Origin of the sequence: Flavitalea sp., from assembly GCF_035489435.1 — a bacterium.
Taxonomy (GTDB): Bacteria; Bacteroidota; Bacteroidia; order Chitinophagales; family Chitinophagaceae; genus DATHKG01.
The window spans coordinates 1-48,045 of record NZ_DATHKG010000114.1 but is presented as its reverse complement, the minus strand read 5'-3'; the positions used below and the strand labels follow the sequence as shown (position 1 = coordinate 48,045).

General features: G+C 42.3%; 39 protein-coding genes, 1 tRNA gene and 1 riboswitch. Of the genes, 29 read left to right on the top strand and 11 right to left on the bottom strand.

Going from position 1 to position 48,045, the window contains the following annotated elements:
• Positions 1-273 precede the first annotated feature (273 nt).
• Positions 274-1,914 carry a L,D-transpeptidase family protein gene (locus VK664_RS18655; RefSeq protein ID WP_461400208.1) on the top strand — a complete coding sequence of 547 codons (1,641 nt, stop codon included), beginning with the start codon at positions 274-276 and terminating at the stop codon, positions 1,912-1,914.
• A 27-nt stretch (positions 1,915-1,941) separates the two neighbouring features.
• On the opposite strand, the gene VK664_RS18650 is transcribed toward VK664_RS18655, so the two are convergent.
• Positions 1,942-2,763 (bottom strand): murein L,D-transpeptidase catalytic domain family protein, encoded by an 822-nt coding sequence (locus VK664_RS18650; protein WP_461400207.1) that lies wholly within the window; start codon positions 2,761-2,763, stop codon positions 1,942-1,944.
• A 220-nt stretch (positions 2,764-2,983) separates the two neighbouring features.
• Between VK664_RS18650 and VK664_RS18645 the strand changes: the two genes are divergently transcribed.
• From VK664_RS18645 to VK664_RS18630, 4 genes are all read left to right on the top strand, one after another.
• Positions 2,984-4,237: a dicarboxylate/amino acid:cation symporter gene (locus tag VK664_RS18645; protein ID WP_461400206.1), complete on the top strand. Its 1,254-nt coding sequence runs from the start codon at positions 2,984-2,986 to the stop codon at positions 4,235-4,237.
• Between the two features lie 148 nt (positions 4,238-4,385).
• Positions 4,386-5,372, top strand: a complete 987-nt coding sequence (locus VK664_RS18640; protein ID WP_461400205.1) for a VTT domain-containing protein — start codon at positions 4,386-4,388, stop codon at positions 5,370-5,372.
• Positions 5,373-5,375: 3 nt separating this feature from the next.
• Positions 5,376-6,608 (top strand): MFS transporter, encoded by a 1,233-nt coding sequence (locus VK664_RS18635; RefSeq protein ID WP_461400204.1) that lies wholly within the window; start codon positions 5,376-5,378, stop codon positions 6,606-6,608.
• Positions 6,605-7,633 (top strand): glycosyltransferase family 9 protein, encoded by a 1,029-nt coding sequence (locus VK664_RS18630; protein ID WP_461400203.1) that lies wholly within the window; start codon positions 6,605-6,607, stop codon positions 7,631-7,633. Before VK664_RS18635 ends, VK664_RS18630 begins: the two co-directional genes overlap by 4 nt.
• 116 nt (positions 7,634-7,749) lie before the next feature.
• Here VK664_RS18630 and VK664_RS18625 read toward each other — a convergent pair whose 3' ends face one another.
• The 3 genes from VK664_RS18625 to VK664_RS18615 all read right to left on the bottom strand — a co-directional run bounded on the left by VK664_RS18625 (position 7,750) and on the right by VK664_RS18615 (position 10,362).
• Positions 7,750-8,658, bottom strand: coding sequence for a T9SS type A sorting domain-containing protein (locus VK664_RS18625; RefSeq protein WP_461400202.1), 909 nt, complete (start codon positions 8,656-8,658; stop codon positions 7,750-7,752).
• A 198-nt stretch (positions 8,659-8,856) separates the two neighbouring features.
• Positions 8,857-9,786, bottom strand: a complete 930-nt coding sequence (gene mdh, locus VK664_RS18620; protein ID WP_461400201.1) for a malate dehydrogenase — start codon at positions 9,784-9,786, stop codon at positions 8,857-8,859.
• A 75-nt stretch (positions 9,787-9,861) separates the two neighbouring features.
• Positions 9,862-10,362 (bottom strand): TlpA family protein disulfide reductase, encoded by a 501-nt coding sequence (locus VK664_RS18615; protein WP_461400200.1) that lies wholly within the window; start codon positions 10,360-10,362, stop codon positions 9,862-9,864.
• A 104-nt stretch (positions 10,363-10,466) separates the two neighbouring features.
• Between VK664_RS18615 and VK664_RS18610 the strand changes: the two genes are divergently transcribed.
• From VK664_RS18610 to accC, 6 genes are all read left to right on the top strand, one after another.
• Positions 10,467-10,826, top strand: a complete 360-nt coding sequence (locus VK664_RS18610; RefSeq protein WP_461400199.1) for a BlaI/MecI/CopY family transcriptional regulator — start codon at positions 10,467-10,469, stop codon at positions 10,824-10,826.
• Positions 10,827-10,846: 20 nt separating this feature from the next.
• Positions 10,847-12,646, top strand: coding sequence for a TonB-dependent receptor plug domain-containing protein (locus VK664_RS18605; RefSeq protein ID WP_461400198.1), 1,800 nt, complete (start codon positions 10,847-10,849; stop codon positions 12,644-12,646).
• A 330-nt stretch (positions 12,647-12,976) separates the two neighbouring features.
• Positions 12,977-13,540: a DUF5655 domain-containing protein gene (locus tag VK664_RS18600; RefSeq protein WP_461400197.1), complete on the top strand. Its 564-nt coding sequence runs from the start codon at positions 12,977-12,979 to the stop codon at positions 13,538-13,540.
• A gap of 131 nt (positions 13,541-13,671) precedes the next feature.
• Positions 13,672-14,235 carry an elongation factor P gene (gene efp, locus VK664_RS18595; RefSeq protein WP_461400196.1) on the top strand — a complete coding sequence of 188 codons (564 nt, stop codon included), beginning with the start codon at positions 13,672-13,674 and terminating at the stop codon, positions 14,233-14,235.
• 199 nt (positions 14,236-14,434) lie between these two features.
• Positions 14,435-14,917, top strand: a complete 483-nt coding sequence (gene accB / locus VK664_RS18590) for an acetyl-CoA carboxylase biotin carboxyl carrier protein (protein WP_461400210.1) — start codon at positions 14,435-14,437, stop codon at positions 14,915-14,917.
• Positions 14,918-14,998: 81 nt separating this feature from the next.
• Entirely contained in the window at positions 14,999-16,336 is a 1,338-nt protein-coding gene (accC, locus tag VK664_RS18585) for an acetyl-CoA carboxylase biotin carboxylase subunit (RefSeq protein ID WP_461400195.1), read from the top strand.
• Positions 16,337-16,528: 192 nt separating this feature from the next.
• Here the strand turns inward: accC and VK664_RS18580 are convergent, their stop codons facing one another.
• The 3 genes from VK664_RS18580 to VK664_RS18570 form a co-directional block, all read right to left on the bottom strand.
• Positions 16,529-16,966, bottom strand: coding sequence for an META domain-containing protein (locus tag VK664_RS18580; protein ID WP_461400194.1), 438 nt, complete (start codon positions 16,964-16,966; stop codon positions 16,529-16,531).
• A gap of 117 nt (positions 16,967-17,083) precedes the next feature.
• Complete coding sequence (locus VK664_RS18575) at positions 17,084-17,470, bottom strand: hypothetical protein (protein WP_461400193.1); 387 nt, start codon at positions 17,468-17,470, stop codon at positions 17,084-17,086.
• 324 nt (positions 17,471-17,794) lie between these two features.
• Positions 17,795-19,075 carry a 4-hydroxy-3-methylbut-2-enyl diphosphate reductase gene (locus tag VK664_RS18570; RefSeq protein WP_461400192.1) on the bottom strand — a complete coding sequence of 427 codons (1,281 nt, stop codon included), beginning with the start codon at positions 19,073-19,075 and terminating at the stop codon, positions 17,795-17,797.
• Positions 19,076-19,208: 133 nt separating this feature from the next.
• Here VK664_RS18570 and VK664_RS18565 point away from each other — a divergent pair, with 133 nt between their 5' ends.
• A complete protein-coding gene (locus VK664_RS18565; RefSeq protein ID WP_461400191.1) occupies positions 19,209-20,492 on the top strand; it encodes an alpha-amylase family glycosyl hydrolase in 1,284 nt (427 codons plus the stop codon).
• A gap of 216 nt (positions 20,493-20,708) precedes the next feature.
• Here VK664_RS18565 and VK664_RS18560 read toward each other — a convergent pair whose 3' ends face one another.
• A complete protein-coding gene (locus VK664_RS18560) occupies positions 20,709-22,196 on the bottom strand; it encodes a trypsin-like peptidase domain-containing protein (protein WP_461400190.1) in 1,488 nt (495 codons plus the stop codon).
• Between the two features lie 276 nt (positions 22,197-22,472).
• Entirely contained in the window at positions 22,473-23,471 is a 999-nt protein-coding gene (locus VK664_RS18555; protein ID WP_461400189.1) for an acyl-CoA reductase, read from the bottom strand.
• Between the two features lie 59 nt (positions 23,472-23,530).
• Here VK664_RS18555 and VK664_RS18550 point away from each other — a divergent pair, with 59 nt between their 5' ends.
• The 4 genes from VK664_RS18550 (at position 23,531) to VK664_RS18535 (ending at position 26,194) form a co-directional block, all read left to right on the top strand.
• Positions 23,531-23,878, top strand: a complete 348-nt coding sequence (locus VK664_RS18550) for a 4Fe-4S dicluster domain-containing protein (RefSeq protein ID WP_461400188.1) — start codon at positions 23,531-23,533, stop codon at positions 23,876-23,878.
• A 125-nt stretch (positions 23,879-24,003) separates the two neighbouring features.
• Complete coding sequence (locus VK664_RS18545; protein WP_461400187.1) at positions 24,004-25,002, top strand: D-alanine--D-alanine ligase; 999 nt, start codon at positions 24,004-24,006, stop codon at positions 25,000-25,002.
• 48 nt (positions 25,003-25,050) lie between these two features.
• Positions 25,051-25,857 carry a PASTA domain-containing protein gene (locus tag VK664_RS18540; protein WP_461400186.1) on the top strand — a complete coding sequence of 269 codons (807 nt, stop codon included), beginning with the start codon at positions 25,051-25,053 and terminating at the stop codon, positions 25,855-25,857.
• 40 nt (positions 25,858-25,897) lie between these two features.
• On the top strand, positions 25,898-26,194 hold the full coding sequence (locus VK664_RS18535; protein ID WP_461400185.1) for a rhodanese-like domain-containing protein: 297 nt from the start codon (positions 25,898-25,900) through the stop codon (positions 26,192-26,194).
• Positions 26,195-26,279: 85 nt separating this feature from the next.
• Here VK664_RS18535 and VK664_RS18530 read toward each other — a convergent pair whose 3' ends face one another.
• A complete protein-coding gene (locus VK664_RS18530) occupies positions 26,280-28,643 on the bottom strand; it encodes a TonB-dependent receptor (protein ID WP_461400184.1) in 2,364 nt (787 codons plus the stop codon).
• 116 nt (positions 28,644-28,759) lie between these two features.
• Positions 28,760-28,864, bottom strand: a riboswitch (TPP riboswitch).
• A gap of 285 nt (positions 28,865-29,149) precedes the next feature.
• On the opposite strand from VK664_RS18530, the gene VK664_RS18525 reads away from it, so the two are divergent.
• The 13 genes from VK664_RS18525 (at position 29,150) to VK664_RS18465 (ending at position 45,840) form a co-directional block, all read left to right on the top strand.
• Complete coding sequence (locus VK664_RS18525) at positions 29,150-29,863, top strand: head GIN domain-containing protein (protein ID WP_461400183.1); 714 nt, start codon at positions 29,150-29,152, stop codon at positions 29,861-29,863.
• 98 nt (positions 29,864-29,961) lie between these two features.
• The gene (locus tag VK664_RS18520) at positions 29,962-30,672 is read left to right on the top strand and encodes a head GIN domain-containing protein (protein WP_461400182.1); all 711 of its coding nucleotides are present in this window, start codon (positions 29,962-29,964) and stop codon (positions 30,670-30,672) included.
• A 115-nt stretch (positions 30,673-30,787) separates the two neighbouring features.
• Positions 30,788-30,859: transfer RNA gene (locus VK664_RS18515), tRNA-Met, on the top strand.
• Positions 30,860-30,903: 44 nt separating this feature from the next.
• Positions 30,904-31,926 carry a GTPase Era gene (gene era / locus VK664_RS18510; RefSeq protein ID WP_461400181.1) on the top strand — a complete coding sequence of 341 codons (1,023 nt, stop codon included), beginning with the start codon at positions 30,904-30,906 and terminating at the stop codon, positions 31,924-31,926.
• Between the two features lie 186 nt (positions 31,927-32,112).
• On the top strand, positions 32,113-33,426 hold the full coding sequence (der, locus tag VK664_RS18505; protein ID WP_461400180.1) for a ribosome biogenesis GTPase Der: 1,314 nt from the start codon (positions 32,113-32,115) through the stop codon (positions 33,424-33,426).
• 236 nt (positions 33,427-33,662) lie between these two features.
• The gene (locus VK664_RS18500) at positions 33,663-33,860 is read left to right on the top strand and encodes a hypothetical protein (RefSeq protein WP_461400179.1); all 198 of its coding nucleotides are present in this window, start codon (positions 33,663-33,665) and stop codon (positions 33,858-33,860) included.
• A 290-nt stretch (positions 33,861-34,150) separates the two neighbouring features.
• Positions 34,151-34,699, top strand: a complete 549-nt coding sequence (locus VK664_RS18495) for an RNA polymerase sigma factor (RefSeq protein ID WP_461400209.1) — start codon at positions 34,151-34,153, stop codon at positions 34,697-34,699.
• Positions 34,700-34,716: 17 nt separating this feature from the next.
• Positions 34,717-35,865 (top strand): FecR family protein, encoded by a 1,149-nt coding sequence (locus VK664_RS18490; protein WP_461400178.1) that lies wholly within the window; start codon positions 34,717-34,719, stop codon positions 35,863-35,865.
• Positions 35,866-35,995: 130 nt separating this feature from the next.
• Complete coding sequence (locus tag VK664_RS18485) at positions 35,996-39,484, top strand: SusC/RagA family TonB-linked outer membrane protein (RefSeq protein ID WP_461400177.1); 3,489 nt, start codon at positions 35,996-35,998, stop codon at positions 39,482-39,484.
• An 18-nt stretch (positions 39,485-39,502) separates the two neighbouring features.
• Positions 39,503-41,071 carry a RagB/SusD family nutrient uptake outer membrane protein gene (locus VK664_RS18480; protein WP_461400176.1) on the top strand — a complete coding sequence of 523 codons (1,569 nt, stop codon included), beginning with the start codon at positions 39,503-39,505 and terminating at the stop codon, positions 41,069-41,071.
• A 172-nt stretch (positions 41,072-41,243) separates the two neighbouring features.
• Positions 41,244-41,945 carry a 3-keto-disaccharide hydrolase gene (locus tag VK664_RS18475; RefSeq protein WP_461400175.1) on the top strand — a complete coding sequence of 234 codons (702 nt, stop codon included), beginning with the start codon at positions 41,244-41,246 and terminating at the stop codon, positions 41,943-41,945.
• Positions 41,946-41,971: 26 nt separating this feature from the next.
• Positions 41,972-43,294: a Gfo/Idh/MocA family protein gene (locus VK664_RS18470; RefSeq protein ID WP_461400174.1), complete on the top strand. Its 1,323-nt coding sequence runs from the start codon at positions 41,972-41,974 to the stop codon at positions 43,292-43,294.
• A 260-nt stretch (positions 43,295-43,554) separates the two neighbouring features.
• Positions 43,555-45,840 carry a hypothetical protein gene (locus tag VK664_RS18465; protein WP_461400173.1) on the top strand — a complete coding sequence of 762 codons (2,286 nt, stop codon included), beginning with the start codon at positions 43,555-43,557 and terminating at the stop codon, positions 45,838-45,840.
• A 109-nt stretch (positions 45,841-45,949) separates the two neighbouring features.
• Here the strand turns inward: VK664_RS18465 and VK664_RS18460 are convergent.
• The coding region (locus VK664_RS18460) for a DUF4954 family protein (protein ID WP_461400172.1) at positions 45,950-48,045 on the bottom strand (2,096 nt) is incomplete at its 5' end.

Sequence of the window (48,045 nt, the reverse complement as noted above, 5' to 3'; positions counted from 1 at the left end):
AAAGAAAAAAGACAAAAAGTACAGGAGTTGAAATTCAGGAGGGATAAGGAGATTATCGATACCAAAAAGAGTTATTATAAATCCGATTCCCGCGCTTAAATGCTCGTGATAAATCCGATTCACTTGTTTAAAAGCTCGCGCCCTTAAATTATTAAATCCGGCATCCGATTCCGAAACCCGGAAAACGGTCCCGTAAAAGGTCCAGTATCAATGATAGCCCCCGCCTTATGCGGGGGCTTTTTTGTAAGGCATAAGTTTTGAAACTGAAATGACATGAAAACATTTTTGATTTTTTCCCTGGTTTGCGCAGTGTTTTTTACGGCTTGTGACGATGATACCAGGGACTCAGCGGACGGAAGAAATGGTCATTCTTCTAAAAAATCTGAAAGGAACCTGGCAATCAATGCACAAAACGCATATTCAGACCTTTTTTTGGATAGCAATAAGGTTGAAAAGTTTATCGCAGATCAAAAACTGAACGATACCCTGGCAAATGATTTCAGGAGATTCTATAATCAAAGAAACTTTCAATTCGCCTGGTTTGCAAGCGATGGAGTAACTGAACAAACGCTTAGCTTCAGAAGCCTTTACGACCATGATAAGGAAAGCACAGTGTCAAGGAAATCGCTTGACAACAAGCTGGATGATATACTTACCCGGGATAGCCTGACTAAAATTTCGCCGGATACACGGATCACCAAAACCGAATTGTTATTAACCTGGCGCTTTATAAATTATATCACCCGGAAATATTCAAAAGAGGTTGAGAGGAACAAGGCAATGGTTCAAATGGTGCCAGCTCAAAAAGCGCCGGCTCTTGTAATGGCCGAAGAAGTATTGTCTGGCAAACGCAACGATCTTGAAGAAGAACCGGAAGATTATAAGGCATTGAAAAAAGTGCTGGGCATTTACCTGGACAAAGCAAAAGCCGGGGGATTTCCCGTGATAGATGGTTTGAAAAAAACAATGAAGAAGGGTGATAGCACTGTTGTTATCAGAAAGGTGAAATCGAGGCTTGCAGCAGAAGGTATGTATCCGGCAACAGATACAACCTATAAATTTAATGAAGAACTGGAAAAAGCGGTGAAGCAGAGCCAGCAGTTATACGGACTTAAGGATGATGGAAAGATCAATATAGCCTGGGTAAAAGAGCTGAATGTGCCGGTAGGGAAAAGGATTGAACAAATCCTTATTAATATGGAAAGAATGAAATGGATGCCAGTTGAACCCCAGGGCAAAATGATCTTGGTAAATATCCCGGAGTTTCGACTTCATGTGCTTGACCGCAACGAAAAAGTTTTTGACATGGATATAGTGGTGGGCAAAGAAGGCAGCAGTACCATAAATTTCTGCGGTACGCTGAACCAGGTTGTATTTAATCCTTATTGGAATGTTCCGCGTAGTATAGTTTTTAAGGAAGTACTGCCTGGAATGGAGTCAAACCCGAATTACCTTGAAGAACACCAGATGGAAATCACCGGTGAGGAGGATGGCCTGCCGGTGGTAAGACAGTTACCCGGAGAACAAAACGCCCTGGGTAAGGTCAAGTTTATATTTCCGAATAGTTTCAACATTTATTTTCATGATACGCCGGAAAAGTCACTATTTAAGAAAACGAAAAGGGCATATAGCCACGGTTGTATCAGGCTGAGTGAACCCATGAAAATGGCTGCTTACCTTGTTGGAGAAGATTCCGAATGGATTAGTGAACGTGTGGATAGCCTTCTGCAAACCCAGACTGAAAAATGGGTGAAAGTAAAGGAATCGGTCACGGTGATGATTGCCTACAACACGTGCTGGGTGAACCAGGAAGGTAAAATAGCTTTCAGAGAAGATATTTATAGTTATGATAAAAAAATGACCCGCAAATTGTTTGAGCAGTCTGTAAGAGAAAATAAACTTGCAAAAAAATAGCAGGCACCGTTAGATGATTCAACAATTCTATATTGTAGAATCTGTCAAAGTAGATTGAATCAATCCTTTATTTAACGGGAATGCATCAGCGCCGTTGATCATCGGCGATCTGGCAGTGTAATTAGTATCTGCACCATATAAAAACAGGCATGAGCCATCTTTTATTTTTTTGATGATGGCCCGGTGAAGTTTTACAGGGACGGCGGGGCAGCCCAGGCTTCTCCCGATATAGCCGCGTTGTTGGGCTATTTTTTCATTAACATAATTAGCAGCATGAATTACTATACCACGGTTAAGGGCATTATCGTTAAATCCCTTTTCGAGCCCATCAAGTCGCAACGAATATCCATGTTCTCCTTTATAGGCTTTACCGGTAATAAAAAATCCAAGACTGCTCTGAAAGCTGTTCAGGTCATTCGAAAACCTGGTGGCTTGTTCCAGGCCAGAATTCCGGCCATGAGAAACAAAGGTGTTAAATAACAACTTCCCAGTTGCCAGGTCAATTATAAACAGCCTTTTCTTTGAAGATGGAAGGCTGTAATCAACAATAGATAATACATCCTGCTTAAGTACTGCTCCCTGCGCAACAAGATTATTATAACCTTTAACTGCATATGTAAAAGCTTCACGTGAAAGTTCTAGCGAATCCAGGTTCAGCGTTTCATAAAGTTTATTGTAAGCCAGGTTACTAAATGAATCTACCACTTTTACGGATAGATTAGTAGCCACAGGTGCTGCAGGTTCTTTTATGCGCGGCGTCATCGCCGACAGCAATGACAATACTGTGACAGCACCTACGAATAATAACATAGATATCTTCTTATAAACAGGCTCTATTGATTTAATCATGCATAAAGTTTTTCAAGTGTTGGGGGATATTATAACAGCCCGCAAAGTTGATGGTTCACTTCTTTAAAAACATTAACACCGTGTTTAAAATTTGTTAAAAGGGCGTCGCAACTCAGGTTCAGGTCAGTAAACATGAACGGTCAAAAATTTAAATCCGGAATTTGGTGACATCCTCTATTACCTTATAAACACTATATTGCAGCCATTATATTTTAAATACATGAAGAAAAACCGGCTGACTTTATATATTATCATTTCTATGATATTAGGTATTCTTGTAGGTTATCTGGTTCATGTAGGCAGTTCCCCGGAGTTCATTAAGTCGTTTTCGAAGAATATCAATCTGTTGGGTAAGGTGTTTATCAGGCTCGTACAGATGATCATAGCTCCTCTTGTATTTTCAACCCTTGTTGTAGGTATTGCTAAACTTGGAGATCTGAAGGCCGTTGGTCGTGTTGGTGGAAAGGCTATGTTATGGTTCATCAGTGCCAGTCTTGTTTCGCTTACAGTAGGCCTTGTACTTGTGAATACTTTCCAACCTGGTGAAGCCATTGATCTGAGCCAGGCTGATACAGAAGGCGTGAAGGATCTTCTGGCCAAAAACCAGGAATTTTCCGTTGAAAAGTTTGTTGAGCATATCATCCCAAGATCAGTGATAGAGGCGATGGCCACCAATGAGATACTTCAACTCGTGGTTTTCTCTATATTTTTCGGTGTAGCAACTGCTGCAATGGGTGAGAAAGCGAAACCGATTGTGAAGGCAATGGACATAATCTCACATATCATTTTAAAAATGGTGGGATATGTCATGAACTTTGCTCCAGTTGGTGTGTTTGGGGCTCTATGTGCGGTGGTCGCTTCGAAAGGGCTGGGAATTTTTACATTTTATATTGTTTATTTCGGATACTTCCTGCTCGGTATCGTTGTGCTGTGGATTATATTATTATCGGTGGGATACCTGATTCTTGGAAAACGACTTTTTGAGCTGATGAGAAGAATCGGTAATCCGTTGCTGATAGCTTTCAGTACTACGAGTAGTGAAGCGGTGTTTCCTAAACTGACAACAGAACTTGAACGATTCGGATGCAGGGATAAGATAGTGGCATTCGTTCTGCCATTAGGATATTCATTTAACCTAGACGGCAGTATGATGTATATGACATTTGCCAGCCTTGCTATTGCACAGGCTTATAATGTACCGCTTGATCTGCCTACTCAAATTACCATGTTGCTGGTGTTGATGCTTACCAGCAAAGGAATTGCAGGTGTGCCCCGCGCTTCACTGGTTATCGTTCTTGCGACCTGTGCAATGTTCAAGATTCCCCCGGAAGGTGTGGCATTGATCTTACCAATAGATCATTTCTGTGACATGTTCCGTACCGCAACGAATGTTGTGGGCAATGCACTTGCCACAAGTGTTGTGAGTAAGTGGGAAGGAGAACTGGAACCAACAGCGGTGGAATTACCTGTTTAACTCCTGTTCAACTCCTGGTTGGATCATTGATTAATCCAGCATTGATTTATGAAAGCAATACAGGAAGAGGTAAAGTAGGATGAATAAAATGATTGACTGATTAAAGTATAGATTAATAATAGTAATAGATTAACAAAAGGTTCTAAAAATGAGACAATTGTTGCGTGTATGTTTTTTGATGTTATGTTTTGCGGGATGTTTTTTAACGGATGGATTTGGTCAGCAAACCAAGCTTAAGGGAAAAATAACAGATCAGTACGATCTGGCAGTTGGGGGTGTAGAGATTAGAAATAATGCCAACAATGAAGTACTGGCAACTACAGACAGTTCAGGTTATTTTTCTGTCGATGTTGCAAATATTGATTCAGTACGGCTCAGCAAGGTAGGTCATGAAACAATCGCATATTCAGTGAAGACCGCAGAAACCGCGTTTATACTTGAACGTGATTTCGCCTGGTCCGATCTGCTTAATCCCCTTTTTTATATCCGCAACGGAGGCCTATGGCTGATGTTGTTTATTGTATTCGCGGAAACCGGCCTGATGATCGGGTTTTTTCTTCCTGGTGACAGCCTGTTGTTTGTGGCTGGTATCTACAGCGTTGGACTGGTTGAAACGCTGATACCCGGTGGTACAGGAAGTGATTTCATTGATGTGCTGATATTGATAATTCTTGTTTCGATTTGTGGCATCATCGGTAATATGCTTGGCTATTGGTTTGGCAAAAAAAGTGGACCATTTCTTTTTACAAGAAAAGACACGTTACTTTTCAAACGCAAACACTTGTTGCGTGCGAAAGAGTTCTATGATAAACATGGTGGGCAGGCAATCGTTTTTGCAAGATTTCTTCCAATCGTGAGAACCTTTGCCCCGATCATTGCGGGTATCGTGCAGATGGAATGGAAGAGGTTTATGTTTTATAATATAGTCGGTTGTGTAGCCTGGGTTGCCAGTATGCTGCTCGCTGGTCACTATCTTGATAAATTCTTCATCCGTAATTTTGATTTCGATCTCAAACAACATCTTGAATTGATCGTACTTGGTATTGTGCTGGTGACAACTCTTCCCGTTGTTTATAAATTATTTTTTGGTAAAAGACCTGTAATCCAGGAAACCCCGCCCAATAAAACTGTCTGAATAATGGAGCAGAAAAGCCCGTCTGTTTTTAATATCACTGTTATAGTAGCCGCACTTGGATATTTTGTTGATATCTACGACCTCCTTTTGTTCCAGATTGTAAGGGTGAAAAGCCTCGAAAGTCTTGGGTTTTTTGGAGAGGCGAATCAACTTGCAGGAGAATACATAATTAACTGGCAGATGCTGGGTCTCCTGATTGGCGGTATTATCTGGGGAGTGATGGGTGACAAACGCGGAAGGCTTAGTGTGTTATTCGGTTCTATCGTTTTGTATTCGCTGGCAAATATTGCTACTGGTTTTATTCAAACCAAGGAACAGTATGGCTTACTCAGGCTTATTGCAGGCATAGGGCTGGCCGGTGAACTTGGAGCCGGGATCACACTTGTTGCAGAATTACTTCCAAAAGAAAAACGCGGTATCGGCACTTCACTGGTAGCGGGTATTGGATTGCTCGGTGCAGTGCTGGCTAATCTTGTAAGCAAAACAGTGGACTGGAGATATTGTTATTTTATCGGTGGCGGACTTGGTTTTATTTTGCTTGTACTCAGGATCTCTGTGTTTGAGTCTACGATGTTCAGTAAGATCAAAGAACTTGATGTCAAAAAGGGAAGCCTGATTATGTTTTTTAATAATGGGGATCGGCTCAGGCGATACGTTTGCAGTATTCTTATTGGGTTACCAACCTGGTTCGTAATTGGCGTGTTGGTTGCATTTTCAAAGGAATTTGCAGAGAAAATCGGCGTTAATGGCACAATCAGTCCAGGCGATGCCACGATGTATGCATACGCGGGTATTTCTGTTGGTGATGTGCTTATCGGCTTTGTGAGCAAATGGCTTAAGAGCCGGAAAAAGGCATTATTTATATTTTATGGGATGACCATCATCGGCATCCTGATCTATTTCTTTGCTACACCCGGTACCGCGACCGGATTCTATATGCTATGCGCATATCTCGGATTTTCCGCCGGTTTCTGGGCGATCTTTGTTACCATGGCTGCTGAACAATTTGGAACAAATCTGCGGGCAACTGCAGCTACCACTGTGCCAAATATGGTGCGGGGAGCTCTTCCACTTATCATCGGGTTATTCAAATACCTGCGTGGTGAAAATGCAGAGGCTGCCCAATTTATACAGGCCGGTTTAATAACCGGAGGTATCGTTATGGCCATATCCATCGTCGCAGCCATTTTTACAAAAGAGACTTATGGCAAGGATCTGAATTATGTTGAAAGATGAAAAAATTTCTCATCATCCGTTTCAGTTCAATCGGGGACATAGTGCTTACCACACCTGTTGTCCGTTGCCTTAAAAAACAGGTGCCTGGTGCGGTGATTCATTATCTTACCAAAAAATCGTTTGCCGGGATTATTGAAAATAATCCTTATATAGATAAGACACATTACCTGGACGATGATCTCTCAAAAACCATCGGCGAACTCAAGGATGAAAAATTTGACCAGGTGGTGGACCTGCATCATAATATCCGCAGCCTGAAAGTAAAACGTGCCCTGAAACTCCCTTCACATGCCTTTCATAAGCTGAATATCGAAAAATGGTTGCTGACGACTTTCAAGATAAATATCATTCCCGACAAACATATTGTTGACAGGTATATGGAAACCGTTGAATCTTTGGAAGTAACCAATGACGAACAGGGGCTCGATTATTTTATTCCTGATTATGACCGCGTTAAAGAAAGTGATATTCCCGCCGGCCACCTGGCAGGTTATATAGGAATCGTAATCGGCGCAACATATAATACCAAAAAACTTCCAATCGAAAAACTTCGTGAGCTTTGTGCAGGTATTGATCACCCGATCATATTGATGGGGGGGAAGGAAGATCGTGAATACGGTGAAGAAGTTTCTTCTGTAGACAGGCATAAAATCTACAATGCCTGCGGCAAGTTCCTCCTGAATGAGTCTGCTGATCTCGTGAGAAGAAGTAAATTTATCATCAGTCATGATACAGGGCTCATGCATATTGCTACAGCGCTTAAAAAACAGGTAATCTCCGTTTGGGGTAACACTGTACCTGATTTTGGCATGTACCCATATTACGGAGACCAGTTCCTCCAAAGTTTTGCAGCAAGATCAGCCGGCAAACTTCCTTATGATATTGTGGAAATCAGTAACCTCAGTTGCCGTCCCTGTTCCAAGATAGGATATGCAAAATGCCCGCTCGGCCATTTTAAATGCATGAACAAAATCGAAATTGACGAGGTGATTGATCTCGTAAATCAGCGGCTCGCTATTCACTAGTTTTATATAATTCCCTGGCAAAATAATTATGGCTTTCGCAAATTATAGCTTTCGCATCCCGAAATGGATTGTAGTCATAGAAATGGATTGTAGTCATAATACCTGATCTCTATTTCCTACATGATCATCACTCTTTGGGTAACCGAAGCATTTGTTCCGATCAGTTTCACGAAGTATGGACCTGCAGGTAAATCAGGTAGATTAAACCCAATCCGGTTGCCGGTTCTGCCACCAAGGTATTCGCGGAATACTTCGACGCCTGCGCTGTTAAACAATTGTATATTTTTATAAGTATTGGCCAATGTAATATTTAATACACCGTCGCGGATAATGGTTGGGCTTACAAGGTCGGCAGGTTTTGCCATTGTACTTTTCACCATTATGGGATTTGTATAACTAACCATACCCCGCAAGTCAGTAACTTTTAAACGATAATATATAATGGCCCGGGCATCGGCTCTATGATTAAAAGTATAAACAGTTCGGTTTGAAGCATTAACAATCCCGGCACCCTCGAAATCTTTGTTGTTAAGACTATATTCAACATCGTACTGTTTTACATCATTCTCCATTACTGTTTCCCAGGCCAGCTTGTATTCGCCGTTGTCTGATTCACCAGTAAATGATGAAATTTTTGCAGAGGTATTGCTGAGCAATAAGTTCCCCGCATTGACCGTATTGATGGATCTGTTGTTGTTAAGATTCACATCGTAGCGGAAACTACCGTTGCTATTGGTCGTAGCGGGACTATAAATGTTTAGTGTATTATCTATGTTGGTTTCGGAAACTGAGTTCTGGCGGGGTGTTACACCGGGAAGAGTACTGAGGGTTTTCACAGTGGTGATGGTTCCCTGGGTTGTATTAGGATTATTCTTACTGAGGTTTGTATTGACATTCTGTATGTTGTGAGCTCCCTGTTGTTGAGCCGGCAGTACCATTGTGATTAACACGGAACCGGCAATAAATAATAACCGTTTTATCAGCAACCGAACTGACCTGTTTGGATTGTATATGTTCTCTTTCATAAATGAAGCTTTAGTGAGAACGATTTAGTGGGGTTCAAATAACTGATACAAATAAAATGCCCGCCACTGGTGGTACCGTTAATTGCCAAAAAAAGGCGCCACTGAGGGCGCCTGCACATTTATTTATGAAAAGTATTAAATTATATATAAAGAGTGTTGAATTATATATATGAAAAGTATTGAACTGGTGTCAATTCATCAGATGGTTTTGAGTACATCGTTCATGCTTCTAACCGCCTCTGCACTTTTTGCGAACAAAGATTTTTCTTCTTCATTAAAATCAAAATCAACAATTTTTTCCCAGCCGGTTTTTCCGATAACTACCGGAACGCCAAGGCAAATATCTTTCTGACCGTATTCACCATCAAGGGAAACACTGCAGCTGAAAAGCTTTTTCTCATCTCGCACAATGCTTTCAACCAATGCCGCAACTGCGGCACCAGGTGCGTACCAGGCAGAAGTTCCAATCAATTTTGTAAGTGTAGCACCTCCAACCATTGTGTCTGCAACAATTTGTTTTTGTTGATCAGCGCTTAACAAAGTGGTTACCGGAATACTGTTCCAGGTTGCATAGCGGATCAACGGTATCATCGTTGTATCGCCATGTCCACCAACTACCAGCGCATTAAGATCTCCCGGACTGCATTTGAGATGCTGGCTCAATTGATATTTAAATCGTGCACTGTCCAGCGCGCCACCCATCCCAATAATTTTATTCTTGGGAAGACCTGCAGCCTTCAATGTTAAGTATGTCATCGTATCCATCGGATTGCTGACTACTATAATAATTGTATCCGGAGAATATTTGAGTAGATTTTCCGCAACGCTCTTTACAATATTTGCGTTGGTGCCAATCAGTTCTTCACGCGTCATTCCTGGTTTTCTTGGTAAACCTGAGGTAATCACGACAACATCACTTCCAGCTGACTTTGAATAATCATTTGTAACACCTGTAATACGTGTATCAAAACCAAGCAATGCAGCAGTTTGCATCATGTCCTGGGCTTTGCCTTCTGCCAGGCCTTCCTTGATGTCTAGCAATACAAGTTCATCTGCCAGTTCTTTGCGTGCGATATTATCAGCACAGGTGGCACCTACGGCCCCGGCGCCTACAACAGTAACTTTCATGGACTACAATTTATAAAATGATCAATATTTTGCGCAGCAAAGGTAAGGGGTGAGGGTTACTAAAAATTTCCGCACTTAATCTTTCTTTTTGAACGCGCTAAGCAGGGTGTCGATTTTTACATTTCCCTCATAGGTAGTGATCAGTTTTCCATCGGTATCATAGAGAGCCTGGTAAGGCAAGCCGCCGATCTTGAAAAATGGTTGCAACATGTATTTCGTATCCCGGCCGGCTTTAATATTTGGAAATTCAGTCACCTTGTATTTAGCGATAAATTCAGCCAGTTCGTTTAATGGAGCATAGGTAGCCATTACAATCTGCAAGTCTTTAAGCGCCTCTTTATGTGCAATTATGTCTTCCATCTGGTGCTGGCAATGCTCGCAGCCCGGGTTAAAATACATGAGTATTGTAGGTTTGTTTGATGCCAGGTTATCCTTTGTTATCATTGTGCTATCAATCGCGAGCAAGCTAAAAGAAGGTACCGTGGGAAAGCGCTTATAAGGAGGGTCGTTTTCTGTTTGAGCTATTCCGCTAAATACACAAGCACTTAAAACCAAAAAGCAGATCCATTTTCTCATATCCTGAATTTTGCACTAAAATAATTAATGAATCTGCTCAACAAATTAAATAATTATTTGGAAGTTCTACGAGATCGCCGTAGGTTTACGAAAACTTCGTAGAGATGGAAAAGCTTACTCAGCAGGAAGAAGAGGCAATGATGATAGTATACAGGGTTGGCGAGGGAAATGTTAAAACTTTCATTGACGACATGCGCGAACCAAAGCCACCTTATACTACGCTTGCTTCAACCATAAAAAACCTTGAGAAAAAAGGTTTTCTAAAAAGCAGGTTGGTTGGAAATACATATTTATACAAACCAGCTTTGGAGGAAGGAGAGTATAAGAAAGATTATATGAGCAGCGTAGTAAAAAATTATTTTTCGAATTCGTATAAGGACCTGGTTAACTTTTTTGTTGAGCAGAAGAAGTTAAGTCCCAGGGAACTCAGGGACATCATTGATATGATTGAAGGGAAAAAATAATTCCAAATTAAATTTTAGCCATGCCTTTTCTTATACAATATCTAATAAAGTTGTCAGTCAGTTTAGCGGTCGTCTATCTTTTCTATCGTTTCATACTAAGACCTTTGACCTTTTACGCCTGGAATCGCTGGTACCTGGTCGGCTATTCGCTGATCGCTTTTGTGATGCCATTTATTGACATCAACCCAATACTAAATTCCATAGGTCCTGACCAGGCAATGGTCATCAATTTTATACCGGTGATTGATCCTGCAGCACTCGAAAACAAGGGCTGGTTTAATATAAATAACCGGTGGAACTGGATACTTGCGGCTATACTTTGCGGGATGTTGGTAATGCTTATCAGGTTAGTTGCACAATTCTTTTCTTATCGTAAACTCCGGAACTCTGCAACATTATTATCTGACACCCCGGTAAAAATTTTCCAGGTAGATAAAAACATAGTACCATTTTCATTCGGCAACTCTATTTTTATAAACCGTGAACAACACGGTGAACAGGAAATGCAGGAAATCATACGGCATGAGTTTATTCATGTAAAACAAAAACATACTGCAGATATGATCTGGGCCGAAGCACTCTGTATAATAAACTGGTATAACCCATTCGCATGGTTAATCAAAAAGGTAATTTGCCAGAATCTCGAATTTATTGCGGATCAACAGGTATTAGAGAACGGGTTGGATAAAAAAGAATATCAATACCTGTTATTAAAAGTCGCCGGTGGCTCATCTTTCCGGATTACAAATCAATTTAATTTTTCTTTTTTACGTAAAAGGATCGCTATGATGAATAAAATGAAAAGCGCGAAGTTACACCTGGTCAAATTTCTTTTTGTACTTCCTTTGATGGCCGTATTACTGTTGTCTTTCAGGGAAAAGATAGAAGGAATGTTGGATAACGGGCCGGATAATAAATCCCAAAACAAAAGCGCCGCACCTCTGTTGGTTGATGTAACAAATCATAAAGCTGACACGGTACCAAATAAAATAGAACTTGATTCTGTGACAAACAAATCGGTTGTGCCCGGTATAAACTGGAAGGATCAAAGCTTGTTTTCAATAAAAAGCAAAAATCATCCGCTCTTCATCGTTGATGAGATCATAAAAGATGAAGATTATGTTCAGGCCCTTGATCCAAATAGTATTTCAAGTATTGAGGTTCTGAAGAATGAACATGCTTTGCAGTATGGTGACAAAGGTAAAAATGGTGTTGTCAGGATTTATACAAAACCAAACTACTATGGCGAAGGAAAAAGAAGTGAGCGATTGGTATTGTCTGATACTCCGAAAAAACAGGTAAGGTTGCGTAATTCGAGGGATTCGATAACTCTTGAAGCTGATGTCATTTATATTGACAATGGTAAACAACTGTATTCAGGCAAGGATTCAGTTTATTTTGACAGTAAGCAATTATATTATACAGCAAAAGATTCAGTGATTATTGATGCCAGTCTTGATAAATACAAAGCTCCGGGAGTAATCAGGATGCGGGGGAATCCATCGAATCCTGTTGTACTGATCGATGGAGTACGCCAGCCCAGGGGAACAGATCTAAGGAACCTGGATCCCAACTCAATTGAAAGTATATCGGTGCTAAAAGACAATAGTGCGGTCGAAACCTATGGAGCTGAAGCGGTCAATGGGGTACTCCTGATAAATACAAAACTAAACCTGAATGATTCTGGTAAGCCGGCGGGTTTAAACGGAGCCAGGGTTGGAGGAGCCAAGGGTGTCGGTTCGATAAAAAATAATGAAATCAAACTAAATGACACCGTCCCTGTCAAATCTGAACCGGGCCGCAACAGGCAAACCAATTAACACCGTTATCACTTTACATCGTTATCACTTTACATCGTTATCACTTTACACCATTATCACTTTAACGTCGTTATCATTTTAATATCGTTATCATTTAAATAAAAAACAACAGATATCTCCCTGTTAACAAAACGCAGTTCTGCAGAATTCCTTTAAGGTTCGCCTTTAAGGTTCGATGATTTCTCACTGTGAGGGTTCAAAGCAAATCCCTTGATACCAGATAAATCTTCGTTAGTAAAATCCGCCGGCAGGTGATCAATTAGTACTGGAAATCGCTATCTTTTGTGCCTTTTAAATCTATTTATTAGGATAAGGTTAAATCTATTTTATATGGATAAGGGCGAAGTCACCATGATTGAAAATCTCCGGAAGAATACCGGTAAGAGCCTTGAACAATGGATTGCGATTGTCAATAAAGAAAAGCTTGAGAAACACGGTCAGATAGTAAAGTTTTTGAAAGAGCAACATGAATTCACACATGGCTTCGCTAATCTTGTCGCTCTAAAAACTACTGCCGCCGCAAAACCTGAAGACGACGAAGGCGACCTTGTTCAAAGGCAATACGAAGGCAAAGAACATTTCCGACCGTTATATGACCGGCTGATTAAAGAGATCCTCAAATTCGGGACAGATATAGAGGTGGCTCCCAAAAAAGCCTATGTGAGCCTCAGACGAAAAAAACAGTTTGCCCTATTGCAACCCGTCAGCAAAACCCGCTATGAAATAGGTATTATTCTCAAAAACCAGCCACCTACCGCTAAACTGCAGGCCATCACAACCCCCAACGCCATGTGTTCCCATAAAATCATCCTCTCATCAGAACAAGACATTGATAACGAAACAATTAAATGGCTCAAAACTGCTTACGAAAAAGCGGGATCAACAGAATTATGAGTTATGAGTTATGAAACAGAAAGCGGACTGAAATTGGTTTCATAATTCATAACTCATAATTCATAATTCTTTTTCACTAGCTTTGCCGGCCTGAAAATATTTCATCTTAATTCTCAAAACCGCAACGATTTATGGCAACTACAGCAGATATGAGCCGGGGACTGATTATCAAATTAGATAACAGTTTATACTCCGTGGTAGAATTCGGTCAGAACAAAACAGCCAGGGCAGCAGCAAAAGTGTGGGCAAAATTAAAAGGGGTTGAAAATGGCCGTACCATAGAACATACCTGGAACAGCGGTGATAACATCTTCCCGATCCGTGTTGAAAGAAAGGCTTACCAGTTCCTTTATAAGGACGAAAGTGGTTACACATTTATGGATAACGAAACCTTCGAGCAGATTTCCCTGAACGAGGCTATGGTTGATGCACCACAATTTCTCAAAGAGGGCCAGGAAGTGACGGTAGCCATAAATACAGACACAGAACTTCCCATGAGCGTTGAATTACCCGATAAAATTGTTTTACTGGTTACCTATTCGGAGCCGGGAATGAAAGGAGATACTGCCACACGTACACTGAAACCAGCTACGGTTGAAACCGGTGCCACTGTAAATGTCCCTTTATTTGTTAATGAAGGAGAACTGATCAGGGTCAATACCAAAACCGGCGATTACGTTGAGCGCGTTAAGTAACAACCCTATATGTGACTAACCTGTTCTGCAACGTTTCATAAGGGTCTGTTGAATAATAAGCAGCGATAAGTCTTTTAACTATATGTAAAACAGACAGAAACAAAGTTTAGGCTGAATGTTCAATAAAAATCGTGGAACAAACTTTTTCTTATCTTAGTCTTTGTTTCACCAAAGTAATTGACACTAAAAACTTTAAATGATGGATTTCAAACAAATTCAGGAGTTGATCAAGATGATTAACAAATCTAATATTGGTGAAGTGACAATAGAGGAGAAGGGATTCAAAGTTATCATCAAACAAAAAGAAGAACCTGCGCAGAATTTCATCACCGGCACTTCCCAGATGCCAATGTCTTTCGCGCAGCAACCCCAGCCACAAGCGGGTCAATCCGTAGCTTCTGCCGCCCTTTCCGATAAACCGAAAGTCGACGCAGCCCCCGATAACCTTATTACAATCAAAAGTCCTATGATAGGGACTTTTTATAGAAGTGCTTCTCCTGGCAAACCGCAGTTTGTACAGATAGGCGATGAGGTTGCCCCGGGTAAGGTGGTATGTATCATTGAAGCCATGAAGCTTTTCAATGAGATTGAAAGTGAAGTAAAGGGCAGAATAGTGAAAGTGCTTGTTGAAGATGCGTCTCCTGTTGAATACGATCAACCACTCTTCCTGGTTGAACCATAATTGGTATACGCACCGCTGTTCCGGCTGATTTTGCGGGAAGGGCAATGCAGTATATTCTTTTAGCTCACACAAAATATCAAGATGTTTAAAAAGATATTGATTGCCAACCGGGGAGAAATTGCTCTCCGGGTTATTCGCACCTGCCGCGAGATGGGTATTAAAACCGTTGCAGTCTATTCAACAGCAGATAAAGATAGTTTACACGTAAAGTTCGCAGATGAAGCTGTATGTATTGGAAAACCTGCAAGCAGCGATTCTTACCTGAATATTCCACATATCATGGCGGCTGCAGAAATAACAAATGCAGACGGTATACATCCCGGATACGGTTTCCTGGCAGAAAATGCAAGATTCGCGGAAATCTGCGGGGAACATAATATCAAGTTCATCGGACCGACTCCGGAACAGATCCGTTCCATGGGTGATAAGATGACTGCCAAGGAAACAATGATCAAGGCCGGTGTTCCCGTAGTACCGGGCGGCGAAAGCCTGCTGGCGAGCATTGAAGAGGCTAAATCCCTCGCTAAAGATGTTGGCTATCCAATTATACTCAAGGCAACTGCCGGTGGCGGCGGCAAGGGTATGAGAGTGGTTTGGGTAGAAGATGAAATGGAACGCGCATATAATGCCGCCAAAACAGAAGCAGCAGCTTCTTTTAAAAATGACGGCATTTATATGGAGAAGTTCGTGGAAGAACCGCGACATATCGAGATCCAGATTGCGGGTGACCGTTATGGTAAGATCTGTCATTTAAGTGAAAGGGATTGTTCTATCCAGCGCCGGCACCAGAAATTGGTTGAGGAATCTCCTTCGCCGTTTATGACTTCTGAGTTGCGCCAGAGAATGGGTGAGGCGGCTATTAAGGCTGCATCAGCCATCGGCTATGAAAGTGTTGGTACTATCGAATTCCTGGTCGATAAGCATCGTAATTTTTACTTTATGGAGATGAATACACGTATCCAGGTGGAGCACTGTGTAACCGAAGAAGTAACAAATTTTGATCTTATCAAGGAACAGATAAAGATCGCTTCAGGAGAAGCTATCAGTGGCTTAAATTACGAGCCACAGATGTATGCCATTGAGTGCCGTATCAACGCTGAAGATCCTTATAATGATTTCAGACCGAGCCCGGGAAAAATTACAACATTGCATCAACCCGGTGGTCATGGTATCAGGATAGACTCACATGTTTATGCTGGTTATGTTATACCTCCTTATTATGATTCGATGATTGCAAAGATAATTGCAGTTGCCCGTACCCGTGAGGAAGCAATCAATACCATGAGTCGTGCTTTGAGTGAATATGTGATCGAAGGTGTAAAAACAACCATTCCTTTTCACCAGCAGTTAATGAGAAACGAAGATTTTATCTCTGGTAATTTCAACACTAAATTCCTTGACTCGTTCAAGATGGTTTAATATCATAAACTAACTGTTAATAAAAACGGCTATCCATCAGGTAGCCGTTTTTTTATTGGAAGATCAGTTTAAACTGCATTTAACGCTTTGCGGGTATTAATAACTTTATATTCATCTATTAATATTGATCTCTTTAGGTTGATCTCTTTACGTGAATAGCTTTATATTGATCTCTTTATATTTTTATCCGTATCAGAAATAAACTGAATCAAAGGTTGCTAGCAATTTCTTTCCCTGGTACAATGAAAGTTTTTCGCCTTTCACGCGGTAATTGTCTGCTTTTGTTATGGCATCGGTCAGGAAGTTTTCTGTTTCCATCCTTTCACAATACATTTTTGTTGTGATAGCGGTTATTTTGATTCCATTTGTACCAGATAAAACATAGTTTCCACCAAGTCCGTTGCAACCTGCAAAACCTTGTAACTGGTTGCCTTCATTTCTGAATTTTATATGCACCTCACGAGAATTGTCGGGAGTTACAACCGGGCGATCGTTCGCAAGGGAAAGCTTCCAGTAAGTATTTGTTAAAGACGCATTCGGAACATCATTTTTTGTTTTATTCGCACTGCTACACGAAATAAATGCAAGGCTGAAAACCAATGTAAGGGCAAAAAGTATTTTGTTCATCATTATTTTTTTTATTGGTGCAATCAAAAGAAAGATTGCATATCAGAAGGCAAATATTTTCAGAATTGTCAGATTCTTTTTTGGCGGTGTTGTCAGCATCTTTTTTGGGACCTGTACATTTCAACTCTCAGTCTTTGTTTCGCCTGAAATCTTTCTGGGTTTTCGTTTAGCTTTTCCATTCGCCTTAAGCGCTTCTTTGTATTGTTTTTGTTGCTCAGGCGTTAGTGTTTCCATTATCATTTTTCTGCGGTTGGCCAGCAATTGTTTCTGGAGTTCGCGACGCATACCCGCATCTATAGCTGTGTCGGTTTTCAACGAATCTGCTTTCGCTTTTGATTGTTGATTGATAATTCTGAGCTGGCGGGTTTGTTCTGCTGAAAGATCCAGGTTTTTGATTGGACGCATGTCAGGTTTGTCTTTTTGAATACGAATGGTATCACGTTGCTGAGCCACAAGCGCAGATGTTAAAACACAAGATAAAACAGTTAAAAACAGGAAATGGCGCATAATTTTTTATTTAGTTTGAGAACATGATTTTGAAACGTTGATTACCATATAGTTCATTAAAGCACTTAAATGGTGTTCGCTGCAATCCACATATCTCAGACTAAACCAGGCGGCCGGGGTTTAAATCGCCGGATGTTAAAATTTCTTTTGGTTCATTTATTAACCTGGCCATTTAAGACCCTTTACAGGTGAGCAATCAGACTGTTGTATATCTAAAGGGAACGTAACAGACTTTTGTATAAGTAAGGAGAGAGGTAACAGACTGTTATATAAGTAAGGGGAGGTGTTTGATAGAAAACAGCAGATGGTAGCAGTTTCTCAACATTAAACCTTGAAACTGTTAACCAGTTCATCAACCCGGGATTCAACCCCGTAAAAACCCGCAAGCTTCCGGATGATTTTTTCAACCACTGCATCCGGGCAGGATGCACCACTTGTAATCAGTACACGTACAGGGTTCAGCTCCGGCAAAAAGGAACTGCTCAGCAACTCCTGCTTTTTGTGAAAGTCATAATGCAGGATATCCTGCGCAGAAATCAGGCTTGTTTCTGAATTGATGAAATAAGTCGGAAGCTTCTCTTCGCAAAGCTCCACGAGATGAGTAGTGTTTGAGGAGTTGTAGCCACCAACCACGATCGCCAGGTCTGCAGGTTGTTGCAATAACCCGGTTACAGCCGTCTGGTTGTCATTGGTTGCATAACACAGCGTATCCCGTGTATCTGCAAATCGTTCAGGAATATTTTCATCCGTCAGCCGGAAGTGATTTTGAATAGCTTGTTTCAGGTAATCAGCTATCGCCTGGGTATCGGTCGCCAATTGGGTGGTTTGATTGATTACGCCTATACGTTGAAGATCCTTTGAAGCATCAAATCCTTCACTGTAACGGCCGTCAAATTCCTGGTAAAACCCTGCGGGGTCTGTTTCACCGGTGATATAACGGGCAAGCGCAACGGTTTCAGCCATATCAGTAACTACCACAGAAGGCGCTGTAGCTGAAGCATGTGAAAAAGTAGCCCGCGTTTCTTCATGTTTTGGTTTGCCATGGATAACAAGGCTATATCCTTTTGACGCAATCTGATCGCCCCTGTTCCAGACTTTCTCAACGAAAGGACAGGTCGTATTGTATTTTTCAGTAGGTATGCCCAGCTCGTTCAATTCTTTTTCAATAGCAAGGGTGGTACCGAAAGCAGGAATAATAACAATATCATCAGCAGTTAAACGGCTGAAGGGAACCAGCTGTTTTCCATAAGTATCCTGTAAAAATTCAACGCCTCTTTGTTTCAGGTCGGCATTCACCTGTGGGTTGTGAATCATTTCACTGAGCAGGTAAATCTTCCGCCCAGGATTTTCTTCAATGGTGCGGAAAGAAATATCAATGGCGTTTTCCACGCCATAACAAAACCCGAAATGCCTGGCAACATAAATATGAAGAGTCCCGAGATCCAGCAGGGTGGGTGAGAAGTCTTTCTTCATTTTATCGTTCTGCTTACGCCTGTTTTTAACGGCAGTAATAAGCGGACTCCTGTAAACAGATGGAACATTAAATGTTTTCATGACAATGTCCGCAAAGTTACGAAACTGCTTCCAAAGGTTAAAAGGGGTCAAACAAAGTGACCGGTTATTAACCTGTTTAGTTAACAATAAATGCCTGTTTAGTTAACAATTAATGTACAAAAGTGCTGCCTGGCAGTTCAATCCGACCATCTATCGTTAATTTTGAGGCAATCGCAATAGTACTATGGCAGACAGACAGTTTAAAGCAGTATCCTGGAGTATCACTACAAATATTTATGAAGTAAATCTCAGGCAGTATACTGAAGAAGGCACTTTTAAGGCATTTGCGGCACATCTGCCCAGACTTAAGGATATGGGGGTAGAGATTTTATGGTTTATGCCTGTTACCCCTATAAGCCGTGAAAAACGACTTGGAATTCTTGGCAGTTATTATGCCTGTTCAGATTATACCGATACCAACCCTGAATTTGGAACCGTAGATGACTTCAAAAACCTTGTTGGAGAAGCCCATAAATCGGGCTTCAAAGTAATCATAGACTGGGTTGCTAATCATACCGGTTGGGACCATGTCTGGACGAAAACCAATCCCGGCTTTTATAAGAGGAACCAGGAAGGTAGCTTTTATGACAGTCATGGCTGGGAAGATGTGATAGATCTTAATTATTATGATCATAAACTTCGCCGTGAGATGGTGAACGCTATGAAGTTTTGGGTGAATACCTGTAATATTGACGGATTTCGTTGTGATATGGCTCATCTTGTGCCACTTGATTTCTGGAGAAACACCCGTATAGAACTTGATTCGCCAAAACCACTGTTCTGGCTCGCAGAAACTGACGACTCAAATTATTTCGAGGTGTTTGACGCTGGCTATGCCTGGAACTGGATGCACAGCACAGAAAAACATTTCAAAGAACAAATACAGCTTGATGACGTGATGGCCGTTTTATATAATTATGAAAAACAATATCCTGTTGGTTCAAGACACTTATTTTTTACAAGTAATCATGATGAAAACAGCTGGAACGGTACCGAACATGAAAAGTATGGTGAATCAGCCCGGGCACTGGCTGTGTTCTGTTATACCTGGAAAGGAATTCCAATGACCTACAGTGGACAAGAAATACCAAACTTAAAGCGACTTAAATTTTTCGAGAAGGATCATATCGAATGGCCGGGCAAATGTGAAAATCACGAGTTCTACAAAACATTAAACAATTTCAGGAAGGAACACCCGGTATTCCAACAATGCCCTATGCCCTTCCCGACACGTATCCCAACCACACAAGACAGGAAGATTCTTTGTTACAGTACGGGTATAGGCGATGAGGAATTAGTGGTATGCCTTAATTTTTCAGGTGAACAAATTCAGGTTGATCTGCCTGCAGGTGCTTTGGGTGGACTTTATCAAAGTGTGCTCGATAACCGCATCTTTGACTTTAGAGATACTCCAGTAATGGAAGCGAAACCCTGGGATGCTATTATACTACGCAAAGAACCGAAATGATAAACTTTAATGTTTCAAAAACAGATTAAATCTTAGATTTAGTTTCCCCCTTGAATTTAGATCACTGTGCAGATATGATTCGCTTGAGTAATGGATCATCAAAAAAAATTGATTATTACCCAACGTAGGATAAAAAAAGCCTAAGCATGAACAGGTCATCGCTTAGGCTTCTTGGTTTGTTATTTTATCTCTTAAGGTTCAGAGATTGATCAAGGATCAGAGATTGATTACCACTGTATGAATCCCTTCATAACCCTGGTATACACCTTCCAGCTTAACACTTCCGGAAGCTCCATCAATCACCTTTGCTAATTCTGCTACAGTCTTTACCTCTTTGCCATTGGCCTTGAGTATAACATATCCTTCCTGCACACGAACCTTGCTCATGATACCACCCCTGATTTCCGCAATAACCACACCGCCGGTAACACCGATTTCTTTCGCTGCTTCCTTACTTAATTCCTTGAAGCTTGCTCCAAGTTTGTCGATAGCTGAAGTTTTTACAACTTCAGTATTACCTGATATGTTCTTTAGCGTTACAGCAGTGGTTATTTCTTTTCCTTCACGTCTGTAAGTGACATTGATTTTCTCTCCAGGACGGAAAGTTGCAATCTGGCCAACCATATCAGCCGCGTTCAATACAGGTACTCCGTTTACTTTTGTAATTACGTCACCTTTCTTGATTCCTGCTCCAACAGCTGCACCTGCATCCTGTAATCCTATTACATACACACCTTCACCACTTTCAATGCCGTTCTTTTCTTTCTCTTCATCAGAGATGTTTTCAGGTGCGTATTGAATACCGAGATAAGCTCTTTGAACAGTACCGAACTTCATCAGGTCAGCAATGATCTTTTTAACGATGTTTACCGGGATGGTAAAAGAATAACCGGCATATGAACCTGTAGGTGATGCGATAGCAGAGTTGATACCAATCAGTTTGCCATCGGTAGTTACAAGTGGCCCTCCACTGTTACCTGGATTAACTGCAGCATCTGTCTGGATAAACGCTTCAACAGGAGCATCGCTCTGGCGACGGTTTATTTCCAGCGTCCGCCCTTTCGCACTGATAATTCCAGCTGTGACAGTGGTCTCTAACGTTAATGGATAACCTACGGCAAGTACCCACTGACCAACTTTTGCTTCATCCGAATTACCATAAACAAGGAAAGGAAGATTTTTAGCATCAATCTTAATCACAGCAAGATCACTTGCAGGATCAGCACCAATAACCTTCGCTTTAAAAGTTTTCTTATTGCTCAGTGTTACATTGATCTCATCGGCACCTGCAACCACGTGGTTATTGGTAACGATGTATCCGTCCTCACTGATTACTGCTCCGGAACCGGAAGCGGCCTGCGGAAGCGAACGTGAGCGGTCTCCGAAGAAATCACCCATATCCATGTCAAACAAATCGGCAAAAGGATTTTTCCTTGGCAAATTATTTGATGCAGTCCTGTTCATTTTAGTTTTGATGTGAACTGTTGCCGGAATAGCCGCAGAAGAAGCCGGAGTAAAATCCGTTGCAGCGCCTGCATCAAAACCATCCATAAATTTTGCATAATTGGAAGGTACCTTACCAGTATCATTCGAGCCCTGGTAAAAGTATTGATCTTTCAACATTAAGTGTCTGTATCCCCACATGGTTCCAACGGTGGTTAATGCACTAAGAAAGATCACAGCAAAAACCTGTTTCATTTTCATATTCTCTCTTGATTTAGATATTACTTGTTTTCAAATTGCGTGCCTATGACAAAGTAAATAAACGTAACAAAATAACAAATAGTGGTATCGCCTGTTTTGTTTAACATATAATTTACTAAAGTCTTCGTACTTGCTGGTACAATTTAAAACAAAACCGGGCAAACACCAATAAATCCTTGGGGTTTTAACCGTGATTCACTTAAAAAATGATTTCACAAAAAATTCTTGATGAGGATAAAACAAAGAAATTATTAACATGACAGCTTTGTCAAAATTTCAGAGAGACAGTAAAAATTGCAGGGTATCTGCTCCATCTGCAAAATCTGTCAGTCCAGGCTTTTGTGAACTGCCAAAATTCAGCTGGTCCAAACCAATTATACATTGAACGGATTCATTTGTACTAAGGCTGGCCAACAGCGATACCGGATCCTGGTAGGTATCATAATTCAACACGCTGACGGGGGAGAAAAGCGAAGCGTTTTTTCGAAGGATGATGGAGCCATTTGTCATATAATGTTCCCGGTTGATCATCAGCATGGCGAGCTGGTAGTCATAGTTGTTTTTGTATTTGTGATGATCGAAGAGGTAATTGTATTTTTTGAAAGCCTCAAGCAGCGGAACAAAATCATAGTTTTCCGGCACATAGAGCATCGTAACATTCCTGCAACCCAGGCCAAAATACATGTATACATCATCTGCCAGTGCAGAAAGTTCCCCGATTGTTTCATTGCCAGTGATTATGGCGGCGGAGGTCCTGTTTTTACGGATTATATGAGGAAATCGCGAAAAATAATATTCAAAATACCGGGAAGAATTATTGCTTCCCGTGGCGATATAGGCATCACAGCCTTTGAGCATTTCTTCAAAGCGGATCTCCTCTTTTAATGAAGGTTCCTTGTTCCAAAGCCACTCCACCAGGTATTGCAGTAGTACTTTGTCTTTTGAAGACAGTTTAATTGTCTGATGATGGCCAGACAAAAATGTACAAAGAAAATCATGAAACCCAACCAGTGGAATATTGCCCGCCATAATGATTCCAACATCCCCGGGTTTTTTCTGAATCGCCGGTATCTTATATGAAGCCGCCAGCTTTGCCAGCTTATCGCGGGTTAAAAATTCTGTAACTATATTCTGAACACTGAGATCGATAAATTCAGGTATGAACCACCCATTCTCATGATGTGCTCTTTCCTTTGCGGCCAGCCATGAGTATGGCGCAGCTATTATATGTCCTCCCAGTTCTACCAATAAATTTAACCGTTGTTGTAAATCCATCAAACCTTATATTTGTGTTGCAAAGTAACTGTAATCAATTCTAAAAATTTATTAAAAGCATGGCGATAAAAATTACAGACGAGTGTATAAACTGCGGAGCCTGTGAGCCTGAGTGTCCAAATAACGCTATCTATGAAGGCGGTGTTGAATGGGCCATTTCAGACGGCACAAGTATAAAAGGAAAGTTTACATTGCTCGATGGTGTAGTGGTTGATGCGGACCAGCGTCACGCTCCTGTCAGTGTGGACATATACTATATTACGCCTAATAAATGTACCGAGTGCCAGGGGTTCCATGAAGAACCTCAATGTGCTGCTGTTTGCCCGGTTGATTGCTGCGTTCCTGATGAAATGTATGTCGAAACAGTCGAAGAACTCCTTGAAAAAAAAGAGCGTCTTCATATATAAAAATTCTTAACTTCAGGTTTCACAATAGTGAATGTAGTTGAAAAACTACTCCTGTTGGCGGGTGATATTTCCCGTCGTAAAAAGGTGAAGGGAAAATGTTCCTTCACCTTTATTATTTTTGTCAAATGACTAACATAAAGCCTACCATAGCCTTCGTAACCGGGGGGTACTCTACTGAATCAGTAATCTCATACAAAAGTGCGGTCACTATTGAAAAGAATCTTGACCTGGACAAATACAATGTTTACAAAATTGACGTTACTCCAAAGGGATGGTGGTATGAAACACCCGGTGGAACAAAAACTGCTGTGAATAAAGATGACTTTTCACTTATTGCAGATGGCAAACATATCCGCTTTGATGCAGTTTTGATTGGCATACATGGAACACCTGGCGAAGACGGACGTTTACAGGGATACCTGGACCTTATGGGACTACCCTACACTTCCTGTGACGCAGCAACTTCGGCGCTCACCATGAACAAAAGATATACGGTGGCCGTAGCTGGATTTGCGGGTGTTAATGTGGCAAAATCGCTCCACCTGTTTAAACATACCCCAATTGCACCTGAAACCATTCTGAGCCAACTTGCCCTGCCGGTATTTGTGAAACCAAACAGTGGCGGTTCAAGTATCGGGATGAGTAAAGTGAATAAAGAAGATGAGTTGCCAGCTGCACTGGAGAAAGCATTTAAAGAAGATGAACAGATTCTTATTGAAGAATTCATCAGTGGCCGGGAATTTACAGTCGGCGTATTCAAAACTACTAAAGAGATTATTGTATTACCGATCACTGAAGTAAAAACGCACAAAGAATTTTTTGATTTCGAAGCCAAATATGAAGGCAAAAGTGAAGAAATAACACCGGCCCAGATCTCCAACGAAATGACAGAAAACATCCGGGCGACAGCCAGGAAAGTTTACGAAGTGCTCAATTGCAGGGGTGTCGTGAGAATTGACTTTATTTATGATGAGAAAAAATCGGCACCTTTTATGTTGGAAATCAATACGATACCCGGACAAAGCGAAGCGAGCATAATACCACAGCAGGTAAAAGTGTTAGGCTGGACACTCAAAGAATTTTATAGTGCCCTGATCGAAGATGCGTTGAGTCGAAAATCCTGATTATTTTCACGAACTTAATAACAAACAGATAATTAATATTTTCAGCCTGTGTTTAAATTTATCAGCGGTAAGCCGCTATGGGTTCATATCCTGATCAGCCTCGTACTCGTGTTCCTGGTCCTGTTCTTTTTTCTCAGCTATCTGGACGTGCTCACCAAACATGGCAAGATATTGACGATTCCCTCAGTGAATGGTAAAGACCTTGCCGAAGCGACCAGGCTGCTGGAAGAAAGGGGCTTTGATGTGGAATTGCAAGACTCGGTTTATGTTGATACTGCCAGGGCGAATTCGGTTGTCCGCCAGTTTCCGGATGCGGATGCCGTAGTAAAGGTGAATCGTACCGTTTACCTCACGGTCAATCGTTCCGTTCCACCTGTTATCGAAATGCCAAATTTTATGAGCATGACCTTCAGGAGTGCCGAGGTTGCACTTAAACAGTATGGACTTCAGCTGGAAGACACCGTTTACCGGCATGATTTTGCCAAAAATGCGGTTCTTGACCAATTGTATAACGGCAATTCTATAAAACCAGGATCTAAAATTTCAATGGGCAGCAAAATTACGCTGGTACTGGGTTCAGGACTTGGACAGGATGAGTTTGCGGTTCCTGACCTGGTTGGGTTGACTTATGAGCAGGCCAGGGCTTTGCTGGAAGGAAATGGACTCGCAATAGGGGCTTCTATATTTGACCGGGATGTAGTTGATTCGGCAAATTCATATGTTTACTTGCAACGGCCTGAAAAGATGACAGCCGATAACAGGGTAATCCGTATCAGGCAGGGACAATCCATAGATGTTTTTCTCGGAGTTAAAAAGCCCGAAAAACCTGTTGATTCATCCGGTGTATTATATTAATGTCCGATTTGTTGATTGGTTTATCTGAAAAAATTATAACATGGAAAATATCACAGTAGAAGAAGTAAAGAAAAGATTAGATGCCGGCGACAACCTACATCTGGTTGATGTGCGTGAACCATCGGAAAATGCAGAATTTAATATCGGTGGCAAACTGGTTCCCCTGGGAAAGATCAGAACAATGGATGTACCTGAACTCGAGGATCTGAAAGACCAGGAAGTGATATGTTACTGCAGAAGCGGTGCAAGAAGCGGACAGGCCTGTATGATCCTGGAATCAATGGGCTTTACAAATACCAAAAACCTGGTTGGCGGGATGTTGGCGTGGAAGGAATAAGGACTGTAAAGAAAGTTATGAGTTATGAGTGATGAGTTATGAGTGAGTGATGAGTTGTATTTCACTCATCACTCATAACTTGTCATCAGAGTTTAATATTCAAACTAACCATAACGTTTGCCCCTGCCATCGGGAAATAATAGTTTTCGGTTGTTAGTTCTCCACCATAATAATAGCTGAAAGTATAACCGTTTGATTCGTATTTGCGGTTGAAGATATTATAGACCTGGGCGCTCAGGTTTATTTCTTTTGCCAGCAACCGCCGCAAGCTATAAGAGAGGCGAACATCCTGCACGAAATAATCATCAATGCTTCTTGACCTGGACGATGTGTTGTCAAGATATTGACGACTGACGTATTTACTAAAGAGATTTATCTCAAGATTTTTAACCGGCACCAGATTAACACCCGCGAACCCTGTTACGGCCGGTGAAAACGAGATATCAGTTTCACCATGAGGGATGACTTTCTGCCCACCTGCATCATAATCATCAATGTATTCAGTAAAATTGTTAATCCGGTTACGGCTTAAAGTAAGATTTCCTGAAATGTTCAACCAATCTGTAAGCACAGCCTTACCCTGCAGTTCAATTCCCATCCTGTAGCTGTCTGGAATATTGGTCCTTGTCTGCCCTCCGACATCATTGATCTTGCCGGTTTGCACAAGTTGATTTTTGTAAAGCATATAATATAACACAAGCCCCCAGCTATACTGCCCTTCTCTTTTCTCAATCCCTGCTTCGAAGTCATGCATGCGTTCAGGACTCGGTTGCTGGGTGATGCCTGCTTCAAAATCGTCACGGTTTGGTTCTTTGTTACCCATGGCATAAGAGGCATAAACCTGGTAATTATTTTTATTATATGATAAACCAAGTTTAGGATTTACAAAATCGTAGGTGTTCCTGATCAGGAGGGTCGGATTGTTGCGGAACCCGCCAAGATCATACAGGATTCTTCGGTATTGAATGTCTCCAAAAATCTCCAGGCCAGGCATGATGGAATATTGGTATTTCGCATAGGCGTTTACGTCAGTCTTGTAAGCATCAAGATCATACCATTTGTATTGGTTTGGAAACCCTGCTGCGGCCCAGGGTACCAGTCCGAAATGATTTCCATCGTACCGGTTCCATCCGCCGCCAGCGGTGAGCTCGGACCGGTCTGTTTTATATTGCAGGGAGATGACTTGTCCATAATATTTGTTGTCAAGCCATAGCTGGCGAACAAGATCGGTTTCTTTGCTGGTGTCAGTACCGCTGATGAAATTTGGCAGACCATAGTCTGAATATAATTCCCCCGCCTGGTAATTTTCATAATAACCTTTACCGTTGGACAGAAAAAAAGCAGTGTTGAAACTAAGCCTGGTATTGAACTGGTGATTAAAAAGTAACTGGAAATGATCCTGCTGATAATTGTCTGTTTCGTTATCATAAGGCGTACCTGGTTTTTCAGTGCCCGACGAATTATATGTTCTGTTTGAATCGAGGTAACTTTCCGGTATACCGTTCCAGGATTGATATGTTTTCTCTTTTCCTGAAAAAACATTTAGCCTTAGCGCGGATTTTTTTGACAGATAAGCCCCGGATATAAAAAACGAACTCAGATCACTGCTTGCCCTGTCTACATAGCCATCGCTGGAGATTTTTGATAAACGGGCATCGATTGTAAAATGATCCGCGATGATGCCGCTCCCTGCTTTCACTGTATGTTTCCAGGTGTTGAATGAACCCAGGCTGTTATTGATCTCCGCATAAGGAGAGGTGTTCACTTCATTGGTGCTGAAATTCATTGTTGCTCCAAATGCACCTGCACCATTGGAAGAAGTTCCTACACCACGTTGTATCTGTACGCTGTTAATTGATGACGCGAAATCCGGCAGATTAACAAAAAACAAGCCCTGTGATTCAGCATCATTGTAGGGAATGCCATTGATAGTCATGTTTATCCGGGTCGCATCTGACCCCCGGATCCTTATACCTGTATAGCCAACCCCGTTACCGGCGTCTGAATTAATGACAACGGAAGGAGTCTGATTTAGGATATAAGGAATGTCCTGGGCGAAATTCAGCTTTTCAATGTCTTTTTTTGCCAGGTTGGTTTTGGTGAAAGGGGCCTTATCGCCCGCCCTGATGGCCTTCACTTCTACAGGTTGCATCATCAGGTTGAATCTCTGCAAAGCCACGGAAATGTCAGTCTCGTTCCCTGTAAGTTTTTGTTCATTGCTGCGATAACCCAGGCTACTGACTTTGAGCGGTTGATTGCTCCGGCCCGGGTTTCGGAAATAGAAATAACCCGAATCGTTGGTGAGTGTGGTTGACTCATCTCCTAATTCTACTGTTGCCGCTGCTACTGCGGTGCCGGTGGTGGCGTCTGTTACTCTGCCGCGTATTTGCTGGGAGAGCACAGTCTGGGAAATCAATAAGTAGCAAATCCCCAAAAACAATTTTTGCATGTCCATTAAAGTTTAAATGGTGTCCCGTGAACAAACCGCTATTTATTTGAAGCGATCCTGTAAACGGAATAAAAATTGATTTGAAGGAAATGCTGCGGAAAAGAAGTGTAGGTGTGAATGCTAAAAACTACCTTCCCTGCGCAGGCATTACCCTGTCCAGGTTCTACGGGTATTATCTCAGCCTTGCCGGTTTTAACCGCAAAGCACCCCGAGGAATCTGAGAAATGTCCGGTGTTCGGACGGCTGCAAATATAGTAACAATTTTTTTTTCTGCTGTAACATTTGCAGGTTGAGAGCCGTCACACTTAAATAATACAAGATAGCCCGGTTTGAAACATTTTGATAATATCAGCTACTTTACGAAAGTTCAACGACAGCTAATAAAAACCGCATAAATGAACGTGTCAATTATTTGATTGCATAAATAATCGGATCAATCATTAAATCATATAAATCTATCACCACTTAATATTTATCACTGCTTAATATTTTTAACAATGAAACATATGAAATCACTCAGCCTTTTTTTATTCGGATTTCTTTTTGCGTTTACAACATTTGCACAAACAGCTATAAAGGACGCAAATGCGGAAGTGAGACCAGCTAAAAACTTTCATGCAGTCCGCGTTTCCAGTGGCATTGAACTGATCCTGGTACAGGGAAATGAAGAAGCACTTGCGGTAAGCGCGGTAAATGAAGAACATCGTAAAAATATAAAGACCGTGGTAGATGATGGTGTTCTTAAGATCACCTATGACAACAGTGTATGGAGAAAAAATCAGGGTAACAGGAAACTGAAAGCTTATGTTTCTGCCGTAAAAATCGATGACATCCATGTATCTTCCGGAGCCACTGTGAAAATCGATGGCAAGCTGAAATCGCCGGAGCTGGGAATAGATGTTTCAAGTGGTGCAAATTTCAAAGGTGAAATAAATGCCGACCGTCTTGTTGTGGATCAAAGCAGTGGATCGGTGGTGGATATTTCAGGCGCCGCGGGAATTCTGAAAGTAGAAGGCAGCAGTGGAAGTGTATTCAATGGTTATGATCTTACAGTAGAAAATGGCGAAGCAGATATCAGCAGCGGTGGTCTGATCCATGTAACTGTGAACAAAGAACTTTCAGCAGAAGCCAGCAGTGGTGGATCGATATCTTATAAAGGAAATGGTGTGATCAGGAACATCAAAACCGGCAGTGGTGGCAGTGTTCAGAAAAAAAGCTAATGCTGGTCTGTTTAAGCTCCCTCAAACACTTCAAACAATTAAATAACTAAATAATTCATCACTAACCACTAACAACTCACCACTAATTATACAATGTCATGAAAAAGATGCTTTCAATACTTGCCTTCTCTGTTTTAGTAATTTCGGCAAGAGCCCAACAGATAAACGACCCGAATGTTGAAGTAAGGCCACTAAAAGGTTTTAATTCCATCAAAGTTTCAAACGCTATCGACCTGTATTTGTCACAGGGTGACGAAGAAGCCGTAGCTGTGAGTGCTGACAAAGTTGCCTGGCGTAATCATATCAAAACTTCCGTACAGGGAGGAGTTTTAAAAATATGGTATGAAAATACCGGCGATGGATTTAAGATGGGAAACCGTAAACTGAAGGCATATGTGTCAGTTAGGGATTTAGTAAACCTGGAAGCCTCCGGTGCATCCGACGTTGTAATAAAAGGAAAGCTGACCGGTGGTGACGTTCGTATTGAAATGAACGGAGCGAGTGATTTTAAAGGAAGTGTTGATCTCAAATCGCTTGACCTGAAATTGAATGGCGCCTCTGATGCAACTATCACCGGTAGGGTAGTATCACTGAAAGTGGATGCAAACGGCGCGAGCGACCTGAAAGGATATGAACTCGAAACCGATGTTTGTACCGCGGAAGCAAGCGGAGCCTCAGATATTAAAATCACAGTCAATAAAGAATTAAGTGCCCGTGCTTCAGGAGCAAGCGGGGTATATTATAAAGGAAGCGGGGTAATCAGGGACATTAAATCCAGTGGTGCCAGCAGCATATCAAAAAAAGGATAAGTATCTCTAAAAAAGGATTACAAGTTAATTAAATCAGAAATGATTGAATCTTTATACAAAAGGTTCAATCATTTTTGGTTTAAATGATGAAACGACATACATTTGCAACCCACATCGCGAAGTAGAGCAGCGGTAGCTCGTCGGGCTCATAACCCGAAGGTCGGAGGTTCGATCCCTCCCTTCGCAACAAAATCAAGGCTCCCAGGAGCCTTTTTTTATTTGTAATAATTCGTGTCTTCTGAACTCCGAGTGTGGCCCGCATTCGCCAAAGGCTTCGGCGGGCGCAGCCCGGCGAATGCGATCAACGAGCAGCCCGGCCAGTGCGATCAACGATTTTGTTATCGGCACCGGCCTTTAAATTATCTTTATATCAATAATTCTATAGTGAAGTCAGGTTTTGTAAACATTTTTGGTAAGCCTAACGCGGGCAAAAGCACTTTTCTCAATGCAATGATTGGAGAAAAGCTTGCTATTGTTTCATCTAAGGTTCAAACCACCCGTCACCGCATAAAAGGCATTCTTACCGGTGATGATTACCAGGTAATTATTTCTGATACTCCGGGAATCATTGAACCGAAGTACAAACTGCATGAGAAAATGATGCACGCTGTAAAAAATGCCCTCGAAGATGCCGATCTCGCACTTTTGATAGTTGATGTAAATGAAGATCCTGAAGAAGCAAATACCATTTTTGAAGCGTTGAAACTGAGAGTACCGGCCATCGTGGTACTTAATAAGATAGATAAGGCAAAACAGGAAAAAATTGAACAAACGGGCAAATTCTTCAGTGAAAAAAAATACTGCAAAGAAATTATTGCCATCTCCGCTATTACCGGGGTTCAACAAAACGAACTCGTGAAAGTGATGCTAAAATATCTGCCTGTTGGAGAAGCATTTTACGAAGGAGACGAAATGACAGATCTTCCCACAAAGTTTTTTGTGGGAGAAATGATCCGCGAGAAGATTTTCAATCTTTTCAAGGATGAGATACCTTATCACACTACGGTAGCAATAAAAGAATTCAAGGAAAAATCGACCCTAATTAAGATTTCGGCAGATATCATCGTTCAGCGGGATACTCAAAAAGGTATTTTGCTCGGCGAAGGCGGAAAGATGATCAGGCAACTTGGAACAGAAGCCCGCAAAGATATTGAACAGTTCCTTGGGCAGAAAGTGTTCCTCGAGCTGTTTGTGCGTGTGAAGCCGAAATGGCGCGATAATGATTTTATGTTGAAAGAATACGGTTACTATTGAGTTATGAGTTATGAGTTATGAGTGATGAGTTAAGTGGTTTAGTGAATGTTGGGCCGTAAATAGCAAATATTGAATGGGGCACAACCCCGATAGGGGGTTGACTTCGAATAACCCGGGGTGAAACCCGGGGATAAATTTTAATTCCGGTGGATCCATTTTTTTGGTTCACCATATAATAATTACAGAATGGGTTTTACAGTAGCAGTGGTCGGAAGGCCGAACGTCGGGAAAAGTACCTTTTTTAATCGCTTGCTTGAACAAAGGAAGGCAATCGTAGACGATTTTAGCGGGGTGACCCGCGACCGCCAGTATGGAGTTGCAGACTGGAATGGGAAAAATTTCAACATAATAGATACTGGCGGATTCGTGGCCCGCAGCGAAGATGTCTTTGAAAGAGAGATTCGCAAGCAGGTTCACATAGCAGTAGAAGAAGCGAATGCCATCGTGTTTATGGTTGATGCTTCCATAGGTATTACCGAAATGGATAGCTCCATGGCCGAAATACTGAGAAAGTCCTCCAAACCCGTGTTACTTGTTGTCAATAAGGTTGACAACCACGAACGTTTAATGGAGGCATCTGAGTTTTATTCCCTCGGTTTTGAACATATCTATTTTCTTTCGTCGATGAGTGGCACAGGCACAGGTGAACTCCTTGATGCTTTAGCTGATCTGATTACCGAAGAACAATCATCCGATACGCTGGATCTTGATGCCTTACCCAAGTTTGCCATTATGGGTCAGCCAAATGTGGGCAAATCATCTTTGCTCAATGCCCTGGTTGGCCAGGAGCGTACAATTGTCAGCGATATCGCGGGAACAACAAGGGATACGATCCATACCCACTACAATCTTTTTCAGAAGGACTTCATCCTTATTGATACGGCTGGTATCCGGAGGAAATCTAAAGTGCATGAAGATCTTGAGTTTTATTCAGTGATTCGGGCTGTTAAAGCAATGGATGAATGTGATATCTGCCTGATGGTGCTTGATGCCGAAAAGGGCATAGCAGCCCAGGACCTGAATATTTTTGGCCTGGCGGCTAAAAAAGGCAAAGGGGTGGTAGTGCTGGTAAATAAGTGGGACCTCATGGAAAAGGAAACAAATACTGCCCGGGATTATGAGGCGGAACTCAAAAAACGTATCGCTCCTTTTACCGACGTGCCAATTCTTTTTGTTTCTGCAAAAGATAAAACCAGGATTTATAAAGCAATTGAACTTGCCCTGGAAGTTTTTGAAAATAAAAAACGCAAGGTTCAGACCTCCAAACTGAACGATATCATGCTCAAAGCCATTGAATCGTACCACCCACCGGTCGTGCGAGGTAACCCGGTGAAAATCAAGTATGTAACCCAACTTCCAACCAATGTTCCTTCATTTGCATTTTTCTGTAATTTCCCGGATGATGTGAAGGAGCCCTACAAAAACTACCTCGAAAACCAGCTAAGGAAGAACTTCAATTTTACAGGCGTGCCAATCCGTTTATTTTTCCGTAAAAAATAAAACGGCACAATTAAAAAATAAAACGGCATAATTATGGCCGGGTAGGGAGGCAGTGCTCAAAAGGCACGGTTTTTGAAAAATAGATTTATCGAATTCATCATATGTTATTCGGTCAACTAATTAATCGTTTAAATGCGCACTTATTTAACAAAATATTCGAAATTAATCCCGCGGAACGCAATTAATTGATATTTGTTATTAGATTTGCGCCATCTTTAATCAAAAAAAATATTCAGATGAAAAAATTTCTTGCAATCATCGCTATCACATCAATCATGGCTTCATGCACAGACAGCTCAACTACTGAAGAAACAAATGCGGATTCTAGTGCTCCACTTCAGAGCGCTCCGGATTCATCTTCAATTACACCTGATACTTCAGCTTTGAAGGCTGATACTTCAACTGTAAAGCCAGACAGTCCTGCAGTAAAATAAGTAGTCCTGCAGTAAAATCAAAGGATATCATTGCATTTGCTATATAGGTCCTCCCGTTAACCGGGAGGATTTTTTTTTGGTGGAAGGGAAGCCTTTCCTAAAACGTTTTAGTAGATAACAAGGTTAATGTTTCACTTCAGGATTATCTTGCAAGAACGGGCTTCTTCCATTGCTGTTTAATATCCTGCACCAGCTCCAGGCATTAATGCTTAAGTGTTGGTAATCAGGACCATTTTAGAGATTGCTAAAAGCAGTTTTACCGAAAGCCATAAGAAAACCGATTGTCTTTGATGCTGAATCATGATCAAAATGAACTGCTGGCGCAATTTAGGTCAGGCGATAGAGCTGCCTTTGAACAGGTGTTCAGGTTGTATTTAAAACCATTACGCCTGAATGCTTTCCTGATACTCAGGAATGAGCAGGAGTCTGAAGACCTGGTTCAGCAATTGTTTCTCGATATCTGGAATCAACAGCTATACAGGAATATTCAGAAATCGCTGAAAGCCTACCTGCATACCGCCATTAAACATCGCTGCCTGAATTATCTCAAGAATGTAAGCAGACAAACAAAAAACCTGCACGAATATGCCGGGCAACTTGAAATAAATACCACAGAAACGGACGAACTACCTTCGCCACAATTGCTTACAGTTCTCGATGGATTGCCGGTGCAGCAATTGAAAGCTTTTCACCTGATCCATATGGATAATAAACGTTACCAGGAAGCTGCTGAGGAAATGGGTATAAGTATAAATTCATTAAAAAGCCATCTAAAGCTTGCAGTGAAATTCGTACGTATCAAATTAAAGGCATCTCCAATTCACCCATACAACAAATAATATTGTCCTAGTTCCGGATGCAGCTTAATTACGAAGAAATACGGGTATTGATAATTGAAAAGATTGCAGGTTCTATAGAGCCCGCAGATGATGTTATTATCGAGCAATTGATAAATGATGACCAGCACGTACTTAAAATGTGGCTGGCGATCTCCGAAGAAGTGCGGGAAGCAGAGTCTCTGGGATTTAGTTTAAACGTTGATGAGCAACAGCAATGGAACCGCCTGGAACCCTTAATGACAAATCCTTCTTCTTCAAAGATGAAGGTCCTTGCGATAAGAATGCTGGCGGCCGCAACTATATTCGCCGTGGTTGCAACGGGATACTGGTGGCTGCAGTCAGGCAAATCATCTGCAGATCCATCATCCGCTTCATCACTCTCTGCAATCAAAATAAAAGTACCTACACTCGAACTACCAAATCACCAGGTGGTGGAACTGACGGGTATTGAACATAAAAAGATCAGGATCAGCGATGCTGTTTTTGAAATAAAGGGAAAAACACTCCGCTATACAACAGCTCCCGGCAACAATCAAAACTGGACTTTATCGATCCCCCCCGGTTCCGACTATAAAATTCAACTGTCGGACGGCACAGAGGTCTGGTTGAATGCTGCAAGCAGCCTAAAATTTCCTGCGAATTTTAATCCAGGCACCCGTGAGATTTATATGGACGGGGAGGCCTTTTTCAAAGTTGCGAAAAACAAACAAAGCCCTTTTATCGTGCATACCTCAGCAACAGAGGTGTTGGTAACCGGCACGCAGTTTAACGTCAATACCTATAATAAAAACAAGGTTCATACAGCACTGGTGGAGGGTTCGGTAATACTGCGGAATGAAAATACAAAAGAGGTTCGCCTGAAGCCGGGCTTCGAAGCCAAATTTAGCAATCAACTCGGATTTGAAACGCAACCTTTCGACTCACTGGAAGTACTTTCCTGGATGAAAGGAATTTATTACTTCCGCAATACTCCGTTAAAAGAATTATCTGAAGTAATAAAGCGCTGGTATGATGTTGACACCGAGTTTTTCAACAGTGAATTTCAGAATAAAACTTTTAGCGGCGAACTGCGTAAAGAAGAACCACTGCAATCCTTTCTCGAAAATCTTAATCTTTCCGGAGATGTAAAAGGTCAGCTGAAAAATGGGAAAGTTTACTTCCGATAATTTTTGTTTGTTTAAAATCCTGCGGGCCTAAACCGATAGTTTCAAAATATTTTCCAATCCATTCACCCGAATTTTCAATTTCGATGTCTTTAATGAAATAATATTTTTTATTCATCCCAAAATTGCTGCCATGTCTTGCCTGAGAAAAACAGCTTCTATTCCCCGCATTTATTTCCTGGTTTTATTTGCATTGCTATTCAACAGCATTTGTGTAAATGCTCAGAACAATGATCCTGATGCATGGATCAAACTGAGCAAGGGCCAGACTTCGCTGGCCAATTTGTTCAAGTCAATCAAAAAGCAAACGGGCTTCACATTGTTTTACAGTAATGAACTGCTGAACGATGCAGAAAAAGTTAAGTTCAGTGCAGAAAAGGTCCGACTTGATGATTTGCTGACAGAAGTGCTGCATCCCAAAAATCTTTCATGGGTGTACAAGGAACACCTGATTATTCTGAAAAAGAAACCGGTTGAAGGTCATACCCGTTCTTTGGTCATGAATGCTGCTTTTACTCCAACTGTGCAGCGCTCTGCATTGCCTGTCACCGGGAAGGTGCTTGATAGCGAGGGCAAACCGGTGGCCGGAGCTTCAGTTCAGGTTGTCGGTTCCGATGCAGGTACCAATACTGATGCTAATGGTGCTTTCACAGTTGAGGTGAACAAGCCCGATGCTGTGCTGACTGTATCTTATGTGGGCTATCAGACCCAGCAGGTAACTGTTGGCAATAAAACAGACATCACAATACGCCTTATTCAGGTAAATACACAGCTAAATGAAGTAGTAGTAGTAGGTTACGGAACGCGAAAGAAATCAGATCTTACCGGGGCGGTTGCCACTGTTTCTGCTGCTAATTTGAAAGAGCGTGCGGCGGTGAATTTCGGTGAAGCCATCGCCGGCCAGATGGCCGGTGTGCAGGTGCAACAGATCACCGGTGCACCGGGTGGTGAAGGCCTTGCCATAAGAGTAAGGGGAACCGGTTCCATCACCGCGTCCAGCTCACCTTTGTATGTGGTGGATGGATACCCTATGGAGGGAGGCGCTTTCAATCTGATCAATCCTTCCGACATTGAAAGCATCCAGGTACTTAAAGATGCATCTTCCACAGCCATCTATGGTTCGCGCGGCGCCAATGGAGTTGTGATCATCACAACAAAGAAAGGCAAATCAGGTGCACCTACTGTAAGCTTTAACGCTTTTGCAGGAGTACAGCGTCGTTCTAAAGAAATGGAAGTAATGAATCGTGACGAATATGTTGAATGGTTCATCGATGGCAGAAACCAGGCCTGGCTGGATCAGCCGGTAATCCCCGCGGATCCGAATCAAACACCACATAGCCTCAATGATCTCAATTCCCGTCGCCAATTGTATCCAAGCGCGAACTCGCTGTATATGATACCCGATGGTAAGAACGGTTATAAATACAATTTTTTCGATCCGGCCTCTATTGCATCAATGCCTGATAATAACTGGCAGGATTTGTTGTTCCGGGATGCTATGATGCAGCAGTATGAAGTTTCGGTTATGGGTGGCAGTGAGAATACCAGGTATGTATTTGCCGGAAGTTATGTGAACCAGGATGGTATTTCTTTAAACACAGATTATAAACGATTTAATTTCCGGACCAGTGTAGAGTCTCAAATATCGAAACGCGTTAAACTGGGCCTGAACCTGAATGCTTTCAGTGCACGCGGCCATGAGCAGGCTAATGGCAAGGATGCACCCATACTATATTCATTGTTGCTGCCACCGATCTATGACCTCTACAATGCTGATGGAACTTATGGTTCTATGGTACGTAATCCCGAAGTACTGGCCGGCGATGTGGCCAATGCAATCGGTATAGCGAACCAGGTAAACAGGTATCGCAAAAGATTTGGATGGCTGGGAACATTGTTTGCAGAAGTGGATATTGTTAATGGTCTGAAATACCGCATCAACATCAATGGCGGCATTCGCAATAATGACTATGAAACTTTCGAACCTTCCGTAGTAGATTTTGATGGTTCGAGGGGACCCCGCCCCGCGAAAGGCATCAATGAACAGTCAACAGATTTTGATTGGGTTATAGAACAAACGCTTTCTTACAATAAGAAATTCGGAGAAAAGCATGATCTCAATCTGCTTGGGGGTTTCAGTAGTCAGAAACAATCCAGTGAAAACATGTATGGTGAGGCGAGAGGCTTCCCTAATGATGTGATTCAGACCTTGAATGCGGGCACCCCTTACCAGTTGACCAGTACAAAATCCGAATATTCGATGATCTCGTATTTTGCGCGTGCCAATTATACTTTCGATAGTAAATACCTCTTCACAGCAACAGTACGTTCAGATGGTTCTTCAAGGTTTGGAGAGAATAAAAAATGGGGCGTATTCCCTTCTGTGTCGGCCGCATGGAGAGTGAGCCAGGAAAATTTCATGCAACAATTCTCTGATGTCATCAGCGAGTTCAAGCTCCGCGCAAGCTTCGGTGTCGCAGGAAATAACCGGATTGGAAACTATTCTGCGATTGGCCTGCTCAGTACAGGTTTCTATCCAACAGGCGATTTGCTTCAAAATACTGTTAACCCCAGCACCATTCCAAACGATGATCTCGGATGGGAAAAAGTATCGCAGACTAACTTTGGTTTCGACCTTGCTTTATTCAATAACCGCATTCGCCTCGAAGGTGATTTTTACAACAGTAAATCCATCGACCTGCTACTGAACGTTCCGGTTCCTAGAATAACTGGTTATGGTAGCCAGTTACAGAATATCGGCAAGTTGCAGAACAAGGGAATGGAATTTTTGCTTTCGACGAAAAACCTTACTGGTAAGTTCAGCTGGTCAAGCGACTTCAATATTTCCTTCAATAAAAACACAGTGCTTGAAGTAGGGCCTGGCGGGCAGCCAATTTATGAGAGCGCACCTAATGCCAATAATTCGTTTATTACAAAACCAGGTAGTCCCATAGCCAGCTTCTTCGGATATGTTTTTGATGGTGTATTCATGAACCAGGCTGAACTGGATAAGTCTCCCCATCTCCCTGCAGATAAAGTTGGGGACGGTCGTTACCTCGATGTAAATGGTGATGGAAAACTGGATGCAAACGATAAGACTATTATAGGCGACAACCAACCTGATTTCCAGGGAGGTTTCACAAACAATTTTTCATATCAGAATTTTACTTTGTCGGCGCAGCTGGCTTTCTCCCAGGGTGCTCAATTGTTCAGTTTCTTTAACCGCATGGTTGGGATCTATCATGGCGACAGAAATACCCTGGTGGAACAAAACGGCCGCTGGCGATCTGTTGACGAACCTGGAGACGGCGTACACTTCAGGCCAACGCGAAATCCAACAGGATGGCAGCGCGACCCTTCATCTGCCTGGGTTACGGATGGTTCATTCATTCGCCTTCGCAATATTACTCTTGCTTATGATTTCAAAATCCGCCAGATAGGTGGTCTTAAAATAACTGGGTTGCGTGCATATGCTACAGCTCAGAATCTTTTTACCTGGACCAAATATCCCGGATTCGATCCCGAGACCAGCAGCGAAGGAGATGGCTTGGCAAGAGGTGGCGACTATCTGGGATATCCCGCAGCCAAAACAGTTATCATCGGTGTAAACTTAAGTTTCTAATCAATTAACAATTGCACTATGAAATATATCACGATTGCATTATTAAGCTTGCTTGTCTGCAGCTCATGCAAGAAAGAATTTATCGAGTTGAATCCACCCTCCAGTTTGAATTCAGAAGGCTTTTATAAAACCGAGACAGATATGAACCAGGCAGTCCTGTCTGCCTATGGCAATCTTCGTTCGGTGTACAACAATCCTTTCGTAAGGCTTGGGGAAATAAGATCAGATAATACAACTTACTCATGGTTAAGTGGTAACCCGGCAAATGATAATGGGATCGATGTTTTTGCTTCCCCGCTTTTACCTGAAAATAACTATCCTACCGACGCCTGGAACAATAGCTACAATGTGATCCTGCGCAGTAATATTGTGATCGGACGCATCGATCCGGTAAAATTCAGCAACGAGGCGCTGAAGAATCAATACATAGCAGAGGCAAGATTTGTACGGGCGCTCATGTATTTCTGGCTCAACCGGGCTTTTGGTGGCTTTGCTAATAACGGTGAGTTATTGGGGGTTCCAAAGGTTGACAAGGAGATGACCCCGGCTGAGGCTTATGAGATTAATCGCGTTTCACTGCAAGAAATCTATGATCTGATCATTGAAGATCTTAAATATGCGGAAGCGAATTTACCAGCCTCCTATAGCGCTAATGATAAGGGAAGAGTAACTAAATGGGGCGCAAAGGGGCTGTTGGCGAAAGTGTATCTGACGATGGCAGGATATCCTTTGAACAAAGGCAATGAATATTATACGCTCGCCGCTCAAAAGGCGGAGGAGGTAATCACTACTTCAGGTGCCACGCTGGTCCCAAGCTATAAAGACCTGTTCGATGTATCGAAAAAGAACAGCTCAGAATCTCTTTTTGAAGTACAGTATAAGAAGGGTAGTCCGAATGGCGTCACAGGTAGTCCATGGAACAACGATTTTGCGCCAAGATTCTCCAACAAAGAAGTAGTATTGGTGGGAGACAAGTCCGGTGTCAATGCACCGACCGGTGATATGTCGGCCGCCTATGAACCTGCGGATCCAAGAAAATATGTTTCCATGCGCGACAACTGGGTGAATGCCGCAAATGGCGCTGTACAAAATGAGAGATATGTTACTAAGTACTATGATGTTTCCACCAGTGGCAGCGACAATGGCAACAACTGGATCGAGCTCCGCCTGGCCGATATTCTACTCACTGCTGCCGAAGCTATGGTTCGTACAGCAGGCGACAAGGCGAAAGCTATAACTTATTTAAACAGGATCCGGCTCAGAGCCCGCCTTACACCTGGTAATCCCGCCATTCCCAAACCACCTGATCTTTTGAAAGATTACACAATGGGCGATTTTGCAAATGACAATGCTTTGTTACTGGCGATTGAAAAAGAAAGGAGAGTAGAACTGGCTTTCGAAAATCATCGTTGGTTCGACCTTGTCAGAACGCGGAGAGCAAAAGATTTAATGATAGCAGAACAGACAGCGGATGGGTTTCCACCATTCACCTGGAGCGATGATATGATGAGTTACCCAATCCCGATGACTGTTATGCAGTCGAATCCCGGTAAGATTACACAAAACAAAGGCTATGTTCAACTTTAAAAAATCGTCAAATAAGGAATCAGCAAATAAGGAATCAGCAAATAAGGAATCATCAAATTGACTAAACGGATCTGGAACCTCCATGAGTAAATCTCATACCTACCGCTTTTGCCTGTGGCAGGGCAGCGGCAGGTTATCGGAGGGTCCATTCAGAAAAAAAAATTAATAGCGGATGAAAACAAAAAACAGCATTTGGTTACTGGCCTCGGTGTTCTGTATGAATACTGCAATGGCACAGTCAGGTACCCTTACTAAAAAAGAAATTAACGATGGCTGGGTGTTATTGTTCGATGGAAAGTCTATGGATGGATGGCAGAAATCGAACGGGCAACCATTTAATGGTAAAGGATGGATCGTTGAGAACGGTGTGTTGAGCACTGATACTGTTTCAGGTCATGGCGGGGATATTATTACCACAAAAGAGTTTGGCGACTTCGAGTTGTCGCTGGAATTCAAACTGGAGCCAGGCACTAACAGTGGTATCAAATATGCCTTATTTAAAAACAAAAATGTAGGTTGCGAATATCAACTGATTGATGACGCAAGACATCCCGATGCAAAACTCGGCAAAAACGGAAACCGTACACTGGCTGCATTGTATGATGTATTACCTCCGTCTTCTGCTAAAAAAGCAAAACAAGTAGGTGAGTGGAACACTGTGCGTATCGTAAAAAAAGCCGCACATGTGGAACATTGGCTCAATGGTGCCATGGTATTGAGTTACGACAGAACGAGCGATATTTATAAAAACGGCTTTGCTGAAAGCAAATTCAAAAGAGACAATGGTTGGGGTGAAACATCGCCATCACCAATTTTATTGCAGGAGCATGGCGATATTATTCATTATCGCAACATCAGAATCAGAAATTTATAATCAACCATTTTAAATCTTTATATTTTATGGATAACAAAAGAAGAGACTTCATAAAGAAAACCGGCAGTTTTGTGGCCCTTGGCGGCCTCGCCTTTTCTACCCAGAGTTACAGAAGGATTATAGGTGCTAATGATCGTATCACCGTGGGAGTTATGGGATGCAATGGACGTGGTGCCGGCATGGCAGCGAATTTTGCACGCCAGAAAGATACCGATGTAATCTATATCTGTGATGTGGAAGAAAAAGCCCTGGCAAAAGGGATCAATGCCGTAAAAAGAGCATCCGGAAAAGAAGCAAAGGGAGTAAAGGACTTCAGAACGATATTATCTGATAAGGGTCTGGATGCGATGTATCTCGCACCGCCCGACCACTGGCATGCACCTGCAGCTATCATTTGCTGTGCTGCAAACAAACATGTGTACGTAGAAAAACCATTGTGCCATAATCCGTACGAAGGTGAACTCGCAGTAGCGGCAGCAAGAAAATACAAACGCGTAGTACAAATGGGTAGTCAGCGTCGCTCCTGGCCCATACTAACTGAGGGAATTAATTCCTTACATAATGGGGCTATCGGCAAAGTGCACATGGCTAAAACCTGGTATACCAACAACCGCGCTGCTATCGGAGTCGGCAAAACCGTCCCGGTTCCTTCTAACCTGGACTTTGAACTCTGGCAGGGCCCTGCTCCCCGCCTTCCTTACAAAGACAATCTTGTTCACTACAACTGGCATTGGTTCTGGCATTGGGGTACCGGCGAAGCACTCAACAACGGAACGCATGAAATTGATGTGGCCCGTTGGGGTCTTGGCGTAGACTATCCTACCAAAGTAAGTTCAGCAGGTGGCCGTTACAGATTCCAGGATGATTGGGAAACTCCCGATACACAAATCATAACCTGGGAGACCAAGGGCGCTTCTGTTATCTGGGAAGGCCGAAGCTGTAATGGAACATTGGTTGAAGGTGAAGACCGCGGTGTAATATTTTATGGTGAAAACGGTTCGATGACTACAGGCGGTAATAGTTATATCATTCGTGATCAGAAGAACAAAGTAGTGAAGGAAGTAAAGTCAGACGTTAAGATCGATGGGCGTGACACTTCGAGTCCTAGCGCCAGCCTCGATGGCGTACACATTGAGAACTTTTTGAAATGTATTCGCGAGGGTGGAACCCCAAATGCCGATGTTGAAACAGGACGCAAGAGCACTTTGTGGGTTCAGCTGGGGAATATCTCGCAGCGCGTGGGTGCTACATTGAATATCGATCAGAGCAACGGCCATGTACTGGAAAATAAAAAAGCTCAGGGACTCTGGAAAAGAACATATGCTCCTGGATGGGAACCCAAAATCTAGTTTGATTGTTTAGCGATTGGCTTTCAACAAATGGGCGAACATTAATTTAAGGAAACGCTGTATATCGAAAGTCAGTTAGGGTGGTGTGCAGGAAGTTAGCCTGGTTGGCTATCTTCCTGCCCGGGCCACCATAGGAATTTTATTTTAGCTTGAAAATGGTGTTTTTCCTCTTTAGTTGAAGATTTTCACTACATCCGGGTAGGGTTTACGCAACTGATAGTTCAGCTTAGTCCGCTAATTTGCTTGCAAAGCAAAGGGATATGGAGGGAAAGAACGGACTACTGTGCATCAGCCTGTATATACAGGAAGTGAAGATTTGTATGAGGGCGGCGAAGCTTTGTGTGAAGCGGGCGAAGCTTTGTGTGAAGCGGGCGAAGCTTTGTACGAAGGATATGAAGCTCTGGTTGAAGGGTATCAACCTTTGTATCCTTTGTAACAAGGGCAGTAAGCTGAAAAAGGGCTTTACCTGGATAATTCTGGTCCTGGTATCAATTGGGGGCAGGGCAGCCGAACTGCGATGGGATGGTGAAGCCAACGATGGACTGTGGCAGAATCCAACAAACTGGTCGTCCAACACCCTACCTGTAAATGACGATGACGTAGTTTTTGACAATTCAAGTATAACCGGCTCATACGTTGTTATGCTTGGACCAGGCAACGGGTTGATCAGCATTAGATCCCTTCGCATAACGCCTTCCGGGGTAAATACCATCACTTTCACTATTCCTGTTTCAAATGTTGAGGCTCCGGCCTTGAGATGCTCAGGTGCTATTTATGGTTTAGTACTTGATCCAGGTGGTGTGCTTATCAATGAGTCGGGAGCTTCCGCCGGGGTGACCATTGAGGTGGCCGATTCCATCAGGATAAACAATGGTGGCCGATATATCCACCGCACGGCAAGAAGCCATGCGGAGACTGTAAGATCATTATCAAGAGCGCCGGGAACAGAAGAGGGAGAGTTCGAATTCAATATCCCCGTGGCTTCCAGCACAATTTCACTTAGTGGACAGGTTTTTGGCAGGTTAAGGTTGAGTCCGGGGCCAAACGGATTAATAAACTATACTGGTACTGGAACCAACGGTCTGACGATACGTTCCGATCTTGAAATTATGCCGGGGGTAAATCTGAGCCTGAACCTGGAAGGCATATTGATCATCAGACGTAACCTTATACACAATGGCGGAGTTCTTAATCTGGCCTCGACAGCACGGAAGCTTTCAGTGGAATTAGGTGGCCACTTCCAACAGTCCACTTCGGCGATCACTACTGAATCGGGAACCGCTCAGCCTGAAATCATACTAGTGGGCAATTCTTTGCAGGAGCTGGCAATCCAGGGGAACATAACCAACGAAGTAGGTGTAAAAATAAAGAATCCAGGGGGAGTGGTTCTTAAGTCTTCTCTTTCATTACCATATAAGCTTTCCCTGGAAAATGGAATCGTCACCACCAATGAATACCAGATCACATTACAGTCTGCATGTTTGCTTGAAGTCCCCGTCTTGAACAGTACTGCTTTTGTGAATGGCAAAATTGAAAAAAAAGGATTGGCTAATGCTTCATTCTTTTTCCCGGTTGGGAAAAACGGAACCCGGAGATGGTTGCAGATTCACGAGGCCACGGGAGATTTTGTCGTTGAGTACATAAGATCCGATCCCCGTGCGATTTGCTTAAACTTTGGTGATGGAATCTCGCATGTTTCATCACTTGAGTACTGGAGCATAACAAACAGCGGATCGACAGCAAATGCTTTGGTGGAACTTTCTTTCGATAATGTAAACAGCGGTGGGATTACAGATCTGGGTAACCTACGTGTTGCCTGGCTCAATGCCAACACCTGGCAGGATGCCGGAAATTCGGCAACTACGGGATCAGCGGGTTCCAGTGGCTCCGTCAGCAGCCGAATGCAGAACTGGCCAAACAATCAGACTGTTCTATACTCTCTGGCGAGTAACACCGCCAGTCAAAATCCACTTCCCCTTCTCTGGAAAAGCTTTAGCGCGATTAAGGCAGGTGAGTCGGTAAGATTGGAGTGGATCGCTGAATCCCTGACCTCAACTTATTTCCAGGTCGAGAAATCATATAATGGTTCATCCTTCAGTTATCTCGATATAGTCCGTTCAAAAGATGGTTCTGGCAGTTATAACTATACAGACAGGTCTAATTCTACTGACCGGTTAGGCAGGTCCTTAACCTGGTTTTACAGGGTTGTAATGGTTAACCACGACAGTACCCGGGCTTCCAGCAAAATCATTAAGGTAGAACGGGGACAAGGATTTTTCACAACTTCCGGAACTGGTCAACTTGCAACCAGCATCTTCCTATCGGCTACTATTCTCAAAATTGATTTTCATGACTTAAGAGAAGAACAATATGTGATAAGTATCATAGATGTTGCAGGGCGAATACTTTTCAGAGACCGGTTAAAAGTAAAGGATGGCAAGTTATCGCTACCGGTTAACCTGGCCATTGTGAAGCAGATGAATCTTTTTATCCATCTTCAGGCAGATAATGGGAATAGCTTTACACTAAAAGCCATGGTGCAATAAGTGACAGTATTGTATTTAAGACAGTATTGTATTTAAGATTGTGTCAGCGCGGTTCAGATTTGTGAGATCAGGTTCTGTTTATCAGATTTGTGTGATCAGGTTCTGTTTATCAGATCAGGTTCAGTTTTTTCAGCCTGTTGTTAATTGCAGTTTTGTAAGCCTTTAACTCAGACATTTCTTTTTTGATAAAGGAGTTGTCTTCAAGTTTACCCACGACTGCGTTCATCTCACCGGTGCTTTCATAAACCATTTGACGGAAAGGATTTGAATAATCCTTGGCCCGCGACTCATAAATGCCTTTCACCATCCATTCACGGGTAATAATGCTTTGCTGAAACAACATCTTCAAACATCCATCATTAATTTTTTTTAAATTAGTTCCGGTCACCTGCTTCAACGCAGCCATAGCATGTACCAATTTATCGTGCTGATAGGTATCAGCATGCATTTGATAAAACAAATGAATATCATCCCAGCTTTTGATCCTGTTATTTGTTACCTGGTTTAATAATTTTTCCACAGCCGTTTCCTGTATCAGCTGACCACCAATATTTTTCCATTTTGTTAGTATCACCCTTGCAGGCAATTTTTCCAGGAGAGTTGAGGTTGAAGTAATTTTTTCCTTTTCCACAAAATCATTCAGCTGTTGCACGGCATAATAGGAAATTAAATCCTTAAACAAATGGTAAGCTGAAGGTACTTTAACCAGCAAAGTGCTACGGCCCGTATTTTCAAATTCTGTTGTATTGATCTCCAGTTCGTTTAAAATTTCATTGTGACTATCGAGTAGATCTTTTCCGATACGGATAAGTTCTTCCTGGCTATACTTTTTGTTGTCATTTATTTTTCTGAAATAAGCTTCAGCCGTTAGTCTTTGTAATAGTACGAGGGATAGAAGAATTTCATTGATTGTGTCCGGTGCCAGGAAATTGAATTCCAGTAATTGTTTTTTACTAGTGCGGTTATCCCGGTCTACATATTTCCAAGAGTTGCGGGCAAGCGCATACATGTTATACATGAACCAATAACCGGGCATTACAACCAACATGTCGTTCGTGACATCATTGCTGACTAAGGAAAATGGTATCGGGATATTCAGTTCCGCAGGATAATCACCTTTCGCGAGAATGGTGTAAGATGCGAATTTCGAATTGTGCTTGAGGCTCACACAGAGGCCTGGCCAGAACCCGCGCGCAGCCTGGACCTCACCATCCGGGCTCCGGGAATTGTGGTTGGAACCCACGGTAGCCCCGGCGGCAATATTAGATTGACCTTCCACCAGCGCCGCACATAAAAAGGAGTTGTTATGATGTTGTTCATGAGAAGGGAAAATAAGTGAATTCAATACTTCACAGCATGAAATGGTTGAATTATCTCCCAGGTAAGAATTGATAAGCCTGGCGCCATATTTCAGCTGAGAATGCGAAGCAATATAAAAACGAACAGCTTTTACCCCATAAAATATACGGCAACCATAATCAACAATTCCATTTACAAGTTCACAACCTTCGCCAATCTGGGATTTTGCTTCAGCAGAAGAATTGATGGTTACGTTTTTGATTTTATTTGCACCTTTTATATATGCATCAGTCCCGATCTTAACATCCTTTAAGATGCGGCAGTTCTTGATAACTGTTCTGTCACCGATGGTTCCGTAATAACCTCGGCGGTTGTCCATCGTTTTTTGTGTGAACTCCTTAAATTTGGCTTGAAGTAATTCGTTGTCCCGGTTCCGGGTCCAGAGATATGCGTCTCCTGGCAGCATGCCATCAAAAGGTATGATCTGCCTTCCCCCGTTTTCATTGCATACCTGTAACCAGATTCGAATGTTTTCATCTTCTCCGTCTTTCAGAATTCCGTTTCCAAACTTCGCTTTATCGGTGGTGGCGATTTCGCTCACGTTAACTATCATCACATCACTTCCAATAATATAGTGAGATAGATAATTTACATTATCAACCACAACATTATCACCAAAATCGCAGCTGATGATGGTAGAGTTATAAAATCCGACCGGCCTTCTGAGATTATGAAACTCGAGATAATAAGGTTCGAGTTTTCCGATCCTGACAAGGCCATAAAATTTGCAATTCTGAACAAGCTCCGGGTTGAATGCATTTGAAACCAGAATAAAATTCCAGTTATCCGAAGTATTACGGTTTCTCACAAGCATCTCAATCTCGTAGGCCGTCAACTGGCGATACG

Bases quoted from the DNA above. Each gene is read 5' to 3' on its own strand.
- VK664_RS18630 (WP_461400203.1), top strand. From the start codon at position 6,605: ATGAAAAAATTTCTCATCATCCGTTTCAGTTCAATCGGGGACATAGTG.
- mdh (WP_461400201.1), bottom strand. From the start codon at position 9,786: ATGAAAGTTACTGTTGTAGGCGCCGGGGCCGTAGGTGCCACCTGTGCT.
- VK664_RS18635 (WP_461400204.1), top strand. From the start codon at position 5,376: ATGGAGCAGAAAAGCCCGTCTGTTTTTAATATCACTGTTATAGTAGCC.
- VK664_RS18485 (WP_461400177.1), top strand. From the start codon at position 35,996: ATGTCTTGCCTGAGAAAAACAGCTTCTATTCCCCGCATTTATTTCCTG.
- VK664_RS18550 (WP_461400188.1), top strand. From the start codon at position 23,531: ATGGCGATAAAAATTACAGACGAGTGTATAAACTGCGGAGCCTGTGAG.
- VK664_RS18600 (WP_461400197.1), top strand. From the start codon at position 12,977: ATGGATAAGGGCGAAGTCACCATGATTGAAAATCTCCGGAAGAATACC.
- VK664_RS18655 (WP_461400208.1), top strand. From the start codon at position 274: ATGAAAACATTTTTGATTTTTTCCCTGGTTTGCGCAGTGTTTTTTACG.
- efp (WP_461400196.1), top strand. From the start codon at position 13,672: ATGGCAACTACAGCAGATATGAGCCGGGGACTGATTATCAAATTAGAT.
- VK664_RS18560 (WP_461400190.1), bottom strand. From the start codon at position 22,196: ATGAAAATGAAACAGGTTTTTGCTGTGATCTTTCTTAGTGCATTAACC.
- VK664_RS18470 (WP_461400174.1), top strand. From the start codon at position 41,972: ATGGATAACAAAAGAAGAGACTTCATAAAGAAAACCGGCAGTTTTGTG.
- VK664_RS18520 (WP_461400182.1), top strand. From the start codon at position 29,962: ATGAAAAAGATGCTTTCAATACTTGCCTTCTCTGTTTTAGTAATTTCG.
- accB (WP_461400210.1), top strand. From the start codon at position 14,435: ATGGATTTCAAACAAATTCAGGAGTTGATCAAGATGATTAACAAATCT.
- VK664_RS18490 (WP_461400178.1), top strand. From the start codon at position 34,717: ATGCAGCTTAATTACGAAGAAATACGGGTATTGATAATTGAAAAGATT.
- VK664_RS18615 (WP_461400200.1), bottom strand. From the start codon at position 10,362: ATGAGAAAATGGATCTGCTTTTTGGTTTTAAGTGCTTGTGTATTTAGC.
- VK664_RS18500 (WP_461400179.1), top strand. From the start codon at position 33,663: ATGAAAAAATTTCTTGCAATCATCGCTATCACATCAATCATGGCTTCA.
- VK664_RS18565 (WP_461400191.1), top strand. From the start codon at position 19,209: ATGGCAGACAGACAGTTTAAAGCAGTATCCTGGAGTATCACTACAAAT.
- VK664_RS18645 (WP_461400206.1), top strand. From the start codon at position 2,984: ATGAAGAAAAACCGGCTGACTTTATATATTATCATTTCTATGATATTA.
- VK664_RS18640 (WP_461400205.1), top strand. From the start codon at position 4,386: ATGAGACAATTGTTGCGTGTATGTTTTTTGATGTTATGTTTTGCGGGA.
- VK664_RS18480 (WP_461400176.1), top strand. From the start codon at position 39,503: ATGAAATATATCACGATTGCATTATTAAGCTTGCTTGTCTGCAGCTCA.
- VK664_RS18555 (WP_461400189.1), bottom strand. From the start codon at position 23,471: ATGGATTTACAACAACGGTTAAATTTATTGGTAGAACTGGGAGGACAT.
- VK664_RS18535 (WP_461400185.1), top strand. From the start codon at position 25,898: ATGGAAAATATCACAGTAGAAGAAGTAAAGAAAAGATTAGATGCCGGC.
- VK664_RS18605 (WP_461400198.1), top strand. From the start codon at position 10,847: ATGCCTTTTCTTATACAATATCTAATAAAGTTGTCAGTCAGTTTAGCG.
- VK664_RS18545 (WP_461400187.1), top strand. From the start codon at position 24,004: ATGACTAACATAAAGCCTACCATAGCCTTCGTAACCGGGGGGTACTCT.
- der (WP_461400180.1), top strand. From the start codon at position 32,113: ATGGGTTTTACAGTAGCAGTGGTCGGAAGGCCGAACGTCGGGAAAAGT.
- VK664_RS18650 (WP_461400207.1), bottom strand. From the start codon at position 2,763: ATGATTAAATCAATAGAGCCTGTTTATAAGAAGATATCTATGTTATTA.
- VK664_RS18625 (WP_461400202.1), bottom strand. From the start codon at position 8,658: ATGAAAGAGAACATATACAATCCAAACAGGTCAGTTCGGTTGCTGATA.
- VK664_RS18610 (WP_461400199.1), top strand. From the start codon at position 10,467: ATGGAAAAGCTTACTCAGCAGGAAGAAGAGGCAATGATGATAGTATAC.
- VK664_RS18475 (WP_461400175.1), top strand. From the start codon at position 41,244: ATGAAAACAAAAAACAGCATTTGGTTACTGGCCTCGGTGTTCTGTATG.
- VK664_RS18530 (WP_461400184.1), bottom strand. From the start codon at position 28,643: ATGCAAAAATTGTTTTTGGGGATTTGCTACTTATTGATTTCCCAGACT.
- VK664_RS18580 (WP_461400194.1), bottom strand. From the start codon at position 16,966: ATGATGAACAAAATACTTTTTGCCCTTACATTGGTTTTCAGCCTTGCA.
- VK664_RS18495 (WP_461400209.1), top strand. From the start codon at position 34,151: ATGCTGAATCATGATCAAAATGAACTGCTGGCGCAATTTAGGTCAGGC.
- VK664_RS18575 (WP_461400193.1), bottom strand. From the start codon at position 17,470: ATGCGCCATTTCCTGTTTTTAACTGTTTTATCTTGTGTTTTAACATCT.
- VK664_RS18525 (WP_461400183.1), top strand. From the start codon at position 29,150: ATGAAATCACTCAGCCTTTTTTTATTCGGATTTCTTTTTGCGTTTACA.
- accC (WP_461400195.1), top strand. From the start codon at position 14,999: ATGTTTAAAAAGATATTGATTGCCAACCGGGGAGAAATTGCTCTCCGG.
- VK664_RS18465 (WP_461400173.1), top strand. From the start codon at position 43,555: ATGGAGGGAAAGAACGGACTACTGTGCATCAGCCTGTATATACAGGAA.